The sequence below is a fragment of the Anaerotruncus sp. AF02-27 genome (assembly GCF_003465835.1).
GTDB lineage: Bacteria > Bacillota > Clostridia > Oscillospirales > Ruminococcaceae > Anaerotruncus > Anaerotruncus rubiinfantis.
This window is the reverse complement of record NZ_QSBX01000002.1, coordinates 110977-168196: the sequence shown is the minus strand read 5'-3', so window position 1 is coordinate 168196 and position 57220 is coordinate 110977. Positions and strand designations below refer to the sequence as shown.

The window sequence follows — 57220 nt, the reverse complement described above, 5'->3', positions numbered from 1 at the left end:
GCTTGACGGCGGAACCGCGCGGATCAGCGTTGGGGCGTTCAATACGGTGGAGCAGGGATACGACCTGGCTTGCGCGATCAAACGGATTGCGCGTGCGGGTGGGTAAGTGCTGCCGGAGGGATCAAAAAAAAGATTGATTTCATACCAGGATGTGATAAAATAGTAGAGGGAGTGCGCACGTGGGTTTTGTCCGCCTGTGTGTTCCGAAAGCCGAAGGAGATTAAAAGCATGACAAGATTCCTCTACCTGATGGATACTTTCCGGACGATCCATTGGTACGATATTTTAGATATCCTCATCGTTGCATATTTGATTTATCAGGCGATCAAGCTTGTGCGCGAGACACGCGCCGCCCAGCTGGTCAAGGGCATCGGGGCGCTGCTCGCGCTCAATCTGCTTGCGGACAAGGTTGGACTGCAGACGATGAGTTTTCTCATGTCCAATATCCTGCAGATTGGGCTGTTCGCGCTGGTGGTTGTGTTCCAGCCGGAACTGCGCCGCGCGCTGGAGCAAGTTGGGCGTACCCGGATTTCGAAACTGAATGTGTTCTCCCAGGGCCTTAACGAGCAGCAGACCAGAGAGGGCTGGCGCAAATTCATCGCGGCGCTTGTGGATGAGGCGGCTTCACTTTCCCGCCAGAAGATCGGCGCGCTGGTGGTCATCGAACAGAAAACCAAACTTGGGGACATCATCAAGACCGGTACCATCATTGATTCCGCGCCCACACCGGAGCTCATCGGGAATATCTTTTTCCCGAATTCCCCGCTGCATGACGGCGCGATGATTGTGCGTGACGGCCGGCTTTACGCGGCCGGATGCTTTCTGCCGCTTTCCGATAATTCAGAGATCAGCCGGGAGCTGGGGACCCGCCACCGCGCCGCGCTCGGCATGAGCGAAGCCAGCGACGCAATCATTGTGGTCGTTTCAGAGGAGACAGGGCTGATTACCGTCTGCCAAAACGGACGGTTGGAACGCGGCTACAGCCTGCCGCGGCTGGAGGAGCTGCTCAAAAACACGTTGATCCCGGAGAAGGCTGTTTCTGAACCTTCCGAAAAGAAATTTGAACTGTGGAAGGGGAAGAAAAAATGAAAATAAGTTTTTCCAAGCTGTTTGACAACAAACGGTTTTTGATGTTTTTTTCCCTGGCTCTGGCAATTATCGCCTGGCTCATCACCGTTACGGCGATCAATCCGAACACGCGCGATGAAATCGACGGAATTGAGGTCAACATCGCGGAAGCCCCCACCACCGTGGCCATTTTGGAACCGCTCAACCTGAACATTGTGGAAGGCGCTTTTGCCACTGTTTCGGCAGTGGTCGAAGGGCCGCGGTATATCGTGGGCGGTTTGTCGGGATCGGATATCGATGTGGTGGCCGAGCTTTCCGGCATCAGCAGTTATGGCACCTACGACGTGAAGCTTTCCGGAAGCGACAAGTTCGGCAAGGGTTTCACCGTGCTGGAGATAAAGCCAAAAACCATCCAAATCCGGGTTGACCGCAAAGCAACCAAAAAATTCTCGATCTCCTCGGATATTGAAGGACTGAAGGTGCCGGATGGATATATCCGTTCGGATGTGGTTGTGAGCCCGAAGGAGGTCACGATCACCGGTCCGGAGGCGGATGTCAATCGGATTGATAAATGTGTGGCGGCAGCGGTCTTTGACGAGCCGCTGACCGCGAACCGGACGGTTAAGAGCGATATCATGCTTTACGACAGTGAGGGAAACGAGATCGATAAATCTCTGCTGACGATGGACCCGGTGTCGGTGGATATTACTGTTCCAGTGCTCAAGAAGAAGAACCTGCCGGTTAAGTTTGAGTACCTCTATCTGCCGAAGGGTATGCCGCGGGACCCGCTCGATTATACCCTTTCGGAGGGGTCCATCGAGGTTGCCGGGCCGGCAAATATGGTTGATCTCTATGAGGATCTCAATATCGGCTATGTCGATTTCAGCGAGATCACCAAGGATAAGGTCTTTGTATTCCCGGTGGAATTGCCGAGCGGCTTTATCAATCTGGAGGACGTTACCCGCATCAGCCTCTCGTTTGACACGGAGAATATGGTGACCGGAGATTTTGCGGTGACCAACATCAAAGCGACTAATGTTCCGGTCAACTATGAAGTCACAGTTGAAACGCCGCGAATCACCGGCGTTCATATGATCGGCGAAGCGGAGATTATGGAGACGCTCACCTCTGACGACCTGGTCGCGGAGATCGACATCTCCGACCGCGAGATTACGCCGGGACCATATAACCTCCCGGTGCGCATTTCGGCTCCAAGCAAGGGGATTGTCTGGGCCACCGGTGAGTATACCGCGGTTGTGACCATCAAGGAAAAATAAACGCAGATACCGGGGGCGTCCGAAACTTTGGACGCCCCCGATTTATTTGGAGGGGAAGATCAATGGCAGTCATCATAAGCGGAATTGTCACCGGCCTTACCGAAGATCCATCCGCCGCAATCGTCAAAGCCCGTAAGCGACTGGGAATACAGGAGAGCGATGTCAAGGAAAGCTGTATCGTCAAAACATCGCTTGACGCGCGCAAACAGAGTGATATCCATTTTGTCCATTCGGTCGCGCTCACGCTTTATGCGGATGAGGCGAAAGTGTCCGCGCGCGCGGCGGATAAACAGGTCGCCCTGCGTGAAGAGCAGCCGCTCGAAGTTACGGTGGGGAATCGACCGCTGCCGCACCGGCCGGTGATAGCCGGGTTTGGTCCGGCCGGAATGTTCGCTGGTCTGCTGCTCGCACGGTACGGATACCGCCCGCTGATTCTCGAACGTGGAGATGAAATCAGCCGCCGGGTGCAGGCGGTCGAAACTTTCTGGGCAACCGGGAAGCTCGATCCGGACACGAATGTGCAGTTTGGGGAAGGCGGTGCCGGAACCTTCTCAGACGGCAAGCTCACCACCCGTATCGGCGACCCGAAATGCTCCTGGGTGGTGCGGGAATTTGTTCGGTTCGGCGCGCCGCCCGAGATTTTACAGAAGGCAAAGCCGCACATCGGCACCGACCGCCTGCGGGAGGTCGTCGGGCGCATCCGGTCGGAAATCCTTTCACTCGGCGGGGAAATCCGCTTTCGTACGCCGCTCACTGGGCTGCGGGTGCGAAATGGCTCGGTTACGGCAGCGCTCACGCCGGAGGGGGAAATTCCCACCGGGATTGTGATCCTTGCAACCGGACACAGCGCGCGGGATACTTTCCGGATGCTTTATGAAAACGGCTTTGCCATGGAGCCGAAGCCGTTTTCGGTCGGTGTGCGGGTTGAACATCTGCAAAGCGAGATCGACCGTGGTCTGTATGGAAAGCTCGCTGGCCATCCGGTATTGCCGGTGGGAGAATACCAGCTTTCGCACCGCAGGAACGGGCGCGGCGTTTATACCTTCTGTATGTGTCCAGGTGGCGTGGTGGTGCCCGCCGCATCGGAAACGGGCATGGCCGTGACCAATGGGATGAGTTATTTTGCACGCGATGGGAAAAACGCAAACGCGGCGGTCGCGGTCGCGGTCACACCGGGTGATTACGGTCGCGGCGCGCTCGACGGCGTGTGTTTCCAGCAGGAACTGGAACGCCGGGCATTTCAGGCGGCCGGGGGAGGCTACCGCGCGCCGGCACAGGACGCGGCACATTTTTTGAACAGCAAACCGGGCCTTACAATCGGGCGGGTACAGCCGACCTATGCGCGCGGCGTGGAGCCTTGCGATTTTTCGGATCTTTTTCCCGGATTTGTGACGGAAATGCTGCGGCTCGGACTTCAAAACTTTAACGCCAAGCTGCCAGGTTTTGCCGCGCCGGATACGCTGCTCACCGGTGTGGAAACACGGACCTCCTCACCAGTGCGGATCTTGCGGGGGGAGGACTGCCAGTCACTGTCCGCAAAAGGGCTTTATCCCTGTGCGGAGGGCGCCGGATATGCGGGCGGTATCATGAGCGCGGCAGTGGACGGACTGCGGGTGTCGCAGGCGGTTATTGCGCAAGCGGCGCCTGCGGCAGGGGAATAAACGATCTGCCCGTGTAGCGTGGGACTGGTCGGCGGCATAAGATGGAATATCTTCGTCTGAGGAGGTATGCCATGAAAATCGGGGTAGCGCTATCCGGAAGCGGACCGGGTGCGCAGGCTGCTTATGCCTTTGCCGACGAGCTGATGCGGTGCTCGGTCAAAATCGATCTCTTATCGGTGACTTCGCTCGCAGCAGTTTCCTGCATGTTGTGGGCCAAAGGCCTGGAACCGGAGGAAATTCACGAGCTGATGACCCTGTTGGAAGCCTCCCACACGCCAGCATGCGGGCTGCGGCAGATAGAAAAGATGGGGGTATTTTCTCCGGGAGCGGGTTGCCCGCTCGCGGTGAATTCGGCGGATATCGCGACTGGCGTCACAGTGATCCATACCGACCAGTTCCATTCAGACGCGTGGAATCTGAAAACCTGTCCGCTCGCGGGCAACGAACGGGCGGCATTGATAGCGGCGGTCAGCCCATATCGGGACTCCCCGCCGCTGGAACTGGACGGGATGCGGCTCTGTGATTTTTCTGTGCGGTATGGGTGCCCTTTTTTCCCCCTTCGGATGAACGCGGCGGAAAAAATCCTTTCCGTTTCGTTTGCGGGGGGAGCGTCACCCGCGCAAATTGCTTCCAGCAGCCTTGCTTCGCTGACCGGGAAGAACGCAGATCTGCACTATACGGTGCATCTTGATGATCCAGAGGACCCCGCGGGGCAGATTCGGAACTTTGTACAGGAAAATATCGTGCAGATCTACCATAAGATGTTGTTTTGAGCGAATCCCGGTTTCATTTGAACCGGGATCCTTGCTATTTAAGGGGTATACTGGTATAATATGACTATATATTGAGTGGAATATGTGAGAGGAATTGGAAAATAGATGGATCAGATATATCGGATTTGCTGCCCCTGTCTGTTTGGACTGGAAAGCGTGCTCTCGTTTGAAGTAAAGAAAATCGGCGGGGAAAACGTGGAGGTCACTGACGGGCGGGTATTTTTTGATGGGGATCTTCAGATGGTCGCGAAGGCGAACCTTTGGCTGCGCACGGCGGAACGTGTTGGGATCGTCATGGGGCGATTCAAGGCGGAAACCTTTACAGAGCTTTTTGATCGTACTGCAGAGCTTCCGTGGGAACATTTCATCGGAGAGGACGACCAGTTTCCGGTAAAAGGTTCGTCGCTGAATTCAAAACTTCACAGTGTCCCGGACTGCCAGCGCATTATCAAACGGGCGGTTGTGCGGAGATTTGAATCGGTCTATAAGCGTGCCGTTTTTGCGGAAACCGGCACGGCCTATCAGGTTCAGTTCACCATTCATAAGGATATGGTTACACTGCTGCTTGATACGTCCGGCGCTGGCCTGCACAAGCGCGGTTACCGTGCAAATGCGAATGAAGCGCCAATCAAGGAAACGCTCGCGGCGGGAATTGTGGATTTTGCCCGCGTGCGCGGGGATTCCACGGTATATGACCCGATGTGCGGGTCCGGTACGCTGGTGATCGAGGCGGCTCTTAAGGCGCTGAATATCGCGCCGGGGATTCGGCGGCGTTTCGCGGCTCAGAATTGGGCCTGCTTTGCAAATGGGATTTTCAGCGATCTTCGCAAGGCGGCGGCCGCTGAAGTGCGCAGAGATGCACAATTTTTGGCTTTTGCTTCGGACAATGATTCGCAGTCGGTCAAGCTCACTCAAGAGAACGCGGTCAAAGCGGGTGTGGCATCGCGCATCAAGGTGTACGAGGGAGACGTGGCAGATTTTCAGACGCGGCGTCCGGGACATGGGGGCATTGTTCTGACAAATCCGCCGTATGGCGAACGGCTGCTCGACGCCTCCGAAGCGCAGGAAATCTGCCGAATGCTGGGCACGGCTTTTCCACCGGAGGAGGGGATGAGCTATTACATCATCAGCCCGGACGAGGACTTTGAAGCACAATTCGGTCGACCGGCTGTGCGCCGCCGCAAGCTTTATAATGGCATGATCAAGTGCCAGCTATTTATGTACTTTGAAAAGCCATCAAAGCCACAAGAAAGAGATATCCCCCAAAATTAAATTTTGGAAGCGCTCTATCGGGCTTCATTTTATCCGAAATTCGTGCGTAATTGCTAAATAATCTAAAAATGATTGGCTATTATTGGTCTTGTCAAGCAGATAGAAAGTCTATATAATATCTGATATACCAGATATTAGTTTTCGTTTCGCAAATTAGAAACATCGAAAGGAGATTTTGAATAGGGTGATCAAACAGGAGAAAGAGATCGTTGAAAGCCTGCCCATTCGAGATCAAGTCGCAGATATTATCCGCCAGATGATTATCAATGGAGAACTAAAAGCGGGACAGAAAATCAGTGAACGGCAAATCAGCAAGATGCTGAATATTAGTACGACTCCGGTAAAAGAGGCATTTCGGGCCTTGCAAACAGAAAAACTGATTGTTTGCGTTCCACGAAAAGGTTCTTTTATTTCCGAACATTCCAGAGAAAATTTAAAAGAGGTCACCTATATCAGGAGTGCTATTGACGGTGTTTCCGCCTATTTTGCCGCTATCTATGCGACCGAAAATCAAAAACGTATGATGCGCGAATTGCTGGAACAGGCCCGTGCTATTATTGAGGAAAGAGGAGACGCCGAAGAGCTTTCCAATATCAATGAACGTTTTCACAGTGTCTTGCGCGAAAGTTCGAACAACACCTATCTTTGTAATATGGCAAACAGCTTTCTGCAAATTGATAGCTCTATGCGAAAGGTTGTCAATGTCACTGACTATGAACAGCTGTTGAATCGGCAATTGCAGCATGAAGAGATCCTCAAAGCGGTTGAGACGGGGGACAGTGCGGAAGCAGAGAGGAGGATGGTCCATCATATCCGGGATACTTCGAAACATCTCTTTTGGGTAGAATAAAATTCTATCCTATTCTTTTCCATCAATTGGTATATCAGATACCAGTTTATAGAATTATGTATTCACTATGCGTCAGTTTTACAACCACCCACCCAAAAACAAAGGAGTGACTTCAATGAAAGTATGGAAATGGTTAGATGAGCATTTAGAAGAGACAATCGTTGCGGGATTTCTGGCTGGCGTTGCGCTTCTAATGGGCATTCAGGTCATATTGCGCTATGTATTCCTGAATGGCCTTTCCTGGAGCGAAGTCATTGCCCGTTATTTTTTGGTGATGATGGGATTTTTGAGTCTTGGATATAGCATACGGCATCGTTCCTCCATCAGGATCGACATGCTGATCAATATTCTTCCCAAACCTTTCCGCAGAGCGTGCGGAGTGGTGGTTTGGTTTATCACATTTTTCGTTTTGCTGATTCTATTTCACACGGCGGTGACGACAACGGTTTTTTATGAAGCGCATGGCCGTATTATTGCCGGTACGAATATCCCGGTCTATATCATTTATATCATCGGGCCGGTCATTGGTCTCGGCCTTGGGCTTTTCCGTCTATTTCAAGTTACGGTTTTAGATTTTATCAGTTGGAGAAAAAACAGGACCGGCGAGGATCGCCCTCTAAATATTCCAACCAATGAGAAAGAAGGCGTTCTCAAATGAATGCAGCAGTATTTTTCATTCTGTTTCTGGTGCTTTTGGCAATTGGTACGCCGATGTCTTTTACTTTTTGTGGTCTGGCGCTGTTGCCGAATCTTCTGAATTCCAATTTCCAATTTGATGCAAATTCCGTATTGTCCGCTACAGTTGGCGGGCTCAACAGCTTTATCCTTTTAGGGATTCCACTCTTTATGCTTGCAGGTGTCCTCATGGCAAAGGGAGGGATCTCAGAAAAGCTTTTTGGATTTTTCGCTTATTTTATCGGAAATAAAACAGCGGGATTTCCTGCTACCGTAATCATTACCTGCCTGTTTTTCGGTGCGATTTCCGGTTCTTCGGCCGCCTCGGTTGCCGCGGTGGGAGCGATGACGATCCCGTTTCTTGTAAAGCTTGGCTATGATAAAGTCTTTTCCACCGCCGTTGTAACAGTGGCCGGCGGCCTAGGCGTGATCATCCCGCCCAGCATTTCCTATATCATTTTTTCTTCCGTTTCAAACACTTCTCCGGCCAGCCTGTTTATCGCAGGAATTCTGCCGGGCTGCCTGATCGCCGCAGGACTCATTTGCTATGCATATTATTACTGCAAGCGTAAAGGCGAAGATAAGCAAACGATACAGATGTATTATCAGGAAATCCGGCAAAAAGGCCTTTGGAAACTCTTCCGGGAAAGTTTTTTCGCCCTTTTGACGCCTGTAATTATCCTGGGAAGTATCTATGGTGGGATTGCATCTCCCACGGAAGCCGCGGCGATCTCGGTGATCTATGCCTTTGCAGTCAGCTTATTTGCCTATAAGTCCATCCGCTTTCAGGACATTCCGGCACTATTTGTGGAGGGCAGCAAAAGTTTCATCAATCTATTTTTTATATTGGGCGCAGCCACAGCGTTTACCCGTGTGGTGACCCTTTCCGGCTACGCAACCGAAATCAGCAATTTCATCCTCAGCAGTTATACGGGAAAAGTCGGCATCCTGCTGTTGCTGAACCTGATTATGTTGATATTTGGCGCTGTAATGGACAATATCCCGAATATTATGCTGCTCACGCCGGTTCTGCTTCCGGTGGCCACAGGTATTGGCATGGACCCGATCCATTTTGGTATCATAATGACCGCAAATCTGGCGATCGGCATGGTTACCCCTCCGGTTGGCGTAAACCTGTATGTGGGCAGCGGGATGTCCAATATCCCAATCCTGAAGCTGGCCAAAGCTACCATCCCGTTCTTACTGACCTTCGTGATATCTTTGTTGGCAATCACTTTTATCCCAGGAATAAGCCTGTGGCTGGTGGGGTAATGCCGGTTTGTTGAACATAAGCCTGTTGGCTTATATAAAAAGGAGGAATGGTCATGAAAACGCAAAAAACCGTATTGGCATTCTTGTTAACGCTCTGTATGATTTTAACACTTGCGGGATGCGCATCTCCCGCGCAACCGGCGGCATCCAACGGTTCCGCGGCGGCTCCGGCGGAATCGGAAACCTATGAGTGGTCTTTTGGAATGGGCGGCACTGAGGAGACACTGAACTACAAAGGCGCGGAAAAATTCAAAGAGCTGATAGAAGCACGCAGCGAGGGGCGTGTGAAGGTGAACCTCTACGCAAACTCTTCTCTGGGTTCCACGGCGGAAATGATGGAAGGGCATATCAATGGGACGATTGCCCTCCTGACCGGTGTAACGAGTATGCTGCCCCCGTATGTTCCCGGATATGCGCTTTTCGATTTGCCCAATGCGTTTCCAGATATTGAAACTATGCGGGCCTTTCTCACCAGCGATTTTTGTGATCTCCTGAATGAAAAATATGCTGAATCGGGCGGTTTTGTTATGTTGGGGTTCTGTGACGCCGGATTCCGTCAGCTTACCGCCAATAAACCGATCCATGCGGTTGCGGATATGAAGGGAATAAAGATCCGCACCCAGGAAAACAAATACCATCTCGCATACTGGAACGCGCTGGGCGCAAACGCGATTGCAATGGACTGGTCCGAGCTTTATACGAATCTTCAGCAGGGCGTTGTGGACGCGGAAGAAAACCCTTATATGAACTTTTATGATACAAAGCTCTACGAAGTCCAGAAATACATTATGGAATCCAACCATGTGGGTCACATCATGACCTTCAGCATGAGCACATCGGTATATAACAGCCTGCCCGCCGATATCCGGAAGATGGTTGACGACTGCATGGCGGAATCGATGGAATACATCGTCGGCCTGTCGGACGCTTCCCTCCAGGACTATAAGAAAGCCTGTATGGATGAAGGAGTAACGATCATCCCAATGGAGCCTGAAGTGCTTGCCCAGATGCAGGAAATGGCTTCTCCCGTGTACGATATGGTGCGCAAAGATATTGGCGATGAAATTGTAGACGAGTTTCTTGCTGCGATTGATAAAGTGAAAAAATAGTTGGTATATTTTTCGGGAGGTGCCGATATTTTTCGCCCTCCCGAAAAATATCGGGAACTGTTATTAAAGGAGAAGACCAATGACTACAGATTTTATTTATGGCATAATTGTGCCTATTCTGACTCCGATTGATGAAGATGAACGCATTAGGGAGGCGAAGCTCCGGGAACAGGTGGATTTTGTCATTGATGGAGGCGTAAATGGCATTCTGGCTTTTGGCAGCAATGGCGAATTTTATATGGTGGAAGAGGATGAGATGTACAGAGGCCTTCAAATCATATTGGATCAAGCGCGGGGCAGGGTTCCCGTCTATATGGGAATTGGGGCAATCAGTACCAAAAAATGTATCCATATTGCTGAAATGGCAAAATGCGCAGGTGCGAATGGAATTTCCGTATTGCAGCCGATGTTTATAAAGCCCACCGAAGAGGAGCTTTTCGAACATTTTTGTGCGATTGCATCAGCGGTTCCCGATATGCCTGTGCTTCTTTACAACAATCCGGGGAGGACAGGTTATACCATAAGCGCGGATCTGGTTGAACGGCTCATCTCGCGCATGGACAATATCTGCGGGATGAAGGATTCCTCTGGAGATATGACTCAGACTTTGGAATTCATCAGAAAAACCCGTTCAAAAAATTTTAAGGTATTTGGTGGGAAAGATACCCTGATTTATGCGGCATTGTCCCATGGCGCTGTGGGAGCAGTCGCCACAACTGCAAATTTTATTCCCAAACAGGTTTGTTCCGTTTATCAGGATTTTTTAGAGGGAAGGCTTCAGGAGGCTTTGGAAACACAGTTTCGCTTGGCGCAGATACGCCTGGCGATGGATCAGGCAAGTTTTCCTGTGGCCACAAAGGACTTGGCGAATCTCGCCGGACGATCGGTCGGAAAACCATATACGCCGAATCTGCCGTCCCAGGGGGAAGCATTGGAGCATTTGAAGCAAGCCATGCAAAGTGCATTCTATTCCATGGAATGATTATGGGCGGGGGCCTCTGCTTGTTTGCGGCCCAATTTCTGATGAAAAGGAGCGTATCTCCGTATGTGCGATTATCCAGCTTTATTTGAACCGATTACCCTCGCGGGAAAAATGATACGGAACCGTATTGTCCTTTCCCCAATGGGAACCCGTGCCAATCTGTTAGACGGCACGCTTTCAGACCGGTGCGCAATCTTTCTGGAAGAGCGGGCAAGAGGCGGCGCCGGTCTCATCATAACAGAACAGACAGCTGTGCGCGAAGGGCAAATGCGAGTCCCCACGATGCAGGCCAACTCGGATCTGCTGATCCCCGCGCTTAGCCAGCTTGCCGCCAGTGTACACGCTTACGACAGCCATATTTTGATGCAGCTTGGACTGCATGGCGGGCGGGCTCCAAGCTCTGTCACAGGAAACCGCTGCATTGCCCCGTCTGCGGTTGCTTCCCCGCTTTACAAGGAAATACCGGAAGCTCTGACGGAGGAAGAAATTTATGCGCTTGTGGACGATTGGCGTTTTTGCGCCATGCGGGCGAAACGCGCGGGATTTGATGGCGTCGAGGTGCATGGCTGCCACGGCTACCTGATCAATCAGTTTCTTTCGCCTGTGACGAATTGCCGCAGGGACGCCTTTGGCGGCAGTTTAATCAACCGTCTTTATTTTACGAAACTGATCGTATCCGCAGTCCGTGAGGCTTGCGGAGCAGATTTCATCATAGGCTTCAAAATGCCTGGTTTTGAAAATTTTCCGGGTGGGATCGAACCGGAGGACGCCGTAATCATTGCGAAGGAAATGGAACGTTACGGCGTGGACTATCTGCATGTATCTGCAAACTCACTCGTCTTTTCCGCGCCACAGGATTATCCGTATACCCCTTATGCGGACGTTCCCTCCATGTATGATGAAAAGGGTTGTCTTGTTCCATTGGCGGAAATGGTCAAAAAGGCGATATCGGTTCCTGTTATCGCGGTGGGCGGGATTGTAACGCCCCAGGATGCAGAGCAAGTGATTTCAAACAGGCAAGCGGACATGGTAGCCGTGGGCAGACCATTCCTTGCGGATCCAGAATGGGGTGAGAAGCCGCTTTCGCAGGAGATTGCGCGTCCATGCGTCGGTTGTCTCGAATGTCATAAACATATTCTGACCGGCACCGATCTGGTGTGCACCGTGAATCCCGGGCTGCTCCGGGAGTTTTACGGCCGTCCTTCCAGCGAAAAATCGAAGCCGAAATCGGTCGTGATTGTGGGCGCGGGCCCCGGTGGTATGGAGGCCGCGATCCAGGCGGCCGACCGGGGATATAAAGTGACGGTCTACGATTCCGGAGAAGGGCTCGGCGGTACGCTTCGGCTGGCTGCAAAGCCAGATTTCAAGGAACGCGTCCGGGAACTGCTTGCTTATTATAAACAGGAGATAGAGCAACGGAACATCCATCTGATCTGGAATACAAAGGTGGACGAAGAAAATGTATCAACACTGTTGCAGTGTGAGCAGGCGGACTCCATAATCCTTGCGACAGGGGGTATCCCGGTGGTTCCGCCTTTCGCGCGCGATGCAAAGATGGAAGTGCTGATTGCGGAAGACCTGATAGAAAAGGGTGTGGAAGGATTCCTTCCAGAGCAGGTCGCAATCATCGGAGCTGGGAAGGTGGGCCTTGAAACCGCCTGGTTGCTAAGCTTGGCGGGGAAAAAGGTGGCCGTTTACGATATGCTGCCCATGGAGAAAGTTTTGGCCGCCGATCATCCGGTTATGAGGGCCGCCTTGCTGCACAGGATGAATGAGCTGGGCGTAAGGATTTATACAGAGGCTCGTCTGAACCGCATCATGGAAAATACCCTGCATTTTAATATTGCCGGGGAAGAGGCGGTACACAAAGCGGAATGTGTGGTGCTGGCCATTGGCTATCGGCCGGATCACACGCTTTACCGAAATCTTTTAAAGGCGGGATGCTGCAAAAAAATCCTTTTGATTGGCGATGCAAAAGCGCCCAGAGGAATGTTTGACGCTATCCACGAAGGATATTTTGCGGGAAGATATCGAATTTAAGGAGGCTCTCCGATGAAAGGCACAAATGAAACGATGAAGCGGATGGATGCGCTCCTCAGACAGGATTGGGAGAAGTATGCTGAAATCCGGCATCATCTTCACGCCCATCCGGAAAAATCGAACCAGGAAAAGGAAACGGCGGCATATCTGACCGGCTGGTTGCGGCGGGCGGGAATTCCCTGCCGGACTGGATTGGGCGGGTACGGGATCATTGCGGATATTGGAACCGAACGGAACCGCCCAACAGTGGCAATTCGTGCGGATATGGACGCACTGGCCCTTTCGGAGGCCAGCGGGCTGCCATTTGCCTCCCAAACGCCGGGCGTCATGCATGCCTGCGGCCATGATGTACATATGTCGGCACTTTTGACGGCGGGGCTGATTCTCCAACAGGTGAAGGAATCGCTTTCCTGTGGTGTTCGGCTGATTTTTCAGCCCGCGGAGGAAAATGGTCCGGTCGGGGGGGCTGTTCCAATGATTTCGGACGGCGCCCTTGACGGAGCGGATATCCGCGCCGTATTTGCCGCACATGCCATGCCCCAAATCCCGGAGGGAGCTTTCGCAGTTGTCAAAGGCCCCGCATTGGCTGCGAATGACAATTTCTATGTTACGGTAACAGGGAAGGGCGGGCATGCGGCAATGCCGCATGCCTGTGTCAACCCACTCTTGGCAGCCTCTCAGCTTGTGCTGCATTTTTGCGCCTTGCCGGCGCAGGAAATATGCGCTCATCATGCCGCTGTGATTTCCGTGGGGAAATATAGCGGCGGAATCCGGCGCAACATCATTCCGGAAAAAGCCGAGCTGGAAGGTACCATGCGCACGTTTGATCCGAAAGACAGGGAAAAGCTTATGCAGCGGATGGATGAAATTTCCTGCGGGATAGCGAGAAGCAGCCAGACAGATATCCGACTGGTCTGGCAGCCTAGTTTTCCAATGGGGGCTAACGAACCGTATGCCGCGCAATATCTGAGAAACGCGATATCCCGTCACCTGGGGAAGGATCTGCTGATGGAAGAATTTCCACCCTTTATGGGATCGGACGATTTCGCTTACTTTTTACGCGAACGGCCGGGTGCCATTTTGTGGGTCGGAACCGGTATCCCGGGCAGGCCGCAGGAACTGCACAGCCCGGAGCTTTCCATATCGGATAATGTTCTAAAAAATCTGTGCCGCGCATTTTTAGCGGTTGCGATTGATTTCCCGGATTTTATAGAAGGAAGGGGCATGGACACGTTATTATGAAAAATTTTGCGGATCGTACAGTTGACGTTGCATTTTCACCTGTCCGAAAAGTACTTGAACAGGCTGAGCAGATGCAGGAAAAAGGGGAACGGGTCATTCATTTGGAGATCGGTGAACCGGATTTTCATACACCTTCGCATATCGTAGAGGCCACTCAAAAAGCGTTAACCAATGGATATACCCATTATTTCCCCAACCGAGGCTATTTGCCACTTCGCCAGGCAATAAAAGAGAGGCTCCTTCAGACGGGCAAAGTTCTATACAACCCTGACTCGGAAATCATTTTGACAGCGGGGGCCGCAGAAGGCATTCTGGATGCAATCTTGGGACTTGTGGATCCCGGGGATGAGGTTATTGGATTCACTCCTGCTTTCATGAACTATAAAAATGCAACCATTCTGGCGGGGGCGAAATTTGTGGAGATTGCACTCAGGCAGGAGAACAACTTCCAGATTGATATCGAAGAATTGAAACGGGCAATTACACCGCGGACACGGATGATCGTCCTGAATAATCCACAGAATCCATGCGGAACGATCCACAAAGCGGAAATCCTTGAAGAGCTTGCAGAGCTGGCGCGCCAAAATGATCTGTTGGTACTGTCCGATGAAATCTATGACAGTATCCTGTATGATGGGGCTAGCTTTTGTTCGGTCGCTTCGCTTCCGGGGATGAAGGAGCGTACCATTTGCATAAACGGGTTTTCAAAATCCTTTGCAATGACCGGCTGGAGGGTTGGCTATTTAGCGACGGACAAGGCGCTGCTGCCCGCTGTTTTAAAGCTGCATCAATATAATACCTGCTGTATCCCCAGCTTCATACAGGTGGCATTGACGGAGACAATGAACCATACGAATTCCTTGTGTTCCACGCGGAATATGGTCAGTCAGTTTGAAAAGCGGCGGGCACTTTTACTTCGTGGGCTCGGAGCGATCCCGGACCTGAGTTTCGTCGCACCCATGGGTGCTTTCTATATGATGATCAATGTGGAAAAAACTGGGCTGAGCGGAACCGTGTTTGCAGAGAGGCTTCTGCGGGAGCAGGCTGTCGCGGTTGTTCCTGGTATTGGATTCGGCGATGCGTTCGGCAGATATATTCGGATTTCTTTTGCAGCCTCCACGGATGATATCCTGGAAGGGGTAAAACGGATCGGAGCCTTTGCAGCAAGTCTGCCGGAGGCGGAAAGCGATTGAAAACCGGGGCACAGATTGAATATTCTAACATTTGGAGGCTGCCATGATCGATCTTTTATTCAAAAACGGGCATCTGATTGACCCCGCATCTGGAATTGATCGAGTCTGCAATTTGGGTATCCGGGATGGAAAATCCCTCGGTGCAGTGACCGGCGTTTCAGCGCAGGCACAAAACATCATCGATGCGTCCGGATATTATATCTTTCCGGGATTGGTGGATTTTCATACACATATTTATACCGGAAATAACGCGCTGGCGCTCCACCCGGATCTCTTGCTTTCAAGCGGAGTAACCTGTGCTGTGGACGCTGGATCGGCGGGAAGATCCAACTTTGAGGATTTTTATAATGGCGTTGTAAAACCCAGCATGATCCGCGTCTACTCCTATCTGAACATCCGAAACGAGGGTATGCCGATTGGAGAAAATGCAAAGGTCTGTTTGCCCAGCCGACAGGATACCCGTGGCCTGTCCCTGCTTATGGAACGCTATCCCGACCAGATTAAAGGGCTGAAAGTTTATATGGGCGAGGAGACGCTCGGAACCCTTGGCCTACATCTGCTGGAAGAAACCATCCGGATTGCAGATGACCTTGCCTGCCCGGTGGTGGTTCATGCTTCAAATCCGCCGTCGACGGAAAGCTCGCTTTGCGGCCTGCTCCGAAAAGGGGATGTAATGTGTCACTGTTACCATGGAAAAGGACGCAGCATCCTGCATGCGGATGGAAAGATTGAGGAAGGTGTCTTAGCTGCACGGAAACGCGGCGTGCTTTTTGACTGCAGCAACGGATTTACGAATTATAACCATTCGGTTACAAGGCAGGCGATTCAACAGGGATTTTTTCCGGATATCATCAGTACTGACATTACTTCGGTGGTATACAATAAAGAAGGATACTGCCGCAGTTTGCCACAGCTCATGAGCAAATATCTCGATTATGGAATGACGCTTTCCGAAGTGGTGCGCTGTACCACAGAAACCCCGGCAAAACAGCTGGGAATCTTTGGCCATTATGGAACGCTGGCAGAAGGAGCCGCGGGGGATGTTACAATTTGTAAGCTGGTTCGCGCGGCACCGGTATATCTGGATAACTGCCAGCAGGAAATGACCGGCACACAGCTGCTCATTCCGGTGATGACGGTGTTGAATGGCAAAATCGTCTATCGCTATGGTGAATTTTGAGAACCGATAAAAGGGAAGCCTCCTCCTTCAACTCGCTGATTGAAGGAGGAGGCTTCCCTTTTTACGATGGATGTGATACAATGACGCAGAACGGCTTGCTACGCGCATTCGCACAGCAAGCCGCAAAATCCGGTTGAGGAATAGAGGATGTTAGATTTGGCTCTCCCACAGATGCTGCTTATCGTTTGCCCGTTGGTTTTTTTCGGTGGCTTTGTCGATAGTATTTCCGGTGGCGGCGGACTGATCAGCCTGCCGGCCTATCTGCTTACCGGGATTCCTCCGCACATCGCTTTCGGTTGCAATAAAGTTTCGGCAGGGGTGGGGATGCTGGTTTCCACCGTTCGCTTCCACCAAAATGGAAAGATCCATTTGAAAAGCGCCGCTGTTTCCGCGGTATTTGCGCTGTTGGGAGCGGGGCTGGGGTCGTCATTCAATATGCTGCTCGACGCCGTCCTGCTCAAAAAGCTGATCGTCGGTGTTCTGCCGGTGGTTTCGATCCTTGTATTGTTTGGCGGCAACCGCATCCGGCCGTCCAAGCTCCTGGAGGGATACAAACTCTTTTTAGCCTGTGCAGGGATTGGCTTTGTGACAGCTTTATATGATGGGATCATTGGGCCTGGGGCGGGGACCTTCATGGTTTTCGGTTACGCCTCAATCGCGGGATTCGACTATGTGACCGCGAGCGGAAACGCGAAGGTGACAAATCTGGCGTCAAATATTGCGAGCACCTTTCTTTATATATCCGCGGGCAGGGTATTGTTTGCACTCGCAATTCCAGCCGCGCTTTGCAGCATTGCGGGCAGCTGGATCGGCAGCGGCCTTGCGATCCAGAAAGGTGCAAAGTTCATCAAAGGGATCATGGCGCTGGTTTTGGCGGGTATTTTTGTGAAGCTCATTTGGGATCTGCATCTTATTTAGAACAGTGGAATCTAAGGTGGCTCCCGATGCGGGCAGCGTGCGCCCCAAGGTTTTTTATGTGTATTATGATCTCGGGATGGCATAGAAACAGGTTGATGGGACAGATTGGACCGGTGAAAAGCCGGTCCAATTTTCATTTCGGACAGGTTCTAAAATTTTGGACGGGCCAATATGATAGAAGGGAGAAAGCCAAAGGACGTGACCGAATTGAAAGAGGATGAACGTTACAGCGCGGCAGTGGGGACACTGTCCGACCGGGTACGCCGTACACTTGAGCGGGTCCCGCGCGAAATCCGATTAAACGCGACTGAAATCCGTCTGCGAACCGGTCGGCCGCTCACGCTGATGGTTTGCACCCGACCGTTTTTTGTAGAGGAAAATGGGGCTGTTTCTCCGAATCCGGGAGCGAAGCCTTTTCTGTTGGATCGGTCGGATCTGCAGGAATGCTTTGTATCACTCTGCGGCTGGTCGGTGCACAGTCATCAGAAGGAGGTAGCAGACGGATATATTTCGGTGCGCGGAGGACATCGGGCGGGCATTGCGGCAACCGCTGTGCTGGAGGAAGGGAAGATGACCGCTGTGCGGGAAATCACTTCGGTTAACCTGCGGATTGCACGGGAGATCTATGGCGCGGCGGATCCGCTGATTCGCGGATATCTGGCGGACCGCCTGCGGGGAATCCTGCTTGTGGGTGCGCCCGCCAGCGGAAAAACAACCCTGCTGCGCGACTTGGCCCGGCAGCTTGCGGACGGTGCGGTCGGGCGTTATGTGAAAGTCTGCGTGGTGGACGAGAGCGGGGAGATCGGCGCCGCTTCGGGCGGCGGTATCCAAAATGATCTGGGTGTCTGCAGTGACCTGCTGTCCGGCTATCCAAAAGATCGAGGACTGCAGATCGCACTGCGGTACCTTTCGCCGGAGGTAATCATCTGCGACGAGGTGGGTAGCGACCGGGAAATAGAAGGAATTACAGAGGCCGCCAACAGTGGTGTTTCGGTGGTGACATCTATTCATGCGGGAAGCTTTGCGGAATTGTCGCGCCGTCCGCAGGCGAGGAAACTGCTTGAAACCGGAGCCTTTGAGCTAATCGTGCTGCTTGCAGGCGCACAGCGCCCGGCGGAAATAACAGAAGTGAAAAGGATTGGTGAAGTATGTACGCTTTTTTAAAGGTCAGCGGAATGGTTTTGGTGGTGCTGTGCACGACATCAATTGGTATGGCAATGGCGAAAACGCTCACAAACCGTGTGGAGGAACTGGAAGCCTGTATCGCGGCGCTCGCCGCGTTTGAAAGCGAACTTTCCTACAGCCTTGCGCCGCCGGACGAAGTGGTCGGCAGGCTGGAAAGCCGCGAGTCGCTTTCCGCGGCGGCTTTTCTGCCCGCATGCGCATCGCTTTGCAGACGCGGGATACCATTCCCCAAAGCATGGAAGCAGGCGATCACGGTGACGCGTGCAAATCTGGCGCCGGACGACCTTTCGATCCTTACCGGCCTTGCAGATACGCTTGGTCAATGCGATCTGCAGAGCCAGCTCGCACAGCTGGCACACGCGAAGGCACTTTTGCAGATGCAGCTTACCTCGGCTCAGGGACGCTGCGGCTCCTATGCAAAGTTATACCGTACGATGGGTGTGCTTGCGGGTGCGTTTGTGGTGATCGTCTTTATCTGAACTTGCAATCAAAATAATAATATAAAAGGAAGCGGCCCTGGGCCGCTTCCTTTTTACGGTTGGGAAAATTGATCATACGCTTACCTGGATCGGCTGTTCCACCCAGGCTTCAAAATCGGGAATAGAAAGCGGTTTGGAGAAGATATATCCCTGTACCAGACCGCAGCCCGCCCGCTGTAGGAATTTAAGCTGTTCCGGATACTCAACCCCCTCAGCCACCGTATGGATCCCAAGGTTATCGGTGAGCTCCAGGATTGCGGAGATGACATATTGGGCACGTTGATCAAGATTGCGTTCAAGGAAAAAACTGCGGTCGAGCTTGAGCGTGTCAACATCCAGCTCTTTGAGAAGACTGATGGAAGAATATCCAAAGCCGAAATCATCCAGGGAGCAGAGGAATCCGGCCTCGTGGATTCCCTGGAGCGCGGCCTTTATACGCGGAATTTCATTGCGCTCAAACATGACAGATTCGGTAATTTCCAGCTCAATGAGCCCTTCCGGAATTTCGTACTGCTGCCTGATTTCATAAAACGGCTTGATGAAATCAGGATTTTGAAAAAAGCGCCGCGAAAGGTTTACAGAGATTGGAAATAGCGGCTTTCCGGAATCCTGCCGCTTCTTCAGAAAGCGGCAGACCTCCTCGAATACAAACAGATCTACTTTGCAGATGGAACCGTCCCGTTCAAAAACAGGAATAAAATCGGCCGGGGAGATGAATCCCTTTGTTGGATGCTGCCAGCGAACAAGCGCTTCCGCGCCACCCACCGAGCAGTCACTCAGCCGTACCTTTGGCTGGAAATAGACCATGAACTCCTGATTTTCCAGGGAATGCTCCAATTGGTCGCGAAGTTCCTTGCTGTTTCGAAGCTGAGCCTGCGTTTCCGCAGTATAGAACCCGCAGGTATCGCCGGATGTGCTTTGCCGTGCAGTGTTTGCGCGGCCCTGCATGGCCCGGATTTCCAGCTCCGGTTCATCAATCTGATAAACGCCGCACGAGATTGAAAGGAAATAGGGTTCCCTCAGGCCTTCGTTAAAGGCATTGATCCTCTGTTCAATCTGTTTGAAACGGGCGCTGACCGATTCCGGTTCCGCCTTGCCCATCAGCAGGTAAAAGTTGTCAGCCGCGCCGCGGGCAGCCAATTCTCCAGGTTTGAGCGTTTCAGAAAGCACATGATAGATATAACGAAGTGTATCGTCGCCTTCTTTGCTTCCAAATTTTTCATTTATAAGCTTGAAATCCCGCACATTGAGCGAGGCCATAAGGAAGGAACCGGGCGGGGATTTATGGATTTGTTCCAGTGCTTCCAGATTGAACCGGTTGATGGAAAAGCCCTGGGTAACCGGGTCAACGAATGCAATCTTTTCAAGCAGCCTTTGATTCCTGTGGTATATGAACAGGAGGGTTGCGATGAAAATAGCGAACAAAAGGATGATTGCAGCTGTGATGGACACATTCCATGCGATATACTGGAAGACATCTTTTGCAATGACATCTGCGGGAATCAGCGTAAGCGATACCCAGTTTTGTATCTGCAGAGCGTTATAAGCCATCAGGACATGCTCGCCGCTGATCGTGGTAAAATAGATGTTTCCGTCCCGGCGTTCCAGCATGTCCTGTTTCATCTGTTCAATCTGTGTGGAAACAGCATGATCGGCATTTCTGGCAAAGATATCGTCCAACGCCAGAAAAAACTTCAGATCAGGCGGGGAGATGACAACCTTTCCATATTCGTCGGTGATGCAGGAAACTCCGCTCCCGCCGAAGCTGTTGCTTTGGATAAGATCCTGCATCCGTTTTTTCCCCTGGATACAGCCGATGATTCCGGAAAATCGGTTCCCTTCCCGAAGCGGAACGGCGTACAGGAGATTTTGTCCGTCCAGCTGATGGATATAGGGCTGCCCGTCCATCTGTGCAAGCGCGGAAAAGATTTCTTCCGAATCTTGGTATTCCCCTTCACTCGAGAGGAAAGAGCCGTCCGGCGCCACGGTAAATACCTGGTCAAAACCATAGTAGCCGGCCTTGCGTCCCAGGTAATCAATCCGGGATTCCTGGGTGTCCACATGTGCAAGGCTGTCCGCAATCGAATGCAGATTCAGGATAATTTCAGAAATCCGGTGGTCGATGTGTTCCGAAACCTGGTAGGACACATCATCGAGATAAGAAAAGGTGAGCGCTTCCGTTGATGTCCGAAGATGTATGGCATTTCTGACTGTTAAGGTGGATATAAAAATAATGATTAATATAAGAAAACAAAACAGTATTAGAACTGTTTTTGATTTTCGGATTTCATTGTGCAGCATTTTTATTTCTCCCAAAACATTGTGATTATAATGATAATCATACAGTAACAATAATAACATGGCCTTTCTAAAATCACAATAGTTTCTGACAAAATCAGCCACGGTCCTGTGATTTCTGATTACTTGCGCTTGACGAAAAAACACGTATAATGAAAGGGACGGAGGTGGTGAAGTGGCAAAAAAAACACCCTATACCCAGTGTGAAAAACTTTATGGGATGTTGCTGGCGCAAATTATTTCCGGTGTGCGTGTAAAAGGGGAGCTCCTGCCGACCCTGAATGAAATCTGCGCGCAGTACAAGGTAAAGATCGGGATCGTTCTGCGGGCGCTGGAACGGCTTGAACAGGAAGGCTATATCCGAACAAAACGGGGAAAACAGGCTGTGGTAGTGTTTGAAAACAGCGAAACGGCCCTGCTGCAATATCTGACCCGGAAGAAAGAGGCGCTCAAAGACGTTTTCCAGATCTGGCGCATATTGCTGCCCAATCTCGCAGTTCACGGCGCACGTTTATGTGAGAAGAACGATCTGGATTATCTGCGGGATCTGCTGCGATCCTATGATGGGGAAACCATAACGGTGGATGAATATACCATCCTGATCCAGAAGTTCATCGACAGGCTTGTCTCAATGTTTGAAAACCCCATCCTCTCAGACCTGCGGCATCAGTTGACCCTGTTCAGCAAGATCCCTTATACCCGGAGCCCGCAGGATACCCGCGCCGACTGTATGGATTGGTATCGTGTTTTGGAGGATTCCCTGTTCTGCATCGAACATCACGAAGAATCGCGTTTGATTGTCAATTTTGAAAAACTGTACCTGTCATATGAAACGCGGATGCTCGAATATCTGGCGATGCTGCCTGAGCCGAATGTTGCGCTTTCGCCAGTGGAATTTTCCTGGCAGCCCGAGAACAGTACGCCTCCCCTTTATATTGATATCGCGTTGCAGTTGATTATGCAGATGAGTATGGGGAACATTTCTGACGGTGAACGCCTGCCCAGCATTATTGAACTGGCAGAGAAGTTCGACGCCTCGGAAATTACCATTCGCGGCGCCATTCGGCTGCTGAACCAACTGGGATTAATCGAGGCCAAAAGGGGAAGGGGCTGCACGGTTACATTATCTGAAGCGCGGCAGCGGCAGCCGGCCTTGGCCAGCGAGACCGCCAAACAGGGGCTGAAAATTTTCCTCTATACCATGCAAGCCATTTTCCTACTTTGCCCAAAACTAGCGGAATTTTCAATGGATTTTATTTTGGATGATGATATCGAAAAAATCGGCGCCTGGATTGAAAATGGAAGCGATGCGGATATTTTTGTCCAAGGAGGTTCTCCCTTTTTGCAGCTTTTCCTGGACCGTATGCCTTCCAAGACGCTGCGTGATATCGTAAAGCATCTGTGTGATTTGGAGCGATGGGGATATTTTCTGGTTTTCTGTAAATATAAGGAATACCGGGTCGGCTTTTTTGCACAGCAGATCAGGCTTGTCTATCAGGCCCTTCGTGAACGGGATATGGTAAAGTTTGGAGAACGGCTGCAGGAAGTATACAGTCTGAATTTTGAAGTGGTGAAAGAGAACCTGCTGCTTTCCGGGATACAAGAGGTTCTTCCAATCATTTGCCTGCGTCCGCTTCGATAACCCTGATTTAGCCAAAACAAAAGGAACCAATCCGATAATTGGTTCCTTTGGGCCCGCATATTGGCGCTTATATGCGGTTGGGCGAAGCACAGCCGGCATTTTTCAGGGCGCGCTGCATCAGCACTTCTTTTCCTTCTTCGGAAAAATAGCAGAGGGCGGCAATGGCGTCGTTGCGCGCACTTGCCGTAGAAAGCCTGAGACATTGGGAGAAATAAGTGAAAAGCAACGTGTACTCGGTGTAGATGCGGTTGGCTTCCCGCACGCCAAGCGGCATGAACTGGACATTCCCGTAGTATTCTTTTTGGATAAGCCCTTCTTCGACAAGCTTTTTCAGGCACTTTACAACACTGGCCCGACTGACCTGCAAAAGATTCGCGATATCAACTGACCGCACGGCGGCGCCGCCGTTGCTCAATTCATAAATTGCAAGCAGGTACCGAGTGGATGAACTGGATAACATCAGATTTTCCTCCCATTCGGAATTCGGGCCGCAAGCAAACCATATTCTCAGGTTTGGGCCCCGTCAGCGCGAGCGCACAGGAAAAAGCAACTGGTGATTTCGAAGAACGAGTCATATGATTGATTTCCTCCTTTAGTTAGTAAACGCTAACCGATAAGGAAAAAGAAAAGACGCATCCGTCTTTCTATTCTAATATTATGGTGATCACTAGTCTGAAATAAGATTAGCATATGCTAACCAAATTGTCAAGACCTGACCCAAAACTCATTTTGGGGAATTACCGATGTGCTCACGCAGTTTCTGGAATGTTTCATCGCTGATGTCATGCTCAATTTTGCAGGCGTCAGCAGCGGCGGTCTTGGCGGATACGCCGAGCGCGGTCAGCCATTCGGTGAGGCAACGATGCCGTTCATAGATATGTTCCGCAATTTCGCGCCCGGAATTGGTGAGGGTGATCCACCCATCCTTATCCATGATGATATAGCCGTTTTCCCGAAACTGGCTCATTGCGCGGCTGACACTTGGTTTGGAGAAGCCCAGATGCTGTGCGATATCGATGGAACGGACCAATCCCTTTTCATTTTTCAAAATCAGGATAGCTTCCAAATAGTTTTCCGCGGATTCGTGAATATTCATGAGCTCCTCCTTTGTTGTTAGCCGGTTGAAACAAATTCGTAGGATATAAACAATTTGACCGCGACATTTTTCATCATTCTAGCATAGTCTCACTTTTTGTTCAAGAGCAGAAATTTTTGCAGAATTTCTTGACTGCCGCGCGGGGAACCCGGAGCAGCTTCTTCCGTATCTGTGCCGCCCGGGAAAGCGCATGGTCCCGGCAGTCTGCGCCAGGATGGCAAACGACCCTTTTGAGGGTCGTTTTTTATTGGGCAAAAAAAGGAGATGAAGAAAACGGTTCTGAAATGGAGGGGACAGGCATATCTATATTGCAAAGGACAAGGATGAGAGGACTTCTCCCATCCAGGAAAGAAAAGCCGTGATTCGGCGGATAGGAGAAAGTTATGGATGTGGATTTGATTTTCAAAATCGCAGCCATTGGCATCATCGTGGCGGTACTCAATCAGGTGCTCATCCGTTCCGGACGGGAAGAGCAGGCTATGATGACAACTTTGGCCGGGCTGATTGTGGTGCTCATGATGATTATTGTGCAGATCAATACATTATTTGAAACGGTTAAGACCGTGTTTGGGCTTTACTGAGATGCAGGGCCTGGATATGCTCACGGTCACAGGGCTTGCGGTGATCGCGGTTGCCCTTTCGACAATCTTAAAACAAAAGAATCCGGAATTTTCGCTGATGATTTCACTGCTGACCGGTATCCTGATTCTTGGGATGATCATTTCCGCAGGCATTCCGCTTTTTGAGCGGATTGAGGCGCTTTTGCAAAAGACCGGCGCACGCGCCGAATATGTACAAATTCTTTTTAAGGCGCTTGGCATCTGTTTTATCACCCAGATCGCCTGCGATGCCTGCCGGGACTTGGGAGAAACGGCGGTCGCTTCCAAGGTGGAAGCGGCGGGTAAAATCTCGGTGCTGCTCATTTCGCTTCCGCTTTTTGAACAGATCCTGGCGGTGGTGGGGAGCCTGATCGGATGAGGGGGTGAACGGATGAAATGGACAGCCCTGGTACTGGCGTTTTGCCTGTTGGTGTTTGGGTTATGCGTCCCGGCCTGCGCAGCGGATCTCGGAAAATCCGAACTTGGGGATTATGATTATCAGGCGCAGCTGGATGCGGCAGGGGCGGACGAGCTTCTCGGGAATCTGCCGCAGGATGCGCAGAGTCTGCTTGACGATACCGGGATCACTGGAATTGACTATAAGCAGCTGCTGAGCCTTTCCCCGAAGGACTTTTTTCAGGCCGTCTGGCAGCTGGTCCTCGAACGGGTCCGGATGCCGCTCACTGTGTTCGGTTCGGTGCTTGGGACGATCCTTCTCTGTGCGCTGCTTGACAGCCTCAAGACTTCGCTTTGGGAAGGGACGCTTTCAAGCGTTTTTTCGGCGGTTGCAGTCGTCTGCATCGCCACCTCGATCATCGCGCCGATTGTTGACTGCATCACCTCAACCGCGCGGGCGATTCATGACGGCTCAAATTTTATTCTCGCTTTTATCCCGGTCTTTTCCACGGTGGTGACGGTGAGCGGCCAGCCGGTCACCGCCGGAGCATATACCGCGTTCCTTTTCATGGCCTGCCAGGTGGTGGCGCAGATCGTTTCCAGCGTGCTGGTACCGCTCATGGGAATTTATCTGGCGTTTTGCATCGCGGGGAGTTTGGCGCCCGGTATCGATGTGAACGCGGTCGCACAGGTGATACGAAAAACGGTCTCCTGGGCGCTGGGACTTCTGCTGACCATTTTTGTCGGGCTGCTCAGCTTACAGACGATGGTGGCTTCAGGAAGCGACACAGTCGTTTCCAAGACGGCCAAATTTTTGATCGGCAGCTTTGTGCCGGTGGTGGGGAGCGCCCTTTCGGACGCGTTCGTAGCCACGCAGGGGTATATGAAGCTTCTCAAGACCACAGTCGGCGTGTTCGGGGTGCTGGTGGCGGCGATGACCTTCCTGCCGATCCTTTTGCAGACGGTTATGTGGTATCTGGCGGTGAATCTTTCGTCGGCGCTCGGGGAGATGCTTGGGGTGAAACCGGTGGCGCAGATCTTAAAAAGCGCTTCGGCCACGCTCGGGGTGCTGATCGCGGTGATCCTGTGCTTCGCGCTTTTGATCATCATTTCGACCTCGCTGGTTCTAATTATTTCAATGGGGGTATAAAGATAGACATGGAGAGCATCCGTCAATGGGCGTTTGGAATCTGCGCGGCCGCGATTGCCTGCGGGCTGGCGCAGCTGATCCTGCCAAAATCGAACATGCAGCGGCTCTTCAATATTACCTCCAGCGTATTCTTCCTGAGCTGCCTGCTTTCTCCGCTGGCGCTTGCGCCGATTTCCCTCGATCTGGAGTCAGCGGACGAGATGCAGCGGGAGGTGCAGCGGCGGGCAAAGAATCTCACCTCGGCGGTGGAGGAGCAGACCGGCGAAATTGCAAGCGAAAGTATCCGGATCGCGGCCGCCGACAGATTAGCCGAAATGGGAATCGAATACCAGAAAATTTATGTAAATATTCATGCCGACGATGAAAACGGCATATCTATTAGTGAGTGTGAGGTGGAATTGGACGAATCGTACCTTCCCCGTCACGACGAAATCCGAACCGCACTGATGGAACGGCTTGGCGTCAATGTACTCATTGGATATCAAAAGGAGTGACCACATGAATGAGCTTAAGAAAGGAATCCTTTTTCCAGATAAAATCGCAGCGCTGTTTCAAAAGCAAAAAGGAAAGGCCCTTTTTCTCATCGGGATAGCTGGCATGTGCCTGATCCTGATGTCAGCAGTGCTGCCGGCCGGCGCGAAGGAAAACCCGGCGGTGGGCGGAGCGCAGCAGACTTCCGAAGCATACATCGAGCAGCTTGAAGGGCGGCTCACAAAGATTGTGGGCAGTGTGGATGGAGTGGGACGGTGCGAAGTGATGGTCACCGCGGAAAACGGTGTGGAATATGTCTATGCGGTGGAGCAGTCGCAGAATGTAAACCAGGTAAACAGCTATGAAGGGGATGAGGTAAAAAAACAAACGCAGCAGCAGAATACCGAAGAGAAGTATATCGTTGTGGACGCGGGCAGCGGCAAAAAGGAAGCCCTGCTCAAAACGCAGAAACAGCCGACGATCCAGGGGGTCGTGGTGGTCTGCGAGGGAGCGGGCAGCATGATTGTACAGGAGCGGGTGACGCAGGTGGTCACCACCGCGCTCGGCATCCCTTACAATAAAGTTTGTGTTACGAAAATCAGTTAGTTTGAGGAGGAAACCCGTATGAATATGGTCATCAGAAAAAAACACATCATCCTGGCGTCGCTCGTTGTGGGGCTTGGGCTCGCAGTTTATGTCAACTACCAGTTCGCGCAGGTGGACAACGCGCTCACACCGACCGCTGCGCTCGAAAGCGATAAGAATTACGGGGACGCGCAGCTGGTCGACTCGAACGATCCGGCGCTCGCGGGCGTGGACGGGGAAGCGTATTTTGCCGAGGCCAAAGTCACCCGCCAGCGTTCCCGCGATGAATCGGTCGAAACGCTCAAGAATATGCTCGCGGACGCTGAGATCGATCCCGATCTGAAGGCGGAGATGGTGCTCAAGGCGACTGAAATTTCCCAGTCGATCGAAACCGAGGGGAAGATCGAAAACCTGATCAAAGCCAAGGGCTTTGAGGACTGTATGGTTTATTACGATACCGAAGGCGTCGACGTCGTGGTAAAAACCGAAGGGCTTGAAGCCGACCAGGTCGCCCAGATGAAGGACATCATCCTCAAGGAAACCAGCATCCCGGCGGAGAATATCTCGATTGTGGAAATCAACTGACACTGAAAAATATCCAAAAAGCCCGCTCTTCAAGGCGGGCTTTTCTTTGTGAAAATCCTGTATATACGGTTGTATATTCGGAAATTTATGTTATAATATCTACATATGCAGGATGGTCAAAGGGCATCGTGCAATCTGTCTACCAACCAAAGCGCCGACTTTTTTCATACAGAAGGAGAATCGCTATGCAGACTCGTGACAGCGGCCAATCGATTGGCAACCTGAAAATTTCCCGCGATGTGATCGCCACGATCGCGCGGTTTGCCGCGCTTGAAATCGAAGGCGTGGATTCACTCGCCTCTTTCACCACCAACCTCAAGGGCTGGCTGATCAAAAAACAATCCGCCAAACCAATCGCTATTGATCTGAGCGACGACATTGCCGTGATCGATATCCATGTCAACATCAAATCTGGTGTGAATATTCCGCAGGTTGCGGAAAAGATTCAAGCGGCGGTCAAGGAAGCGGTGCAGAACATGACCGGGATCGCAGTCTCCCGCGTGAACATTGACATTGCGGGAATTGTGTTCGACGAACCCGAACAGGTCCCTCAGACAGCTGAAGAATAGTCGCCCGCCCTCCCGGCTTGCTTGGAGGGCTTTCTTGTCATCGGGTTGGATACCGCCAAAAAATGAACCACGAAAAAATGTGTCCTGCAAAAGGGACAACCCTAGGAGCGTAATATATGAAACGTAGCGAATCCCGCGAACAGGCCTTCATGCTGATCTTTGAGCGTTCGTTCAAGGATGAGTCGATCGACGAGATCATCGAGGAGGCGACCATCGGACGCAGCCTCGAGGTGGATGATTATGCATATAACCTTGCAAAAGATGTATGCGGGCATCTGCCGTGGCTGGACGAGACGATCACGGCCTACTCAAAGAAATGGAAGCTGAACCGCATGTCCCGCGTCGCGCTTTCGATCATCCGCATGAGCCTGTGGGAGATTGACCACATCGATACGGTCCCAGTCGGCGCTTCGATCAACGAAGCTGTCGAACTGGCAAAGAAATACGGCAACACCGACGACTTTTCGTTTGTAAACGGGGTGCTCGGTGCATATGTGCGCGCAAAAGGGCAGGAGGTGCCGGAGGCGCTCGCTGCGGAAAAGGCGGCGGATGACTCCGCCGAACAGGCCGCGGAGGAAGCACAGGCGGTCGAGGAGTTCGATGCGGCTGCCGCCGCAGCTCGGGCGGCGCAGTAAGATGCTGTTCCTTGGGCTGGACACCAGCAATTATACGACTTCCACGGCGCTTTATCAAAGCGGCGACAATATTGTTTTGCAGAATAAAAGGCTGCTTGCGGTAAAAGACGGCTCGCTGGGCCTTAGGCAAAGCGAGGCCGTTTTTTCGCATGTCAAGCAGCTTTCGGAACTGCTTGAAGGGCTGATGCAGCAAGCCCCCGGGCCGGTTTCCGGAGTTGGCGTCTCGGTGCGCCCGCGCGATGCAGCGGGTTCTTACATGCCTTGTTTTCTCGTAGGTGAAACGGTTGCGCGGTCAATTGCCGCGGTAAACCGGCTTACGGTGACCGCGGTTTCGCATCAGCGCGGCCATATTGCGGCGGCGCTCTACTCCGCCGGACAGCTTCCGCTTGTGGGAAAACCGTTCGTGGCGTTCCACCTGTCGGGCGGGACAACCGAATGCCTGTTTGTGAAACCGGACAAGGAGCTGATTTTTTCCGTGGAACTGGTCGCGCAGTCGCTCGACCTCAAGGCAGGACAGGCGGTAGACCGGGTAGGCGGGATGCTGGGGCTTTCTTTTCCGGCAGGTCGCGCGCTTGAGGCGCTTGCGCTTGCATCACAGCGGCAATATAAGGTGAAACCTACCTTCAAGGGCGCGGACTGCTCGCTTTCCGGGATTGAGAACCGCTGCCGGAAAATGCTTTCTGATGGTGAAGCGCCCTGCGATATCGCGCGCTTCTGTCTCGATTCCATCTATGCGGCGTTGGCGGGGATGACCGAATGGGTGAAAAAATTTTATGGGGAACTGCCGGTCGTCTATTCGGGAGGCGTGATGTCCAACCGAATCATCCGGGAACAGATCACCCGCCATTACGGCGGATATTTTGCCGATCCGCAGTTTTCTTCCGACAATGCCGCGGGCGCGGCGATTCTCGCGTGCATCGCGCAGACGGGAGGGATCGATTCATGACAGCGCCGACGGTGGTATCGGTTTCCCAGCTGAACCGTTATGTCAAATCGGTTCTGGAGTCCGACAAGGTCCTGGGTGGCCTGATGGTGCGCGGAGAGATTTCAAATTTCACCCGGCATTACAAATCCGGCCACCTTTATTTTACCCTTAAGGACGATGCCGCATCCATCAAAGCGGTGATGTTCCGCAGCTATGCGGCAGGCGTACCATTTTTTCCGGAAAACGGCATGTCGGTGATTGTGTCGGGTTCGGTTTCGCTCTATGAGCGGGACGGCAGCTACCAGTTCTATGTGACCGATATGCAGCCGGATGGGATTGGCGCACTGCATTTGGCTTATGAGCAGCTCAAAGAGAAGCTCTCCCGGGAAGGACTCTTCGATGAGGCCCGTAAGCGTCCGCTCCCGGTCTATCCCGAACGTATCGGCATTGTGACGAGCGAAGGCGCCGCCGCGCTGCAGGACATGCTCAACATCCTTTCCCGGCGCTACCCGGTTGCCAAAGTTGTGCTTTACCCAGCTCAAGTGCAGGGGAAGGGCGCCGCACAGACGGTGATTGACGGCCTCCGGACGCTCTGCGCCGGGCGGCTCTGTGATGTGATCATCGTGGGGCGCGGCGGCGGTTCAATCGAGGATCTCTGGGCGTTTAACGACGAGCGGCTCGCGCGCGCCATTGCCGCGAGCGAGATCCCGGTGGTTTCGGCTGTTGGGCATGAGACCGACTTTACGATCGCGGATTTCGCGGCGGATCTGCGCGCACCGACTCCATCGGCGGCGGCGGAACTCGTTTCGCCTGACCTTTCCGATTTGCGGTATTATCTCGCGGACATGCAGGAACGCTGCCATGCGGTGGTCACACGCAGGCTTGACGGATACGAAACCCGTGTTAAAAACGCAAAGGCCCGTTTGACGACCCCAGAAAGAGTGCTTGAACACTGTGGGGAGCGGCTCGCTATGCTTAAAAAACTCGCCTTCAGCGCGGTGGAACAACGGATTGCGGAGCGGGAAAACCGGCTGGGATATCTGGCGGCGCTGGTGGAAGGCAGAAGCCCGGTGAAGATCCTGGCACGCGGCTACAGCCTGACGACCGGGCCGGATGGGAAAGCCGTTCTGTCAGTCGCGCAGGTAAAAACGGGCGACCGGCTGGAAATCCGGGTCGCGGACGGAACGATCCGCTCCACGGTGAACGGCGTGGAGAAAGCAAAGGAGAAAATAAAATGAGCAAGACGGTGACATTGGAATCCTCGATCGCACGGCTCGAAGAGATCGTCGCGGCGCTCGAAGGGGATATTTCGATAGATGAGGCGATCAAGCTTTACGCCGAGGCGGTCAAGCTGATCGATCTGGCGGGCGCGAAGCTGGAAGCCGCAAAGCTCAAGGTGGAGAAGCTCTCCGCCGCAAAGACGACGATGGAGGCGCAGGATGAATCGGTTTGAAGAACAGCTGGCAGCTTACGCAAAACAGACAAATGACGCGCTGCGCGAGCGGCTCGCCTACAAAAACGACTGCCTGCAGGTGGCGGTGATCGACGCGATGCGCTACAGCCTGCTCGACGCGGGCAAGCGCCTGCGCGCGGCACTGGCGCTCGAGTTCGGCCGGCTCGCGGGCGCGACCCGGGACGGGGCGATGGCGCTTGCTTGCGCTGTGGAGATGGTGCATGCCTATTCACTCATCCACGACGACCTGCCCTGCATGGACAACGACGATTTCCGGCGCGGCAAACCCTCCTGTCACAGGGAATTCGGAGAGGCGAACGCGCTGCTTGCGGGTGACGCGCTTTTGACGCATGCCTTTGAAACAGTGATGGCCTCGCCGCTTTCCGATGCGCAGAAAGTTGAAGCGGCGGGCACGCTTGCGAAAGCGTCCGGCGTGTTCGGAATGATCGGGGGACAGGTGATTGACCTCGGCAGCGAAGGCAGACGGATTGACGGCAACACGCTCGGCACCCTCTGCGCGCTCAAAACCGGCGCTCTGCTGCGAGCAAGCGCACGGCTCGGCTGTATCGCCGGGAACGCTGACGATGCAATGCGTTCGGCGGCCGATTCGTATGCGCGCTGTTATGGGCTGGCCTTCCAGATCACCGATGACATCCTTGATGTGACCAGCAGCCTAGAAACGCTTGGAAAACCGATCGGCAGCGACGCGGAGAATGAAAAGACCACCTATGTTACATTGTATGGGCTTTCCGGCGCACGGGAACAGGCGGCCCGGCTTGTGGATGAAGCGAAGGCGTATATTTCGGCGGTTGCGGACAACGGTTTTCTCTGTTGGGCTGCGGACATGATCCTGACGCGCGACCACTGACCGCAAAGGCCAGCGGTATGTTATAGGAGGTTTGTATGAATCCATTGGAAGTGATCACCAGCAACTATGTCCTGAATGTGGGTTTTCTTGCATGGTTTGCCGCGCAGTTCATCAAGACGTTTCTCTGCTATATCAGCACGAAAAAGATCAACTGGGAGCGGATGGTCGGTTCGGGCGGCATGCCGAGCTCGCATTCCTCGCTGGTCTGTGCGATTGCGGTCGGGATGGCAAAAAAGGTGGGATACGCGGCGCCGGAATTTGCTCTTTCGGTGGCGCTTGCGGGCATCGTCATGTACGATGCGATGGGTGTGCGCCGCGCGGCCGGCGAACAGGCGAAGGTGCTCAATAAGATGGTGATCGATTTTAAAGAGTTGTTTCAGGCGCTCAAGGAGGAGTTCGACGCGCTCGCGCGCGGAGAAGAATTCCTGGAAGAGGAAACGGGTCCGGATGGCAAAAAACGCAAGGCGCTCAAGGAGTTCCTTGGCCATACGCCGCTGGAGGTTTTGTGCGGCGCAATCCTCGGAATTCTGATTGCGGTGCTCGTCCCGGCATTTTAATAGAGACATGGGGTGAAATCTTGGCAAAATATAACCTTCTCAATACATTGACCTTGCCCGGCGACCTGAAAAAACTTGGCGAAGAACAGCAAAAGCTGCTTTGCTGGGAGATCCGGCAGAAGCTGATCCGCACGGTGTCGGAAAACGGCGGGCATCTGGCTTCCAACTTGGGGACGGTTGAGCTGACGGTCGCACTACATACGGTGTTCGACCTGCCGGACGATTCAATTGTCTGGGATGTGGGGCACCAATGTTACACCCATAAACTGCTCACCGGACGTGCTGACCGGTTTTCGACCATCCGGCAGGAGGACGGCCTTTCCGGATTTCCGCGCCCGAGTGAGAGCAAATACGACTGCTTCATTGCGGGGCATGCGAGCACCTCGATTTCCGCCGCATGCGGGCTTGCAAAGGCGAAAACCTTGTCAGGAGATCCGCACCATGTGATCGCGGTCGTGGGTGACGGCGCATTCACCGGCGGAATGGTATATGAAGGGCTCAACAATGCCGGACGCAGCAGCGACAGGCTGATTGTTGTGCTCAATGACAATGAGATGTCGATCTCAAAAAGTGTCGGCTCTTTTGCCCGCTATCTCGCGGCAAAACGCGCTTCGGACGGTTATCTGAACCTCAAGGATAAAGTGGAGGGAGCGCTTGTCAAAATTCCGGTCGTGGGCGAAAGCGTGCGCGACGTGGTCAAGCAGTCGAAGGATATGTTCCGCCAGGCGATCTATCACAGCAACCTCTTTGAGGATCTCGGTTTTTATTATCTCGGACCGGTTGACGGACATGACCTGCCGGTGCTCATTAAGATGCTGGAACGCGCCAAAGAGGTCGATCGGCCGGTCTTGGTCCATGTGAACACCGTGAAGGGCAAAGGTTACCCGTTTGCGGAGCAGGACCCTTCAAAATTCCATGGCGTGGGACAGTTCAACCGCTCGAACGGCCATACCAAAACGCCGGGCGCGTCCTTTTCTTCGGAATTTGGCAGGATGCTGACGGGCCTTGCTGAAAAAGATGATAAGATCGTTGCCATTACAGCCGCCATGCAGGACGGGACGGGGCTTACGCCGTTCGCACAGAAATTTGGGGACAAAAATCGTTTCTTCGATGTGGGAATCGCGGAGGAACACGCCGTGACTTTTTCCTGTGGGCTTGCCGCGGGCGGGCTGCGGCCGGTTTTTGCGGTCTATTCCACTTTTTTGCAGCGCGGATTTGATCAGTTGATCCATGATGCCGCGATCGAAAAACAGCATATTGTCCTGGCTGTGGACCGTGCCGGGATCGTCGGGGATGACGGCGAGACGCATCAGGGGCTTTATGACGCGGCGTTCCTGAGTGAAATTGCAAACTGTGTGGTCTATTCTCCCGCAACCTTCCGGGATCTTCAATATGCGCTGGAACGGGCGCTTTATCATACCGATGGGATCGCCGCGGTACGCTACCCGCGCGGCGGTGAACCGGAGCTTTCAGATCCGGCTTTTTCCGCGGCGGAGGATTATACCCATATCTCGAGCGGCGGCGACACGCTGCTCATCACCTATGGCCGGGAGACTTCGGAGGTTTATAAAGCGGTGAAACTTCTGGAGGCGCAGCATAAAAAAGCCGACCTGCTCAAACTGTGCAAAATCCATCCGCTCCCGGAGGAATGCGTGCAGATCGCACGAAAGTATCGCACCATCCTTTTTGTGGAGGAAGGCGTGCGCAGCGGCGGGATCGGGGAGCATTTCCTCGCGGCGCTTTCGGCCGCGCGTTACCGCGGCCGGATGAGCATCCGCGCCATTGAAAACCCATGCATCCGCCAGATGGCGGTCCCTGCAGCACTCAAATCCTGCGGATTGGACGCACAGTCGATTGCGCAAACAGTTGCAGAGCTTTACTTTTGATTTCTGACGAACCGGGAGGGCGGCGTGAAGACAAGACTGGATATCCTGCTGGTGGAGAACGGTTCTTTTCCAAGCAGGGAAAAGGCGAAAGCCGTGATTATGGCCGGACAGGTCTATGTGGACAACCAGAAGGCCGATAAGCCGGGCATGGAGATAAAGCCCGGCGCAAAGATTGAAGTGCGCGGGGAAACGCTCAGATATGTCAGCCGGGGCGGGCTGAAACTGGAAAAGGCAATGGCCGTTTTTCCGATCACGCTGGCGGGAAAGACCTGTATGGACATCGGCGCGTCAACCGGCGGTTTCACCGACTGTATGCTGCAAAACGGCGCAGCGAAGGTCTACGCGGTGGATGTGGGGTATGGACAGCTTGCATGGAGTCTGCGCAGCGACGAACGGGTTGTGAACCTGGAACGCACCAACATCCGGGGTGTGACAAAGCAGCAGATCCCGGACCCGGTTTCTTTCGTGAGTGTTGACGTGTCGTTTATCTCGCTCAAATTGGTGCTTCCGGTGGCGGCCGCCCTGCTCGAACCGGACGGCGAGGCGGTCTGCTTGGTCAAACCGCAGTTTGAGGCCGGCCGCGAGAAGGTCGGGAAGAAGGGCGTGGTACGCGAGCGGGCCACCCACATCGAAGTTTTGCGGAACGCCTGCCAGTATGCCCGGGAGAACGGATTTGCGGTCTGTGGAATCGATTTTTCTCCGGTCAAGGGGCCGGAAGGCAACATCGAATACCTGATGTACCTGCAAAAAGCCGCGGGCGGCGACTCGGTTAATGATGAGATGGTAAAGTCGCTTGTTGAACAGTCCCACACAGATCTGGATTAGGAGAATACCGCTATGATGGGAAAAAAAGTGCTGATTATGCCGAACCTCACAAGGGACAACACTCTTTGTCTGATGGAGCCGCTCATCCGGCGGCTGCATTCCTGCGCCTGTGCCATCCTGATGGATGAGAAGTACGCAGGCCGTTTTACAGGCGTGCATTTTGCCCCGTTTGACGAGCAGATCACCGGCTGCGACGTGATCATCACGGTCGGTGGCGACGGTACGATTCTGCACAGTGCAAAGCATGCAATGCAACATCAAAAGCCGCTTTTGGGGATCAACTCCGGACGGCTCGGCTACCTGGCGCAGCTGGAACCGAACGAGATGGAATACCTTGACCGGCTTGCGGACGGGGATTATACCATCGAAAACCGGATGATGCTCGAGATGCGCGTCGGCAGCGATCCACAGCTGTATTACGCGCTCAACGACGTGGTGATCGCAAAGGGTGGACACGCCCGGTTGGTTGATCTGGAAATTCTTGACGGAAATGGGCAGCCGGTGGGCAGCTACCGGGCGGATGGGCTCATTTTTGCAACGCCGACCGGCTCGACAGCTTATTCGCTCTCGGCGGGTGGACCGATCGTAGACCCGGTGATCGACACGATCGTTCTCACGCCGATCTGCCCGCATTCGCTGTATGACCGTTCGATTTTGCTTTCGCCGCGGATGCAGCTGAATGTACGCAGTAAATTTGTCAATAATTCGGATAATATCGTGGTCAGTGTGGACGGCGAACGGATTGCCGGGCTGGACGCGGACCGGCAGGTGCGGATTCAAAAATCAGAAAGAACCGTCCCGTTTATCAATTTTGCCGAAAAGACCTTTACCGGTATTCTCAGTAAGAAACTCAAATCCAGGGGGGAAGGCGTATGAAAGCAAAGCGACATGCCAAAATTTTGGAGCTGATCAATTCACGGCCGATTGAAACGCAGGACGAACTGCTGGGCCTTCTGGCGGACAATGGGTTTCCGGTGACCCAGGCGACTATCTCCCGCGACATCAAAGAGCTGCGGCTGATAAAAACCCTGACACCGGATGGAAAATATCACTACACAGCGCATGGGGAAGCGCCAAAAAGCGAGATGAGCAATAAATTCCTGGTGATTTTCTCCGAATCGGTCAAGGAGGTCGATTCAGCGGGAAATATCCTGGTGATTAAATGCTACACCGGCATGGCGAACGCGGTCTGCGCGGCGCTCGATACGCTGCATTGGAACGGGGTGGTTGGAACCATTGCGGGGGATGACACCATGCTGGCGATCATGCGGGACGACCATAATGCCCGCGAACTGGTCATGCAGCTGCGGAAGATGATGTCCGCGTCAAACTGACGGCGCGGAAAATTGGCAAGTAAGGGGTGAGCAGATGCTTTCACAGCTTTACATAAACAACGTCGCAGTCATCAGTGAGGCGACGATCGATTTTGCTGAGGGGCTCAATGTCTTTACCGGCGAAACCGGTGCGGGAAAAACGATCCTCATCAGCGCAATTAACGCGGTGCTGGGGGAGCGCGCTTCAAAGGAAATGATCCGCACCGGCGAACAGAAAGCCGCAATTTCGGCGCTGTTCACCGGGATTTCTGACGAGGCCTGCAAGGCGCTTGGAGAAGCGGGTTATTCGGACGATGACGGCTCGGTGCTGATTGCGCGGGAGATTTCCGCCGATGGCAAGTCGAGTTGCCGGTTGAACGGCCGCCCAGCGACTGCATCGATTCTGAAGACTGTTTCCAGCCTGCTCATCAATGTGCATGGACAGCACGACAATCAACAGCTCCTCTCACCGGGAAAACACCTTGGCTTCATCGACAGCTACGGGGAGCTTGCGCCGCTGTCGGCAAAATACCGGCAGGCGTATCACGCCTATATGGAGGTGCGCCGGGAGCTTGAAAGCGTCGACACTGACGAGGCGGAAAAGGCCCGCAGGATCGATTTGCTCAGCTATCAGATCAATGAAATCGACGCGGCGAACCTGCAGCCGGACGAGGAAGAGGATCTGCGTTCCCAACGCAAGCTGATGAAGAACGCGCTCAGCGTCACCGAAGCGCTTGGCGGCAGCATCGCGATTCTTGATGGGGACGAGCAGACACGCGGACTTACCGGCCTGCTAGGCGCATTGATGGAAAATATGCAGCAGGCCGCAAAATACATGGAGGAGGCGCAGCCGCTTTCCGAGCGGCTTACCGACATCTTTTACGAGGTGGAAGGGATGGGCGCGGATATCCATGACCTTCTGGAGAATTTCGACTGCGATCCGGGACGGCTTGATGAGGTGGAACGGCGGCTTGACGCAATCTACACCCTCAAAAAGAAATACGGCGCGGATATCCCGGCGGTGCTCGCCTTTCGCGACGCGGCGCAGGAGGAGCTGTCCCAGATCGAGTCGTCCGATGCGCGCGCAGAGAAGCTGCGCGGCCAGCTTGGCGCGCTGCTTGCGCAGGCCGAAAAGCTGGCGAAGGAACTTTCCGAAAAGCGGATCCAGGCGGCCGCACGTTTCACGAAAGCAGTGATGGATGAGCTTGCATTTCTCGATATGCCGTCGGTGCGGCTCTCGGTCATCCGGCGGGAAAAGCCGCTTTCGCCGGATGGAATCGATGATATGGAGCTGTTTATCGCGACCAACTTGGGTGAGGAGGCGAAGTCACTCGCAAAGATCGCTTCGGGCGGTGAACTTTCCCGCATCATGCTTTCGATCAAAAATGTGCTTGCCGACCGGGACGGCATCGGTACGCTGATCTTTGACGAGGTCGATACAGGCGTTTCCGGACGCGCGGCGCAGAAAATCGGGCAGAAGCTCGCTCAGGTTGCCCAGAACCGGCAGGTCATCGTTGTGACCCACCTCGCACAGGTCGCGTCGTTCGCAAAACAGCATCTATACATCTCCAAACAGACCCATGACAATCGAACCTTCACCACGATCCAGCCGCTTGACCGCGAGGCGCGCGTGCGGGAGCTCGCGCGAATCGTGGGCGGGGAAAAGGTGAGTGAGATCGCGCTTTCGCATGCGCGGGAAATGCTTTCGGATGCCGGAAACTAAGAAAATCCGCATAAAAAGCCGCGTGAAGGCTTGTTATTTGAAAAATCACATGTTATACTATGGGTGCCGTTTCGCACATTAACGTGAAACAGTGTGCCAATGAAATTGAAATTACAAGGAGAAAGATCGATGACAGTTTTCGAAGAATTAACCCGACGCGGCCTGATCGCGCAGATGACGCACCCGGAAAAGATTGAGGAACTTCTCAATAAGGAGAAGGTGACCTTCTATATCGGGTTCGACGCAACCGCGGACAGCCTGCATGTCGGCCATTTTCTTCAGCTGGTCGTGATGCGCCGCCTGCAGCTTGCGGGACACCGTCCGATCGCCCTGCTGGGCACCGGCACGACCATGGTCGGCGACCCGACCGGCCGCACCGATATGCGCAAGATGCTCACCCCTGAGGAGATCAATTATAACGCTGAATGTTTCAAGCGCCAGATGGAGAAATTTATTGACTTCTCGGACGGCAAGGCGCTGATGCTCAGAAACGGCGACTGGCTCCTCAAACTGAACTATATCGAGCTTTTGCGCGATGTCGGCGTCTATTTCTCGGTCAACCAGATGCTCACGATGGACAGCGTCAAGACACGCCTCGAACGCGGGCTCTCCTTCCTGGAATTTAACTATATGATCATGCAGAGCTACGACTTCTTAAAGCTGCACCGTGATTACGGCTGCATGTTGGAGGTCGGCGGCAACGACCAGTGGGCCAATATCCTGGGCGGGATCGATCTGACCCGACGCGTGACCGGCGACGAGGTCTATGGGATGACCTTCACGCTGCTCACCACCAAAGAGGGCAAGAAGATGGGCAAGACCGAAAACGGCGCCGTCTGGCTCGATCCCAATAAGACCTCCCCTTACGAGTTTTTCCAGTACTGGAGAAACGTCGGGGACGACGATGTTGTGAACTGCCTCAAGCTGCTCACTTTCCTGCCGGTCGAAGAGATCGAAGCGATGGAAAAGTGGGAAGGCAGCGAGCTCAACAAGGCGAAGGAGATCCTTGCCTTTGAACTCTGTAAGATGGTCCACGGCGAAACCGAGGCCCAGAAGGCGCTCGACGCCGCGCGCGCGCTGTTCGGCGCGGGAACCTCAAGCGATGACATGCCGTCCACCACAATCTCCGCTTCCGATTTTGCGGATGGGAAGATCAGTGTGGTCGACCTGCTTGTAAAGTCCGGTCTGGCGCCGTCAAAGGGCGAAGCCAAGCGCCTGATCCAGCAGGGCGGTATCTCTGTCGATGATGTAAAGGTTTCTGACTTTGCGGAAGCTGTAGCTGCCGACGCGTTCGGAAAAGGTCATGTGATTCTCAAAAAGGGTAAGAAGGTTTACCATAAGGTCCTGTTGGGCTGACGGGAAACAGCGATAGCGATAAAGATGCGGGAGGCGCGGTTATGGCGGGTAAATTTTCATCCACGAAATATCTGACGATGCTTGGCCTGCTTGCCGCGCTGACCATCCTTCTCGGCATCACGCCGCTCGGCTTCATCCAGACGCCGGTCATCAAGGCGACGATTATGCACGTTCCGGTCATTTTGGGCGGCGTGCTGCTCGGCCCGATGGCGGGCGGGGTTCTCGGCGGACTGATGGGCCTTATGAGTATTTTGTCAAACACTACCGCGCCAACCCTCACTTCGTTTGTCTTTACGCCAATGCTGGGGAATTTCTGGAGTATTGTGGTGGCGATGGTTCCGCGGATCTGCATTGGGATTGTTGCGGCATATGTTTTTCGGGGGCTTGTAAAGCTCTGGCCCAAAAGCGACCTTCCGGCGTTTATCGGCGCGGGGCTTTTGGGGTCGCTTACCAATACGGTGCTGGTTATGGCGGGAATCTATATCTTTTTTGGCAAGCGGTATGCTGCTGCCAAGGGGATCGATTTTTCCGCGCTTTTTAAGATGATCATCGGTGTGATCGCGGTTTCCGGTACGATCGAGGCTGCGATTGCAACCTTTCTGACACTGACCGTCGGAAAGCCGCTGGCCAAAATCCTGAAACGCTCCTGACAGAATTTTTAAAAATAACGCTTGACAAATTCTTTTTCCAGCGTTATGATAGCAACCAAGATCAATATCCCAAAGGCTATGACGGGGAACAAAACACACCCAGCGTGTCGCAGAGAGCTGCCGGATGGTGCAAGGCAGTACCGCGGATGTGCGTATAACTCGCCCCTGAGCTTCCAGCCAAAAGCCGTGCGGCAAGTAGGTGTGGACGGTATCTCACCGTTATCTTGAGAGCGCATTGTTAGATGCGGCCGAGCGGGCCGGTTTTCCGGTCAACAAGAGTGGTACCACGGAAGTTTTTAAAACCTTCGTCTCTTCTAAAGAGACGAAGGTTTTTTTGTTTACCGCCACGCTTTGGGTGAAAACCTTTTTTCGGCTGCGAAACAAAGAACGAACGAAAAGAAGAAAGGTGAACGACATGAGCCAGAAAATTAAAATCTTTGACACGACCCTGCGCGACGGCGAGCAATCGCCCGGCTGCAGCATGAATCTGAAGGAGAAGCTCGAGATGGCGCGCCAGCTTGAACGGCTGGGCGTGGATATCATTGAAGCGGGGTTCCCGGTATCTTCGCCGGATGATTTTGAATCGGTCAAACAGATTTCCCAGACCGTGAAGAACTGCACGGTAGCCGGACTCGCACGCAGCGTTGAAGGGGATATCCAGCGCGCCTACGACGCGGTGAAATTCTCCGAATCCCCGCGGGTCCATGTTTTTATCGCGACCAGCGACATCCACATGCAGTATAAGCTCAAGATGACCCGGGAGCAGGTGGTTGAACGGGTGGCGTACATGGTCCGATTTGCCCGAAGTCTCTGCAGCGACATTGAGTTTTCCGCCGAGGACGCTTCCCGCAGTGATCGAGATTTCCTGGTGCGGGTGTTCGACACGGCGATTGCGGCCGGTGCAACCACCATCAATATCCCAGACACCACCGGCTATGCGACGCCAACCGAGATGTACGACCTGGTCTTTTACATCAAATCCCATCTGCAGAACCCGCATGTGGACATTTCAGTGCATAACCACGACGATCTGGGGCTCGCGGTGGCCACATCGCTCGCCTGTGTCAAGGCGGGGGCCACCCAGCTCGAATGTACCATCAACGGAATTGGTGAACGTGCCGGTAACGCGGCGCTCGAAGAGATTGTCATGGGCATTAAGCCCCGCCGCGACTATTACGATGCCGAAACAGGAATCGACACCAAGCAGATTTACCGCACCAGCAAGCTGCTTTCCACCATCACCGGCGTGCCGATCGCGCCCAATAAATCGATTGTCGGCGCGAACGCTTTCGCACATGAAAGCGGTATCCATCAGCACGGCGTGCTGGCCAACCGCGAAACCTACGAGATCATGCAGCCGGAGGACGTTGGCGTCAACAAGAACACGATGGTTTTGGGCAAGCATTCCGGCAAACATGCTTTTGCCGACCGCATCTCCGAGCTGGGTTACAGGATGAGCGAGGAGGACATCGCGGCGGCGTTCGAGCGCTTCAAGGTGCTGGCCGACCGCAAAAAGGACATCACCGACCGCGACATCGAGGCGCTTATCAGCGCGACCGCCGTCAACGACGTCAAACAAACCTATTCGCTTAAGAGTTTTGTCATCAATTCCGGTACAGTCATCTCGGCGACTGCTGTGGTGCGGCTTGTCAAGGACGGGGAGGAATTTGAACATGTGGCGCGCGGAGAAGGCCCGATTGACGCGGCGTTCAAGGCGATCGACCGGATTGTAAAGCGCCAGACCAAACTCGAAAACTGGACCATTCAGGCGGTTACCGAGGGCGAAGACGCGCTGGGAGAGGCGATCAGCAAGATCACCTGTGAAGGCAACCTTGTCACTGGGCGCGGGCTTTCCCCAGATATCCTGGAGGCAAGTATCCGCAGCTATATCAACGCAATCAATAAAGCGATCGCGCTTTCCGGCAACGTGAAGGCCGATCTTTCCGGGAAATAAGCGCAAAAGGAGCGAGAAAAATGGGAATGACCATGAGCCAGAAAATTCTGGCGAAAAAAGCGGGCCTCGAATCGGTTGTGGCGGGACAGCTGATCAACGCGGATATCGACCTGGTGCTCGGCAATGACATCACCACGCCGGTGGCGATCGATGAGTTTGAAAAGTATGGTTTCGACAGTATCTACAGCAAATCCGGCATCGCAATCGTGCTCGACCACTTCACCCCGAACAAGGATATCAAGGCGGCGCAGCTTTCTAAACGCTGCCGGGAGTTCGCGAACAAATACGATGTGGTAAACTATTTCGACGTGGGCGAAATGGGCATCGAACATGCGCTTCTGCCGGAAAAGGGCCTGGTTGCCCCGGGCGAGCTGGTGGTCGGCGCGGACAGCCACACCTGCACTTACGGCGCGCTTGGCGCTTTTTCGACCGGCTTCGGCTCGACCGATATGGCCGCCGCGATGGCGACCGGAAAAGGCTGGTTCAAGGTCCCGTCCGCAATCCGATTCAATCTGACCGGAAAGCCGGGCAAATGGGTGAGCGGCAAGGACGTCATCCTGCACATCATCGGCATGATCGGCGTGGACGGGGCGCTCTACAAATCGATGGAGTTCGGCGGGGCGGGGCTTGGGAACCTTTCGATCGATGACCGTCTCACCATGGCGAATATGGCGATCGAAGCGGGTGGCAAAAACGGCATCTTCGAAGTCGACGAAGTGACACTGGCCTATGAAAAAGGCCGTGTCAATCGGACTTTTGAGATCTTCACGCCCGACCCTGACGCGGAATATGAGCGGGTCATTGATATCGACCTTTCGGCGCTGCGCCCGACCGTTTCCTTCCCGCATCTGCCGGAGAACACAAAGACCATCGACGAGGTCGGAGACGTCGCGATCGACCAGGTGGTTATCGGGTCCTGTACCAACGGGAGGCTCAGTGACCTCGCGGCGGCGGCAGAGATTCTGAAGGGGAAAAAGCTTGCGAAAAATGTACGCTGCATCGTCATCCCCGGAACCCAGCAGATCTACCGCGAGGCGATGCATGCAGGTTACTTTGATATCTTCCTGGAGGCAGGCTGCGCCATCTCCACACCGACCTGCGGTCCATGCCTCGGCGGATATATGGGAATCCTGGCGGAGGGCGAGCGGTGCGTGGCGACGACCAACCGCAACTTTGTCGGCAGGATGGGCCATGTAAAATCGGAAGTATACCTTGCGTCCCCGGCGGTTGCCGCCGCGAGCGCTGTTGCAGGGAAAATTGCAGATCCTGAAAAAGTTTGAGGAGGCGGTCAGAATGAAAGCAGTAGGAACAGTCCATAAATATGGAGACAACATCGATACCGATGTGATCATCCCGGCGCGTTGTCTCAACATCTCCGACCGCAGGGAGCTCGCGGACCACTGCATGGAGGATATCGACAGGGAATTCGTCAAAAAGGTAAGGCCCGGGGATATCATGATCGGCGGATTCAACTTTGGCTGCGGGTCCTCGCGGGAACACGCTCCGATGGTCATCAAGGAGAACGGGGTTTCCTGCGTTATCGCAAAGACCTTCGCGCGGATCTTCTACCGCAATGCGATCAATATCGGCCTGCCGATCCTGGAATGCGAGGCGGCCAGCGACGCGATTGAAAACGGCGACCGGGTTGAGGTGGACTTTGACACCGGTGTGATCAAAAACCTCACCAAAAATGAAAGCTACACAGCAATTCCGTTCCCGGCATTTATCAAGGAAATCATCGATGCGAACGGGCTGCTCAGCTGGGTCAAACGAAATCAGAAATGATAAAGAAAAAGGCCGGCGGAAACATTTGTTTCCGCCGGCCTTTTTCGCCTTCACGCGGTCTGGCAGGGACAGGGTTTATTCGACTTTCTGGCTGCGCAGTAAAGATCCTGGCAGCAGAGCCAACGGGGATGCGCAAAATCGGGCCAGAAGGTATTGCGGCAAGCCTCCGGGAAAAGTCCGCAGCAGCCGTCCTGGTCGCAGCACAGGCGCAGCGGACGGTCGGGACCGCAGCCGCAGCCATCCTCATAGATTGGATACCATTCACAGTTGAGCCCTTCGCTTTTGTCAGGGCATCCGCTCACGGGGGTGATTTTGCAGTTCATACAGGTCCTTTTGCGGCAGTTACAGTTGCAATTACAATTGCAAACGCAGTGGCATCCGCACTGACACCTGTTGTTACAACAACAAGCCATAAAATAATCACACCTTTTGTTCAGAATTAATGTATAGATAAGGTACAGCTCACAATGGAAGATACATTCGCTGTTCCTTCTCATTCTATGCAGGACGCGTCTTTCTTGTTAGCAGAGAATATTTCTCGTCTGCTTGTTTCGACAGAAAGAAAACTTGTCCGGTACCTATAATATAGTTTGTGGACTAGACGGAAGGATGGCGTTCGGTATGACAGTTTATGCGGATGTGCTTGTGGTGGTGAATTATATCATAAATCTCCTGCTCCTGCTCGCATCCGGCAAGCTGCTCGGCCTGGTCATGCGCAGGCGGCGGCTCTTTTTTGCCGCATTGCTGGGCGCGTTTGGTTCGCTCATCATCTTTCTGCCTTATATCGGCGTTTGGTTCCAGGCGCTTTATAAGCTGCTGCTTGCCGCTGCAATGGCCGCGACAGCGTTTGGCGCAAGGCCATGGCAGCGCTTTTTAAAAGCGTTGCTCATGACTTTCGCGGTCAGTTTTATCTTTGCGGGATTTCTGCTGGCGGTGTCCTTTTTCCTTGCGCCGGCTGGGATGCTTTTTTATAACGGAGTGGTCTATTTCGATATCTCGGCGCTTATGCTGATTTTTTCGACCACGGCGGCCTATCTGCTGCTGAGCCTGCTGGAGAAGCTCTTCGCCGGCCGTACGCATGAGAAGAAACTCTACGATGTGACCGTTTCGGTAAGTGGGAAAACGGTGTCCTTCAAAGGTCTGGCGGATACCGGAAGCAGCCTCAGGGAACCGTTTTCCGGCGCGCCAGTGATTGTCTGCGACCGGGAACTGGCCGGGAAGGTGAGGCCGGATGAAAGCGTCAGCTTCCGGGTGATCCCCTGTTTGACCGTGACCGGGCAGGGGACGCTTGAAGGATTTCATCCGGATGAGGTCACCATCGTCGGGGATGGAAAACAGATCAAGACCTCCGATGTCTATATCGCGTCCAGCCGCGAGCCGATTGGCGGGGAGTACCAAGCGCTTTTAAATCCGCAGCTTGTGGATCGCGGCTGAATTTTGCATCAGGCAACAGGGAAAGGTGGATTTTAGCAATGACAGTCTTTAAAATCGGATGGGCCCGATATTTGGCAGACCGCATCAGGGCGTTGCTGTGGCGCCTGCGGCTGGGCCGCGGGATCTACTATATCAATGGACCGGAGACCTTGCCCGCTCCGCTTTCCAAGGAGGAGGAAAAAAAGGTTTTTGCCCGGCTGGAACAGAATGATGAATCCGCGAAGGAAACGCTTACAGTACATAATCTGCGGCTGGTCGTCTACATTGCGAAGAAATTTGAATCGACCGGCATCTGTGTGGAAGATCTCATTTCCATCGGGACAATCGGGCTGATCAAGGCGGTCAACACCTTCTGCCCGCAGAAAAATATCAAACTGGCAACTTATGCTTCCCGCTGTATTGAAAATGAAATCCTGATGCACCTGCGCAAAAATGCGTCGCACAAAAATGAAATATCGATCGACGAGCCGCTCAACATCGACTGGGACGGCAATGAGCTGCTTCTTTCGGATATCCTCGGCACTGATCCTGACAGTATCAACCGCCCAATCGAGGATGAAGCCGAGAAAAACCTACTGCTCGGCGCTGTCGAACATCTTTCAGACCGCGAGCGGATGATCATGCAGATGCGGTTTGGGCTCTGCGGGCAGGAGGAAAAAACGCAGAAGGAAGTGGCGGATATCATCGGGATTTCCCAATCGTATATTTCTCGGTTGGAAAAACGGATCATCAAAAAGCTGAAAAAAGAACTGGAAAAGATTATATAAACCAATAATTACCCAAAAGGCCCGTATGGAAAATCATGCGGGCCTTTTGGGTAATTATTGGTAAGCTGTAAATGCTGTATGTTTGATTTGGACCCCGTCCATACTAGATTCTGTAAAGATAATTGGTGGATGGGGTGCGGGAACGTGTACTATAATAAAGTGGAAATCTGCGGAATCAATACTTCAAAATTGCCCGTATTGAAGGAAAAGGAGAAGATAGAGCTTTTAAAACGCATCCGGGAGGGAGACGAAAGAGCACGGGATGAAATGATCAGCGGGAACCTGCGCCTGGTGCTTTCGGTGGTGCAGAAATTCACCAATCGCGGTGAAAATCTGGACGATCTGTTCCAGGTGGGCTGCATTGGACTCATCAAAGCCATTGATAATTTCGACCCGAACCAGAATGTCCGTTTTTCCACCTATGGGGTCCCGATGATCATCGGCGAGATCCGGCGGCATCTGCGGGACAACAATTCGGTCCGCGTCAGCCGTTCGCTGCGGGATATGGCCTATAAAGCGATGCAGGCGAAGGAAGCGCTGATCGGACGCAATGCAAAGGAACCGACTGTGGATGAGATCGCCGCCGAAATGGGTGTGAAAAAAGAGGAGGTCGTACTCGCGCTCGAAGCGATTGTCGAGCCGATGTCCCTGTATGAACCGGTCTATTCGGATGGAGGCGACACGATCTTCGTGATGGATCAGGTGGGGGATCGAGACGGCGAAAGCGATTGGATGGATGAAATCGCGATCAAGGAAGCGATGAAAAGCCTGGGGGAGCGGGAAAAGCGGATTTTAAGCCTTCGTTTTTTTGTGGGCAAAACCCAGATGGAAGTCGCAAAGGAAATCGGTATTTCACAGGCACAGGTTTCCCGGTTGGAAAAAGGCGCGCTCGACTGGATCAAAAAGCACATCTGAATTCAGCTGCGCATATGAAACATGCGGCAAAGAGAAAAATGCCCGGCCATTGGCCGGGCATTTTTGCAGATCAATGGAACAGGGCGGACAGCTTATTGAGCAGCTGGAATTTTTCGTTATACCCCTGCAGAAAAATCACAAGGACAATCAGCGGCAGGATATAACTGACATAACAGCGCGTCCAGGCAGGAAACTTGATCCCATCGCCCTGGTCCGCTTCCGCCAGGAAATTTTTCCATCCCCAGCCGTACCGGGAGGTACAGAAAAGCAGGTAAATGAGCGATCCGATTGGGAGCAGATTATTGCTGATGATGAAATCTTCGAGGTCCTGGATTGTCGAACCTGCGCCGAAGGGCGCGAAATCGCTCCATAGGTTGAAGCCGAGCACACAGGGCATCGATAGCAGAATAATTGCGGCGATATTGAAGAGAACGGCTTTTTTGCGCGGCCAGTGCCATAGATCCATAGCGAAAGAAACGATATTTTCAAATACGGCGATGATGGTGGAGAAGGCCGAAAAGGTCAGGAACATGAAGAACAGGCTTCCCCAAAGCCGTCCGCCGGGCATTGCGTTGAAAATATTCGGCAGGGTGATGAACACAAGGCCGGGCCCCTGGCCCGGATCGACCTGGAAGGCCGAACAGGCGGGAAAAATTACAAGGCCGGACATCAGTGCCACAAAGGTGTCGAGCAGGGTGATATTGATCGATTCCCCGGTCAGCGAGCGGTCGCGGCCGATGTAACTGCCGAAGATCGCCATCGCGCCGATGCCGAGGCTCAGCGTGAAGAACGCCTGCCCCATGGCGGCATAGATGACCGTCCCAGTCCCCTGTTCGGAAATTTTGCTGAAATCGGGCATCAGATAAAAACGCAGGCCCTCGGAAGCGCCGGGCAATGTGACCGAACGCACAACAAGGCAAAGGATGACAACCAGCAGACAGCTCATCATGACCTTTGTGATCCGTTCAACGCCGTTTTTGAGCCCCATCGAGCAAACGCCGAAACCGATCAGTACAACCGTGATCATGCATATGGTCATAAGGACCGGCTGTGCAAGCATGGCATTGAAAACCGCGCCGACCTCCTCCGGGTTTTTTCCGGAAAATTCCCCCGCGGCCATCTTGAAGAAATAGATGATCATCCAGCCACAGACGGTGGTGTAGAACATCATCAGCAGATAATTCCCGGCCATGGCTCCGTAACTGTACCAATGCCATTTGGTACCCTTAGGTTCCAGCACGTGGAAGGAAAGCGCGGCGCTCTTCTGGCTGGCCCGGCCGACTGAAAATTCCATCACCATGATCGGCAGGCCGAGCACCACCAGGAAAAACAGATAGATCAGTACAAATGCCGCACCGCCGTACTGTCCGGTGATATATGGAAAGCGCCAGACATTTCCAAGCCCGATGGCACAGCCCGCCGAGATCAGCAGAAAGCCAAGGCGGGAAGAAAATTTCTCTCTTTGCAAATGCAACACCTCTTCAATATTTATAGCGCGATTATCATATGGCATTTCCAGAAAAAAGTCAAATTACCAGAAACAGCTCTATTCTACTTTGCCCCAGCATATACTGTAATGGAATTTTTTGCATTTTTTGCATGATAAAAGGAGGGGCCATGATGTTTTGCAGGCTGGGTGATTTGCGCAGCAAGTATGTGATCAATGTCCGAAACGGCTGTAAACTCGGATATGTGGACGATGTGGAGATCGATACGGTGAGTGCCGGGGTCAATTCGATCGTGATCAGGGGAAAGCTCCGGTTTTTCGGAATTCTTGGGCGGGAAGAAGATATTATTATCCCGTGGGAGGATATCGAAGTGATCGGGGAGGACACCATCCTGGTGAACCATGTGCTTCCGCCAAGCCGTGAGGAGCATAAAAAGTCCGGAGGCGGGTTCTTTCATATTCTGACCGAGGATTAGCACGAAAACCGGACGGCGGAATTTTTTTTAAATTGGCACTTGCATGTTTCCTCTTTTTGTGGTAATATATTACGGCTGGTATGTAGAGATTACCTGCAAAACACACACCGTGCGATTGTCTTGTCGGGTGTCCCGGACGTTTCGGGATGATAAGGCGAGCGGATGCATGGTGGCGGAAAAATAACCGAAAGAGAGGAATTTATCATGGGCGTAGTATCAATGAAACAACTTCTGGAGGCAGGCGTACACTTCGGTCATCAGACCCGGCGGTGGAACCCCAAAATGGCGCGTTACATCTTCACCGAGCGTAACGGCATCTATATCATCGACCTGCAGAAGACCGTCAAGAAACTGGACGAGGCTTATATGTTCGTGCGCGACCTGGCTGCGAACGGCGGAAATGTCCTGTTTGTCGGAACCAAAAAACAGGCCGGAGATTCGGTCCGCGAGGAAGCGACCCGCGCGGGAGCTTACTATGTAAATGCCCGCTGGCTCGGCGGCATGCTCACCAACTTCAAGACCATCCGCCGCAGGATCGAGCGTCTTGCTCAGCTGCGCAAGATGGAAGAGGACGGCACCTTTGACCGTCTGCCGAAGAAAGAAGTCATCAAGCTCGAGCTTGAGATCGAGAAACTCGAAAAATTCCTGGGCGGCATCAAAGAGATGAAGAGACTGCCGGCGGCGCTCTTCATTGTTGACCCGCGCAAAGAGAAGATCGCGGTTGCGGAAGCCCGCAAACTCGGTATCCCCATTGTTGCGATCGTTGACACCAACTGCGATCCGGACGAAATCGATTATGTTATTCCCGGCAATGACGATGCGATCCGCGCCGTCAAGCTGCTTTCCGCCACCATTGCGGACGCGATCATTGAAGGCCGTCAGGGCGATATGAGCGCTGCTCCGGAAGAAGCGGAAGCAAAAGAGAATGAAACCGACGAAGCTGCCGAATAATAACTTTAATCGAAACGAATACGGAGGTTATGCAAAATGGCATTTACTGCAAAAGATGTACAGGCGCTCAGAGAGAAAACCGGCGTTGGCATGATGGAGTGCAAAAAAGCGCTCACCGCGACCGACGGCGATATGGATAAAGCAATTGAAGTGCTCCGTGAAAAGGGCTTGGCGGCTGCCGCGAAAAAATCCGGCAGAATCGCCGCCGAAGGCGTTGTACTTGCGATGGTCGACGACGCGACCAAGGTCGGCGTTGTGATCGAAGTCAACTCTGAAACCGATTTTGTCGCCAAGAACGAGAAGTTTATGGAGTTTGTCACTGCCTGCGCGAAAACTGTCGCGGCCAATAAGCCCGCAGACGTCGACGCGCTGATGCAGATGCAGATGGTTGGGTCTTCCATGACTGTCGAAGAGGAGTTGCGTGACAAGATTCTTACCATCGGTGAGAATATGAAGATCCGCCGCTTCATTTACGCGGAAGGCGATGTTGTCACCTATGTGCATGGTGGCGGCAGAATCGGCGTTATGGTCACCTTCGACACCGATGTGGCCGGTAAAGATGGCTTTACCGAGTATGCGAAGGATGTCGCGATGCAGATTGCCGCGCTGAGCCCGGCTTATCTGGATGAAGCTTCGGTTCCGGCTGAAGTGATTGAGAAGGAGAAGGAAATCCTCACCGCTCAGATCCAGAACGATGAAAAGCTTAAGAACAAACCTGCGCAGATCATCGCCAAAATGGTTGACGGCAGAATCAGCAAATATTATAAAGAGAACTGCCTCGTCGACCAGGCGTTTGTTAAGAATGGTGATATGACCGTCGGTCAGTATACCGCTGAGATGGCAAAGACTTTGGGCGGTTCGATCAAAATTACCGGTTTCGTTCGTTATGAGAAGGGCGAAGGCCTTGAGAAACGCAGCGACAACTTCGCGGACGAAGTTGCCAGCATGATGAAATAAGACTTGAGATCCAAAGCGCTCCCAGCTGGTGCCGGGGGCGCTTTTGCATTTTCCAAGGCCGGGAATACCAACTGGAATGGAAGCATTTTTATGGAACCTTTTGTGTTTTTTGCTCGGAAGACTTTACTTTATTTTGTGGTTATTGTAAAATAGGTTAGTATAGGTATACCATTGCTATGACAAAATTTACGATATGGAGGTATTCCATGCCACTGAAGTATAAGCGGGTGCTTTTAAAGCTCAGCGGGGAAGCACTTGCGGGAGACAAAAAAATCGGGCTTGATTATGACGTGGTGTTCCGCATTTGCCAGAGCATCAAAAAAAGTGTGGATCTTGGCGCACAGATTGGAATCGTCGTGGGGGGCGGAAACTTTTTCCGCGGACGTTCAAGCGGCCAGATGGATCGGACCCGCGCCGATCATATGGGGATGCTTGCCACGGTGATGAACTCGCTGGCAATTGCAGACGCGCTGGAGGCGCAGGGCGTCCAGGTACGGGTACAGACGGCGATCACCATGCAGCAGATCGCGGAACCATATATTCGTTCCCGTGCGATCCGCCACTTTGAAAAAGGGCGCGTTGTGGTGTTCGGCTGTGGGACAGGTAATCCGTTCTTTTCAACCGATACGGCATCTTCGCTGCGCGCGGCGGAAATCGACGCGGACATCATCCTGAAGGCGACCATGGTTGACGGCGTCTATGATTGCGACCCGAATATTTATCCCAACGCGGTCAAATATGACGAGGTCACCTTCCAGGAGGTGCTGGAAAAAGGGCTTAAAGTGATGGACAGCACCGCTGCTGCGATGTGTAAGGATAACCATATCCCGGTGCTTGTGTTCAGTCTCTCCAATCCTGATAACATTCTCTCGGCAATAAAAGGTGAAAAAATTGGTACAATAGTCAAGGAGGATTAAGTCATGAAGGAAAAAGTTCAGGTGTATAACGACAAGATGGAAAAAACTATTGCCGTTCTGGAAAAGGAATTCGCGGCCATCCGCGCCGGACGCGCAAACCCGGCTGTTCTTGACAAGGTTATGGTCGATTATTACGGCACTCCTACGCAGGTGCAGTCGATGGCGGCGATTTCGGTCGCGGAAGCGCGTATTCTGGTCATCCAGCCATGGGACAAATCCACACTGAAACCGATTGAGAAGGCGATCCAGGCATCGGATATCGGCATCAACCCAACCAATGACGGTTCGGTGATCCGCATCGTGTTTCCGCCGCTGACCGAGGAACGCAGAAAAGAGATCTGTAAACAGATCCGCAAGCAGGGCGAGGAAGCCAAGGTAGCGATCCGTTCTATCCGCCGCGACGCGAATGAGAAGTTCAAAGCGCTCAAAAAATCGAGCGAAGTCAGCGAGGACGAGATCAAGGATTTGGAAGACGACGTTCAGAAGCTGACCGATAAGTTCTGCAAACGCATCGATGAGATCTCCGCGAAGAAGGAAAAGGAAATCCTCGAGATCTGATTATGATATAACGCATGCGCGGCGTACCGGCGTGCGCATGGAATGGAGCTTCGCATGGCAAAATCTTTGCTGGCTGGTGTACCGGCTGAAAAATTGCCGGTACACATCGGCTTTATAATGGATGGGAACGGCCGGTGGGCGGCGAAGCGTGGGCTTCCCCGCAGCGCTGGCCACCGGCAGGGCGCGGACGTATTTGGAAAGATTGCACAGTACTGCCGCAGTATTGGGATCAAGTACATCACCGTGTATGCCTTTTCCACCGAAAACTGGAAGCGTCCGGCTGACGAAGTCGAGGCGCTTATGGATTTACTGCGGCGTTACCTTTCTGAAACGTTCAAGCATCAGGAGGAAAATGCCCGTATACGCTTTTTGGGGGAGCGCGGACCATTGGCCGCGGACATTCGGGAAATGATGGAGCGGGTGGAGGATGGCAGCAGAGATAATACAGCCATCAACATCAATATCGCACTCAATTACGGCGGACGTGACGAAATTGTGCATGCGGTACGCAAGCTCGCGCGCCGCTGCGCGGACGGTTTGCTCTCGCCAAACGAGATCGACGAACAGGCGCTGTCCAGCGCGATGTATACCGCCGGGCAGCCCGATCCGGATCTGATTATCCGGCCAAGCGGGGAACTGCGCACCTCGAATTTCCTGCTCTGGCAGTCCGCCTATGCGGAACTGGTCTTTATGGATGTCTTGTGGCCGGATTTCACACCGGAATATCTCGATCAGGCAATCTTGGAGTATGTCAACCGGGAGCGCCGGTTCGGCGGTATCTGACCCCAATCTTTCGTCAGAGCCTCACGCACGGGCCTGACCGTCATAAATAGAATGGTGCGGCAGATTGGAGTGCCCTCATGAAGCAAAGAATCATCAGTTCCGCAATCGGGCTGGTTGTATTGTTTTTGGTTCTGGTACTGTTTGAAACAGCTGTGCTCAACGTTGCCATTATGCTGATTGCGCTGATCGCGGTTTATGAGCTGCTCGCGGCGACCGGATGCTGGAAAGCAAACCGGCTCTTTTCCGCGGTTGCTTTGGTGTTTTCCGCAGTTATCCCTTTTATCTCAATGAGCTGGATTGCACGGAATCTGATCCTGATTTGTTATATCTTTGTGGTTGCGATCTTCTCGATTTTGCTGCGCAACCATATGTCATTCCGCATTGAACAGGTGGCGATGGGCTTCATGTTCTGCATCATGATCCCGTTTTCGCTGACGACCATTGTCTATCTGCGCGACCGCTGGGGCGCTGCCCTGAGTATTTTCTACGTGCTGCTCGCACTGGGCAGCGCATGGCTCTCGGACACGGGGGCCTATTTTGCGGGCCGCGCATTTGGAAAGCATAAGCTTGCGCCTTACATAAGCCCAAAAAAGACGGTGGAAGGCGCTATCGGAGGCGCGATGTTTGCGGAGGTCATGATCCAGCTGGTCATGTGGCTCTATTCGCTTGCGTCGGCTTATTTTGGACATCCGATCAGTATCCATTACGGCTGGCTTCTGGCGATTGTACCGTTTTTGTCGGCGGTCAGCATTTTGGGAGACCTTTCCGCGTCGGTCATCAAGCGCCAGTTCGGTGTGAAGGATTACGGTTCGATCATGCCCGGGCATGGCGGCGTCATGGACCGCTTCGACAGCGCGCTCATGGTGATCCCGCTGGTCTTTATCATCAGCCAGCACCTGCCGCTGGCGCAACTCGTTTAATTGGGAAGTGAGCGGTATTTTGAAAAAGAGAATCGCACTGTTGGGTTCGACCGGTTCGATCGGAACCCAGACACTGACAAGCTGCAAAAGCTTGGGATATGGGGTCAACGTCCTGGCCGCAAACAGAAGCGTTGACCTGCTCGAACAGCAGGCGAGGGAATTTACCCCTCGCTATGTTGTCGTTTCGGACAAAAACGCCTATACCGATCTGAAAACGCGGTTGGCCGACACGGACATCCGGCTGCTGGCGGGCGTGGAAGGCATGTGCGAGGCTGCGCAGCTTGCAGAGAACGATATCGTCTGCAATGCAGTCGTCGGTATGGTGGGTCTACAGCCAACGCTGGCGGCGATCGGGGCGAAAAAGACGGTTGCGCTTGCCAACAAGGAAACGCTGGTCGCAGGCGGGAAGCTCGTAACTGAGACCGCCGCCGCAAACGGAGTGGAGATTCTGCCGGTCGACAGCGAGCACAGCGCTATCTTCCAGTCGCTGCAGGGCAACGACCGCAAAGCACTCAAGAAGATCATCCTGACCGCGTCGGGCGGGCCGTTTCGCGGTAAAACAGCGGCTGAGCTCGAAAATGTCACGGTGAAAGAGGCGCTCAAGCATCCGAACTGGGAAATGGGGGCAAAGATCACGATCGATTCCGCGACGCTGATGAACAAGGGGCTCGAGTTCATCGAGGCAATGTGGCTCTTTAATCTTATGCCGGAGCAGATCGAAGTGGTGATCCATCCACAGAGCGTGATCCATTCGGCGGTGGAGTACATAGACGGTTCAGTGATCGCACAGCTTGGCGTGCCGGATATGGTGATCCCGATCCAGTATGCGCTGACCTATCCGCAGCGGGAACCGACCGCGGTGCAGCGGCTGTCACTCACCGATTATGGCAAGCTTACCTTTGAAAAGCCGGATTTTGAAACCTTTGCCTGCCTGCGGCACTGTATTGAGGCGATCCGGCGCGGCGGGCTGTATCCCTGCGCGGTCAATGGTGCGAACGAGCAAGCGGTGGCGCTGTTTCTCGCGGGAAAGATCAAATTCCAGGAGATTGGGCGCTGTGTAGGGCATGTTCTGGAAAATTTTAAATGTAAAGTGGAAAAGCATTACACATTGAAGGAAGTATTGGAGACCGATCGGCAGGCGCGGGAGATGGTTTTGGAATATTGCCGTGGGAGATAAGAATACTATGATAGGAAGGCATTTCTCCCAATTTTAATCGATCGATCGTGAGGAAACGTTTATGAGTGTTATTTTTCAGGTGATTGTGGCGGTCCTTGTGTTCGGACTGTTGATTTTTATCCATGAGCTCGGCCATTTCACGGTCGGCAAGCTCTCCGGGATGCGGGTCAACGAGTTCGCCATTGGCATGGGCCCGGCGCTTTTCTCCTGGCACAAGGGCGAAACGCAGTATTCGCTGCGCGCGCTGCCAGTTGGCGGCTATGTCTCGGTGGAGGGCGAGGACGAGGACAGCACTGACCCGCGCGCCTTCTGCAATGTTATGCTCTGGAAACGGATTCTCTTCGTCTGCGCGGGCGCGATCATGAACCTGTTGCTTGGCTTTATCATCCTTTCAATCCTGGTGGGCATGCGCACAACGCTGCCCACGACCACCATTTCGGAATTTCACCCTGACCCGGCGGACGGCGCGGCAGCAGTGAGCAACGAAAAATTGATGGTGGGCGATAAAATTCTCAAGATCAACGGCACCAGCGTATTCACCTCAAACGACATCACCTTTTCGATGATCAGCGACCGGGACGGGGTTGTGGACTTCACGGTCCTGCGCGACGGGCAGAAGCTGGAAATTCCCCAGGTGCAGTTCAAGATGGACACGGCCGAGGACGGGACGCGGCTTATTAATCTGGACTTTTATGTTTATTCGGCGGAAAAGACCTTCCTGAACAGTGTGCAGTACACGGTGCTGTGGATGTTTTCAATCGTACGGCAGGTGTGGCTCTCCTTCCTCAATCTGATCACCGGCAACTTTACACTTGCGGAGCTTTCCGGGCCGGTCGGCGTTTCGACGGTGATCGGGCAGGCGAGTACGGCCGGGCTGAAAACGCTGCTCACACTTGTGGGGTTCATCACGGTCAACATTGGCGTTTTTAATCTTCTGCCGGTTCCGGCTCTTGACGGCGGCAGGCTCATCTTCCTGCTGATCGAGCTGGTGATCCGCCGGCCGGTCAATCCCAAGTATGAGGGATTTGTGCACGCGGCGGGATTCATCCTGCTGATGGGGCTGATGCTGGTTGTCACGCTCAATGATATTGTAAAGCTGTTTTAATGCGAAAAGGAGTCGTCTTATGTCAAGGACAGTGAAAATCGGGAACCTTACGATCGGCGGAGGCAATCGCGTTGCCATCCAGTCGATGTTAAATACCCGCGCGGACGACATATCCGGCAGCGTCGCGCAGGCCAAGGCTTTGGAGGCCGCCGGATGCGAAATCCTGCGCATGGCGGTGCCGGAAATTTCCGCTGTGAAGCTGGTGGAGGCGGTGAAGGAAGCTGTTTCGATCCCGCTCGTGGCGGACATCCACTTCGACTACCGGATCGCGCTGGCATGTGTTTGCGCCGGGATCGACAAGATTCGGATCAACCCC

General features: G+C 53.3%; 60 protein-coding genes and 1 other annotated feature (1 of these 61 cut by a window edge). Of the genes, 55 read left to right on the top strand and 5 right to left on the bottom strand.

Annotated elements, in window-relative coordinates; translation table 11 throughout:
- The 18 genes from DWV16_RS02870 to DWV16_RS02785 all read left to right on the top strand — a co-directional run.
- A protein-coding gene (locus DWV16_RS02870; protein WP_118477739.1) for an aminotransferase class V-fold PLP-dependent enzyme crosses the window boundary here: on the top strand, positions 1-106 show its end. Its footprint begins 1043 nt before the window's first position; 106 of the gene's 1149 nt are visible here — the last part of the coding sequence; its start codon lies beyond the left edge, outside the window; its stop codon occupies positions 104-106.
- A 122-nt stretch (positions 107-228) separates the two neighbouring features.
- Positions 229-1089: a diadenylate cyclase CdaA gene (gene cdaA, locus DWV16_RS02865; protein ID WP_066459399.1), complete on the top strand. Its 861-nt coding sequence runs from the start codon at positions 229-231 to the stop codon at positions 1087-1089.
- On the top strand, positions 1086-2345 hold the full coding sequence (locus tag DWV16_RS02860) for a YbbR-like domain-containing protein (protein ID WP_118477738.1): 1260 nt from the start codon (positions 1086-1088) through the stop codon (positions 2343-2345). Before cdaA ends, DWV16_RS02860 begins: the two co-directional genes overlap by 4 nt.
- 62 nt (positions 2346-2407) lie before the next feature.
- Complete coding sequence (locus DWV16_RS02855; RefSeq protein WP_066459401.1) at positions 2408-4006, top strand: NAD(P)/FAD-dependent oxidoreductase; 1599 nt, start codon at positions 2408-2410, stop codon at positions 4004-4006.
- Positions 4007-4077: 71 nt separating this feature from the next.
- Positions 4078-4779, top strand: a complete 702-nt coding sequence (locus DWV16_RS02850) for a hypothetical protein (RefSeq protein WP_066459403.1) — start codon at positions 4078-4080, stop codon at positions 4777-4779.
- A gap of 105 nt (positions 4780-4884) precedes the next feature.
- Positions 4885-6051, top strand: coding sequence for a class I SAM-dependent RNA methyltransferase (locus DWV16_RS02845; RefSeq protein WP_066459404.1), 1167 nt, complete (start codon positions 4885-4887; stop codon positions 6049-6051).
- Positions 6052-6235: 184 nt separating this feature from the next.
- The gene (locus DWV16_RS02840) at positions 6236-6901 is read left to right on the top strand and encodes a GntR family transcriptional regulator (protein WP_066459405.1); all 666 of its coding nucleotides are present in this window, start codon (positions 6236-6238) and stop codon (positions 6899-6901) included.
- Between the two features lie 115 nt (positions 6902-7016).
- Positions 7017-7559, top strand: a complete 543-nt coding sequence (locus tag DWV16_RS02835) for a TRAP transporter small permease (protein WP_066459407.1) — start codon at positions 7017-7019, stop codon at positions 7557-7559.
- Entirely contained in the window at positions 7556-8848 is a 1293-nt protein-coding gene (locus DWV16_RS02830; RefSeq protein ID WP_066459409.1) for a TRAP transporter large permease, read from the top strand. Before DWV16_RS02835 ends, DWV16_RS02830 begins: the two co-directional genes overlap by 4 nt.
- 53 nt (positions 8849-8901) lie before the next feature.
- Positions 8902-9957, top strand: coding sequence for a TRAP transporter substrate-binding protein (locus tag DWV16_RS02825; RefSeq protein WP_066459411.1), 1056 nt, complete (start codon positions 8902-8904; stop codon positions 9955-9957).
- Between the two features lie 79 nt (positions 9958-10036).
- Positions 10037-10939, top strand: a complete 903-nt coding sequence (locus DWV16_RS02820; RefSeq protein ID WP_066459413.1) for a dihydrodipicolinate synthase family protein — start codon at positions 10037-10039, stop codon at positions 10937-10939.
- Between the two features lie 63 nt (positions 10940-11002).
- Complete coding sequence (locus DWV16_RS02815) at positions 11003-12979, top strand: FAD-dependent oxidoreductase (protein WP_118477737.1); 1977 nt, start codon at positions 11003-11005, stop codon at positions 12977-12979.
- Positions 12980-12991: 12 nt separating this feature from the next.
- Positions 12992-14221, top strand: coding sequence for a M20 family metallopeptidase (locus tag DWV16_RS02810; protein ID WP_066459420.1), 1230 nt, complete (start codon positions 12992-12994; stop codon positions 14219-14221).
- Positions 14218-15414: a pyridoxal phosphate-dependent aminotransferase gene (locus DWV16_RS02805; protein WP_066459422.1), complete on the top strand. Its 1197-nt coding sequence runs from the start codon at positions 14218-14220 to the stop codon at positions 15412-15414. The genes DWV16_RS02810 and DWV16_RS02805 overlap by 4 nt, the downstream gene beginning before the upstream one ends.
- 43 nt (positions 15415-15457) lie before the next feature.
- Entirely contained in the window at positions 15458-16594 is a 1137-nt protein-coding gene (locus DWV16_RS02800; protein ID WP_118477736.1) for an amidohydrolase family protein, read from the top strand.
- Positions 16595-16741: 147 nt separating this feature from the next.
- Positions 16742-17512 carry a TSUP family transporter gene (locus tag DWV16_RS02795; protein WP_118477735.1) on the top strand — a complete coding sequence of 257 codons (771 nt, stop codon included), beginning with the start codon at positions 16742-16744 and terminating at the stop codon, positions 17510-17512.
- A gap of 171 nt (positions 17513-17683) precedes the next feature.
- Positions 17684-18676 (top strand): ATPase, T2SS/T4P/T4SS family, encoded by a 993-nt coding sequence (locus DWV16_RS02790; RefSeq protein ID WP_118477734.1) that lies wholly within the window; start codon positions 17684-17686, stop codon positions 18674-18676.
- Entirely contained in the window at positions 18661-19176 is a 516-nt protein-coding gene (locus DWV16_RS02785) for a stage III sporulation protein AB (RefSeq protein WP_066459430.1), read from the top strand. The genes DWV16_RS02790 and DWV16_RS02785 overlap by 16 nt, the downstream gene beginning before the upstream one ends.
- A 72-nt stretch (positions 19177-19248) precedes the next feature.
- Here DWV16_RS02785 and DWV16_RS02780 read toward each other — a convergent pair whose 3' ends face one another.
- Positions 19249-21324, bottom strand: coding sequence for an EAL domain-containing protein (locus tag DWV16_RS02780; protein WP_158572759.1), 2076 nt, complete (start codon positions 21322-21324; stop codon positions 19249-19251).
- Positions 21325-21649: 325 nt separating this feature from the next.
- Here DWV16_RS02780 and DWV16_RS02775 point away from each other — a divergent pair, with 325 nt between their 5' ends.
- Positions 21650-23116 carry a GntR family transcriptional regulator gene (locus DWV16_RS02775; protein ID WP_118477732.1) on the top strand — a complete coding sequence of 489 codons (1467 nt, stop codon included), beginning with the start codon at positions 21650-21652 and terminating at the stop codon, positions 23114-23116.
- Positions 23117-23183: 67 nt separating this feature from the next.
- On the opposite strand, the gene DWV16_RS02770 is transcribed toward DWV16_RS02775, so the two are convergent.
- Both DWV16_RS02770 and DWV16_RS02765 read right to left on the bottom strand, forming a co-directional pair.
- Entirely contained in the window at positions 23184-23576 is a 393-nt protein-coding gene (locus DWV16_RS02770) for a metal-dependent transcriptional regulator (protein ID WP_066459439.1), read from the bottom strand.
- Between the two features lie 264 nt (positions 23577-23840).
- Positions 23841-24212 (bottom strand): metal-dependent transcriptional regulator, encoded by a 372-nt coding sequence (locus DWV16_RS02765; RefSeq protein WP_066459442.1) that lies wholly within the window; start codon positions 24210-24212, stop codon positions 23841-23843.
- Positions 24213-24595: 383 nt separating this feature from the next.
- On the opposite strand from DWV16_RS02765, the gene spoIIIAC reads away from it, so the two are divergent.
- The 23 genes from spoIIIAC (at position 24596) to leuD (ending at position 44497) form a co-directional block, all read left to right on the top strand.
- Entirely contained in the window at positions 24596-24793 is a 198-nt protein-coding gene (gene spoIIIAC, locus DWV16_RS02760; protein ID WP_066459444.1) for a stage III sporulation protein AC, read from the top strand.
- 16 nt (positions 24794-24809) lie between these two features.
- The gene (locus DWV16_RS02755) at positions 24810-25190 is read left to right on the top strand and encodes a SpoIIIAC/SpoIIIAD family protein (protein WP_242863675.1); all 381 of its coding nucleotides are present in this window, start codon (positions 24810-24812) and stop codon (positions 25188-25190) included.
- 12 nt (positions 25191-25202) lie between these two features.
- A complete protein-coding gene (locus DWV16_RS02750) occupies positions 25203-26357 on the top strand; it encodes a stage III sporulation protein AE (protein WP_118477731.1) in 1155 nt (384 codons plus the stop codon).
- Between the two features lie 8 nt (positions 26358-26365).
- Entirely contained in the window at positions 26366-26851 is a 486-nt protein-coding gene (locus DWV16_RS02745) for a stage III sporulation protein AF (RefSeq protein ID WP_066459448.1), read from the top strand.
- A 4-nt stretch (positions 26852-26855) separates the two neighbouring features.
- Complete coding sequence (locus DWV16_RS02740; RefSeq protein WP_118477730.1) at positions 26856-27434, top strand: hypothetical protein; 579 nt, start codon at positions 26856-26858, stop codon at positions 27432-27434.
- Between the two features lie 18 nt (positions 27435-27452).
- Positions 27453-27998 carry a SpoIIIAH-like family protein gene (locus tag DWV16_RS02735; RefSeq protein ID WP_118477729.1) on the top strand — a complete coding sequence of 182 codons (546 nt, stop codon included), beginning with the start codon at positions 27453-27455 and terminating at the stop codon, positions 27996-27998.
- A gap of 185 nt (positions 27999-28183) precedes the next feature.
- The gene (locus DWV16_RS02730; RefSeq protein WP_066459453.1) at positions 28184-28567 is read left to right on the top strand and encodes an Asp23/Gls24 family envelope stress response protein; all 384 of its coding nucleotides are present in this window, start codon (positions 28184-28186) and stop codon (positions 28565-28567) included.
- 116 nt (positions 28568-28683) lie between these two features.
- Entirely contained in the window at positions 28684-29202 is a 519-nt protein-coding gene (gene nusB / locus DWV16_RS02725) for a transcription antitermination factor NusB (RefSeq protein WP_066459456.1), read from the top strand.
- Positions 29168-30148, top strand: coding sequence for a peptidase M22 (locus tag DWV16_RS02720; RefSeq protein ID WP_243007263.1), 981 nt, complete (start codon positions 29168-29170; stop codon positions 30146-30148). Before nusB ends, DWV16_RS02720 begins: the two co-directional genes overlap by 35 nt.
- Positions 30145-31365, top strand: coding sequence for an exodeoxyribonuclease VII large subunit (gene xseA / locus DWV16_RS02715; protein ID WP_118477728.1), 1221 nt, complete (start codon positions 30145-30147; stop codon positions 31363-31365). The genes DWV16_RS02720 and xseA overlap by 4 nt, the downstream gene beginning before the upstream one ends.
- Positions 31362-31580 (top strand): exodeoxyribonuclease VII small subunit, encoded by a 219-nt coding sequence (gene xseB, locus DWV16_RS02710; RefSeq protein ID WP_066459458.1) that lies wholly within the window; start codon positions 31362-31364, stop codon positions 31578-31580. Before xseA ends, xseB begins: the two co-directional genes overlap by 4 nt.
- Positions 31567-32448, top strand: coding sequence for a polyprenyl synthetase family protein (locus tag DWV16_RS02705; protein ID WP_066459459.1), 882 nt, complete (start codon positions 31567-31569; stop codon positions 32446-32448). The genes xseB and DWV16_RS02705 overlap by 14 nt, the downstream gene beginning before the upstream one ends.
- 35 nt (positions 32449-32483) lie before the next feature.
- On the top strand, positions 32484-33005 hold the full coding sequence (locus DWV16_RS02700; protein ID WP_066459464.1) for a divergent PAP2 family protein: 522 nt from the start codon (positions 32484-32486) through the stop codon (positions 33003-33005).
- Positions 33006-33025: 20 nt separating this feature from the next.
- On the top strand, positions 33026-34891 hold the full coding sequence (gene dxs, locus DWV16_RS02695) for a 1-deoxy-D-xylulose-5-phosphate synthase (RefSeq protein ID WP_242863677.1): 1866 nt from the start codon (positions 33026-33028) through the stop codon (positions 34889-34891).
- 24 nt (positions 34892-34915) lie between these two features.
- On the top strand, positions 34916-35716 hold the full coding sequence (locus DWV16_RS02690) for a TlyA family RNA methyltransferase (RefSeq protein ID WP_118477727.1): 801 nt from the start codon (positions 34916-34918) through the stop codon (positions 35714-35716).
- A gap of 12 nt (positions 35717-35728) precedes the next feature.
- Entirely contained in the window at positions 35729-36592 is an 864-nt protein-coding gene (locus tag DWV16_RS02685; protein WP_118477726.1) for an NAD(+)/NADH kinase, read from the top strand.
- Complete coding sequence (gene argR, locus DWV16_RS02680) at positions 36589-37050, top strand: arginine repressor (RefSeq protein WP_066459467.1); 462 nt, start codon at positions 36589-36591, stop codon at positions 37048-37050. Before DWV16_RS02685 ends, argR begins: the two co-directional genes overlap by 4 nt.
- Before the next feature lie 34 nt (positions 37051-37084).
- Positions 37085-38752: a DNA repair protein RecN gene (gene recN / locus DWV16_RS02675; RefSeq protein WP_118477725.1), complete on the top strand. Its 1668-nt coding sequence runs from the start codon at positions 37085-37087 to the stop codon at positions 38750-38752.
- 129 nt (positions 38753-38881) lie between these two features.
- Entirely contained in the window at positions 38882-40108 is a 1227-nt protein-coding gene (gene tyrS / locus DWV16_RS02670; protein WP_118477724.1) for a tyrosine--tRNA ligase, read from the top strand.
- Between the two features lie 41 nt (positions 40109-40149).
- Complete coding sequence (locus DWV16_RS02665) at positions 40150-40758, top strand: ECF transporter S component (protein ID WP_118477723.1); 609 nt, start codon at positions 40150-40152, stop codon at positions 40756-40758.
- Positions 40759-40827: 69 nt separating this feature from the next.
- Positions 40828-41074, top strand: a binding site (T-box leader).
- A 99-nt stretch (positions 41075-41173) separates the two neighbouring features.
- The gene (locus tag DWV16_RS02660) at positions 41174-42712 is read left to right on the top strand and encodes a 2-isopropylmalate synthase (RefSeq protein ID WP_118477825.1); all 1539 of its coding nucleotides are present in this window, start codon (positions 41174-41176) and stop codon (positions 42710-42712) included.
- Between the two features lie 20 nt (positions 42713-42732).
- Positions 42733-43992, top strand: a complete 1260-nt coding sequence (leuC, locus tag DWV16_RS02655; RefSeq protein WP_118477722.1) for a 3-isopropylmalate dehydratase large subunit — start codon at positions 42733-42735, stop codon at positions 43990-43992.
- 13 nt (positions 43993-44005) lie between these two features.
- Complete coding sequence (leuD, locus tag DWV16_RS02650) at positions 44006-44497, top strand: 3-isopropylmalate dehydratase small subunit (protein WP_066459474.1); 492 nt, start codon at positions 44006-44008, stop codon at positions 44495-44497.
- Between the two features lie 50 nt (positions 44498-44547).
- Here leuD and DWV16_RS02645 read toward each other — a convergent pair whose 3' ends face one another.
- Positions 44548-44820, bottom strand: coding sequence for a hypothetical protein (locus DWV16_RS02645; RefSeq protein ID WP_118477721.1), 273 nt, complete (start codon positions 44818-44820; stop codon positions 44548-44550).
- Between the two features lie 298 nt (positions 44821-45118).
- On the opposite strand from DWV16_RS02645, the gene DWV16_RS02640 reads away from it, so the two are divergent.
- From DWV16_RS02640 to sigG, 3 genes are all read left to right on the top strand, one after another.
- Entirely contained in the window at positions 45119-45931 is an 813-nt protein-coding gene (locus DWV16_RS02640; RefSeq protein WP_158572758.1) for a sigma-E processing peptidase SpoIIGA, read from the top strand.
- Between the two features lie 38 nt (positions 45932-45969).
- Positions 45970-46698 carry an RNA polymerase sporulation sigma factor SigE gene (gene sigE, locus DWV16_RS02635; protein WP_118477719.1) on the top strand — a complete coding sequence of 243 codons (729 nt, stop codon included), beginning with the start codon at positions 45970-45972 and terminating at the stop codon, positions 46696-46698.
- Between the two features lie 144 nt (positions 46699-46842).
- Positions 46843-47613: an RNA polymerase sporulation sigma factor SigG gene (gene sigG, locus DWV16_RS02630; RefSeq protein WP_199719756.1), complete on the top strand. Its 771-nt coding sequence runs from the start codon at positions 46843-46845 to the stop codon at positions 47611-47613.
- Between the two features lie 70 nt (positions 47614-47683).
- Here the strand turns inward: sigG and DWV16_RS02625 are convergent, their stop codons facing one another.
- The gene (locus tag DWV16_RS02625) at positions 47684-49126 is read right to left on the bottom strand and encodes a sodium-dependent transporter (protein ID WP_118477718.1); all 1443 of its coding nucleotides are present in this window, start codon (positions 49124-49126) and stop codon (positions 47684-47686) included.
- Between the two features lie 107 nt (positions 49127-49233).
- Here DWV16_RS02625 and DWV16_RS02620 point away from each other — a divergent pair, with 107 nt between their 5' ends.
- The 10 genes from DWV16_RS02620 to DWV16_RS19495 all read left to right on the top strand — a co-directional run.
- Positions 49234-49536, top strand: coding sequence for a YlmC/YmxH family sporulation protein (locus DWV16_RS02620; protein WP_079988293.1), 303 nt, complete (start codon positions 49234-49236; stop codon positions 49534-49536).
- Between the two features lie 204 nt (positions 49537-49740).
- Positions 49741-50487, top strand: coding sequence for a 30S ribosomal protein S2 (gene rpsB / locus DWV16_RS02615; protein WP_066460477.1), 747 nt, complete (start codon positions 49741-49743; stop codon positions 50485-50487).
- A gap of 36 nt (positions 50488-50523) precedes the next feature.
- Positions 50524-51444: a translation elongation factor Ts gene (gene tsf / locus DWV16_RS02610; protein WP_066459487.1), complete on the top strand. Its 921-nt coding sequence runs from the start codon at positions 50524-50526 to the stop codon at positions 51442-51444.
- A 206-nt stretch (positions 51445-51650) separates the two neighbouring features.
- Positions 51651-52361: a UMP kinase gene (gene pyrH, locus DWV16_RS02605; RefSeq protein WP_066459488.1), complete on the top strand. Its 711-nt coding sequence runs from the start codon at positions 51651-51653 to the stop codon at positions 52359-52361.
- 3 nt (positions 52362-52364) lie between these two features.
- Positions 52365-52919 (top strand): ribosome recycling factor, encoded by a 555-nt coding sequence (gene frr / locus DWV16_RS02600; RefSeq protein ID WP_066459489.1) that lies wholly within the window; start codon positions 52365-52367, stop codon positions 52917-52919.
- Between the two features lie 54 nt (positions 52920-52973).
- Positions 52974-53702, top strand: coding sequence for an isoprenyl transferase (locus DWV16_RS02595; RefSeq protein WP_066459494.1), 729 nt, complete (start codon positions 52974-52976; stop codon positions 53700-53702).
- A gap of 77 nt (positions 53703-53779) precedes the next feature.
- Entirely contained in the window at positions 53780-54622 is an 843-nt protein-coding gene (locus DWV16_RS02590) for a phosphatidate cytidylyltransferase (protein ID WP_066459495.1), read from the top strand.
- Between the two features lie 19 nt (positions 54623-54641).
- The gene (locus DWV16_RS02585) at positions 54642-55799 is read left to right on the top strand and encodes a 1-deoxy-D-xylulose-5-phosphate reductoisomerase (RefSeq protein WP_118477717.1); all 1158 of its coding nucleotides are present in this window, start codon (positions 54642-54644) and stop codon (positions 55797-55799) included.
- Positions 55800-55860: 61 nt separating this feature from the next.
- Positions 55861-56904 (top strand): RIP metalloprotease, encoded by a 1044-nt coding sequence (locus DWV16_RS02580; RefSeq protein WP_118477716.1) that lies wholly within the window; start codon positions 55861-55863, stop codon positions 56902-56904.
- Between the two features lie 19 nt (positions 56905-56923).
- Positions 56924-57220, top strand: a 297-nt coding sequence (locus DWV16_RS19495; protein ID WP_243007261.1) for a flavodoxin-dependent (E)-4-hydroxy-3-methylbut-2-enyl-diphosphate synthase, incomplete at its 3' end; no start/stop codon positions are given.

Coding starts and splice junctions, on each gene's coding strand:
- cdaA (WP_066459399.1), top strand. CDS start 229: ATGACAAGATTCCTCTACCTGATGGATACTTTCCGGACGATCCATTGG.
- DWV16_RS02860 (WP_118477738.1), top strand. CDS start 1,086: ATGAAAATAAGTTTTTCCAAGCTGTTTGACAACAAACGGTTTTTGATG.
- DWV16_RS02855 (WP_066459401.1), top strand. CDS start 2,408: ATGGCAGTCATCATAAGCGGAATTGTCACCGGCCTTACCGAAGATCCA.
- DWV16_RS02850 (WP_066459403.1), top strand. CDS start 4,078: ATGAAAATCGGGGTAGCGCTATCCGGAAGCGGACCGGGTGCGCAGGCT.
- DWV16_RS02845 (WP_066459404.1), top strand. CDS start 4,885: ATGGATCAGATATATCGGATTTGCTGCCCCTGTCTGTTTGGACTGGAA.
- DWV16_RS02835 (WP_066459407.1), top strand. CDS start 7,017: ATGAAAGTATGGAAATGGTTAGATGAGCATTTAGAAGAGACAATCGTT.
- DWV16_RS02830 (WP_066459409.1), top strand. CDS start 7,556: ATGAATGCAGCAGTATTTTTCATTCTGTTTCTGGTGCTTTTGGCAATT.
- DWV16_RS02825 (WP_066459411.1), top strand. CDS start 8,902: ATGAAAACGCAAAAAACCGTATTGGCATTCTTGTTAACGCTCTGTATG.
- DWV16_RS02820 (WP_066459413.1), top strand. CDS start 10,037: ATGACTACAGATTTTATTTATGGCATAATTGTGCCTATTCTGACTCCG.
- DWV16_RS02815 (WP_118477737.1), top strand. CDS start 11,003: ATGTGCGATTATCCAGCTTTATTTGAACCGATTACCCTCGCGGGAAAA.
- DWV16_RS02810 (WP_066459420.1), top strand. CDS start 12,992: ATGAAAGGCACAAATGAAACGATGAAGCGGATGGATGCGCTCCTCAGA.
- DWV16_RS02805 (WP_066459422.1), top strand. CDS start 14,218: ATGAAAAATTTTGCGGATCGTACAGTTGACGTTGCATTTTCACCTGTC.
- DWV16_RS02800 (WP_118477736.1), top strand. CDS start 15,458: ATGATCGATCTTTTATTCAAAAACGGGCATCTGATTGACCCCGCATCT.
- DWV16_RS02795 (WP_118477735.1), top strand. CDS start 16,742: ATGTTAGATTTGGCTCTCCCACAGATGCTGCTTATCGTTTGCCCGTTG.
- DWV16_RS02790 (WP_118477734.1), top strand. CDS start 17,684: ATGATAGAAGGGAGAAAGCCAAAGGACGTGACCGAATTGAAAGAGGAT.
- DWV16_RS02785 (WP_066459430.1), top strand. CDS start 18,661: ATGTACGCTTTTTTAAAGGTCAGCGGAATGGTTTTGGTGGTGCTGTGC.
- DWV16_RS02770 (WP_066459439.1), bottom strand. CDS start 23,576: ATGTTATCCAGTTCATCCACTCGGTACCTGCTTGCAATTTATGAATTG.
- DWV16_RS02765 (WP_066459442.1), bottom strand. CDS start 24,212: ATGAATATTCACGAATCCGCGGAAAACTATTTGGAAGCTATCCTGATT.
- spoIIIAC (WP_066459444.1), top strand. CDS start 24,596: ATGGATGTGGATTTGATTTTCAAAATCGCAGCCATTGGCATCATCGTG.
- DWV16_RS02755 (WP_242863675.1), top strand. CDS start 24,810: ATGCTCACGGTCACAGGGCTTGCGGTGATCGCGGTTGCCCTTTCGACA.
- DWV16_RS02750 (WP_118477731.1), top strand. CDS start 25,203: ATGAAATGGACAGCCCTGGTACTGGCGTTTTGCCTGTTGGTGTTTGGG.
- DWV16_RS02745 (WP_066459448.1), top strand. CDS start 26,366: ATGGAGAGCATCCGTCAATGGGCGTTTGGAATCTGCGCGGCCGCGATT.
- DWV16_RS02740 (WP_118477730.1), top strand. CDS start 26,856: ATGAATGAGCTTAAGAAAGGAATCCTTTTTCCAGATAAAATCGCAGCG.
- DWV16_RS02735 (WP_118477729.1), top strand. CDS start 27,453: ATGAATATGGTCATCAGAAAAAAACACATCATCCTGGCGTCGCTCGTT.
- DWV16_RS02730 (WP_066459453.1), top strand. CDS start 28,184: ATGCAGACTCGTGACAGCGGCCAATCGATTGGCAACCTGAAAATTTCC.
- nusB (WP_066459456.1), top strand. CDS start 28,684: ATGAAACGTAGCGAATCCCGCGAACAGGCCTTCATGCTGATCTTTGAG.
- DWV16_RS02720 (WP_243007263.1), top strand. CDS start 29,168: ATGCGGCTGCCGCCGCAGCTCGGGCGGCGCAGTAAGATGCTGTTCCTT.
- xseA (WP_118477728.1), top strand. CDS start 30,145: ATGACAGCGCCGACGGTGGTATCGGTTTCCCAGCTGAACCGTTATGTC.
- xseB (WP_066459458.1), top strand. CDS start 31,362: ATGAGCAAGACGGTGACATTGGAATCCTCGATCGCACGGCTCGAAGAG.
- DWV16_RS02705 (WP_066459459.1), top strand. CDS start 31,567: ATGAATCGGTTTGAAGAACAGCTGGCAGCTTACGCAAAACAGACAAAT.
- DWV16_RS02700 (WP_066459464.1), top strand. CDS start 32,484: ATGAATCCATTGGAAGTGATCACCAGCAACTATGTCCTGAATGTGGGT.
- DWV16_RS02685 (WP_118477726.1), top strand. CDS start 35,729: ATGATGGGAAAAAAAGTGCTGATTATGCCGAACCTCACAAGGGACAAC.
- argR (WP_066459467.1), top strand. CDS start 36,589: ATGAAAGCAAAGCGACATGCCAAAATTTTGGAGCTGATCAATTCACGG.
- recN (WP_118477725.1), top strand. CDS start 37,085: ATGCTTTCACAGCTTTACATAAACAACGTCGCAGTCATCAGTGAGGCG.
- tyrS (WP_118477724.1), top strand. CDS start 38,882: ATGACAGTTTTCGAAGAATTAACCCGACGCGGCCTGATCGCGCAGATG.
- DWV16_RS02665 (WP_118477723.1), top strand. CDS start 40,150: ATGGCGGGTAAATTTTCATCCACGAAATATCTGACGATGCTTGGCCTG.
- DWV16_RS02660 (WP_118477825.1), top strand. CDS start 41,174: ATGAGCCAGAAAATTAAAATCTTTGACACGACCCTGCGCGACGGCGAG.
- leuC (WP_118477722.1), top strand. CDS start 42,733: ATGGGAATGACCATGAGCCAGAAAATTCTGGCGAAAAAAGCGGGCCTC.
- leuD (WP_066459474.1), top strand. CDS start 44,006: ATGAAAGCAGTAGGAACAGTCCATAAATATGGAGACAACATCGATACC.
- DWV16_RS02645 (WP_118477721.1), bottom strand. CDS start 44,820: ATGAACTGCAAAATCACCCCCGTGAGCGGATGCCCTGACAAAAGCGAA.
- DWV16_RS02640 (WP_158572758.1), top strand. CDS start 45,119: ATGACAGTTTATGCGGATGTGCTTGTGGTGGTGAATTATATCATAAAT.
- sigE (WP_118477719.1), top strand. CDS start 45,970: ATGACAGTCTTTAAAATCGGATGGGCCCGATATTTGGCAGACCGCATC.
- DWV16_RS02625 (WP_118477718.1), bottom strand. CDS start 49,126: ATGCCATATGATAATCGCGCTATAAATATTGAAGAGGTGTTGCATTTG.
- DWV16_RS02620 (WP_079988293.1), top strand. CDS start 49,234: ATGTTTTGCAGGCTGGGTGATTTGCGCAGCAAGTATGTGATCAATGTC.
- rpsB (WP_066460477.1), top strand. CDS start 49,741: ATGGGCGTAGTATCAATGAAACAACTTCTGGAGGCAGGCGTACACTTC.
- tsf (WP_066459487.1), top strand. CDS start 50,524: ATGGCATTTACTGCAAAAGATGTACAGGCGCTCAGAGAGAAAACCGGC.
- pyrH (WP_066459488.1), top strand. CDS start 51,651: ATGCCACTGAAGTATAAGCGGGTGCTTTTAAAGCTCAGCGGGGAAGCA.
- frr (WP_066459489.1), top strand. CDS start 52,365: ATGAAGGAAAAAGTTCAGGTGTATAACGACAAGATGGAAAAAACTATT.
- DWV16_RS02595 (WP_066459494.1), top strand. CDS start 52,974: ATGGCAAAATCTTTGCTGGCTGGTGTACCGGCTGAAAAATTGCCGGTA.
- DWV16_RS02590 (WP_066459495.1), top strand. CDS start 53,780: ATGAAGCAAAGAATCATCAGTTCCGCAATCGGGCTGGTTGTATTGTTT.
- DWV16_RS02580 (WP_118477716.1), top strand. CDS start 55,861: ATGAGTGTTATTTTTCAGGTGATTGTGGCGGTCCTTGTGTTCGGACTG.